The 53,796-nt window shown below is 41.5% G+C and carries 49 protein-coding genes and 4 pseudogenes; 25 read left to right on the top strand and 28 right to left on the bottom strand.

Annotated features, from left to right (window positions below; all coding sequences use genetic code 11):
* From AACW06_RS13190 to AACW06_RS13175, 4 genes are all read left to right on the top strand, one after another.
* Nucleotides 1-120 (top strand): transposase (locus AACW06_RS13190; RefSeq protein WP_192075408.1); only part of this gene is annotated, 120 nt, incomplete at its 5' end.
* A 43-nt stretch (nt 121-163) separates the two neighbouring features.
* Entirely contained in the window at nt 164-1,936 is a 1,773-nt protein-coding gene (locus AACW06_RS13185) for a carboxylesterase family protein (RefSeq protein WP_238336706.1), read from the top strand.
* A 35-nt stretch (nt 1,937-1,971) separates the two neighbouring features.
* Nucleotides 1,972-3,702, top strand: a complete 1,731-nt coding sequence (locus AACW06_RS13180) for a hypothetical protein (RefSeq protein WP_238336705.1) — start codon at nt 1,972-1,974, stop codon at nt 3,700-3,702.
* Between the two features lie 270 nt (nt 3,703-3,972).
* Nucleotides 3,973-4,230: a hypothetical protein gene (locus AACW06_RS13175; protein WP_443263444.1), complete on the top strand. Its 258-nt coding sequence runs from the start codon at nt 3,973-3,975 to the stop codon at nt 4,228-4,230.
* A 343-nt stretch (nt 4,231-4,573) separates the two neighbouring features.
* On the opposite strand, the gene malG is transcribed toward AACW06_RS13175, so the two are convergent.
* From malG to malE, 3 genes are all read right to left on the bottom strand, one after another.
* Nucleotides 4,574-5,464 (bottom strand): maltose ABC transporter permease MalG, encoded by an 891-nt coding sequence (gene malG / locus AACW06_RS13170; protein ID WP_192075407.1) that lies wholly within the window; start codon nt 5,462-5,464, stop codon nt 4,574-4,576.
* A gap of 12 nt (nt 5,465-5,476) precedes the next feature.
* Nucleotides 5,477-7,051, bottom strand: a complete 1,575-nt coding sequence (gene malF / locus AACW06_RS13165; RefSeq protein WP_192075406.1) for a maltose ABC transporter permease MalF — start codon at nt 7,049-7,051, stop codon at nt 5,477-5,479.
* An 80-nt stretch (nt 7,052-7,131) separates the two neighbouring features.
* Nucleotides 7,132-8,313, bottom strand: a complete 1,182-nt coding sequence (gene malE / locus AACW06_RS13160) for a maltose/maltodextrin ABC transporter substrate-binding protein MalE (protein WP_192075405.1) — start codon at nt 8,311-8,313, stop codon at nt 7,132-7,134.
* 663 nt (nt 8,314-8,976) lie between these two features.
* Here malE and malK point away from each other — a divergent pair.
* The gene (gene malK, locus AACW06_RS13155) at nt 8,977-10,095 is read left to right on the top strand and encodes a maltose/maltodextrin ABC transporter ATP-binding protein MalK (protein ID WP_192075404.1); all 1,119 of its coding nucleotides are present in this window, start codon (nt 8,977-8,979) and stop codon (nt 10,093-10,095) included.
* 129 nt (nt 10,096-10,224) lie between these two features.
* Here malK and AACW06_RS13150 read toward each other — a convergent pair whose 3' ends face one another.
* Together AACW06_RS13150 and ppiC are read right to left on the bottom strand one after the other, a co-directional pair.
* Entirely contained in the window at nt 10,225-10,896 is a 672-nt protein-coding gene (locus tag AACW06_RS13150; RefSeq protein WP_192075403.1) for a LuxR C-terminal-related transcriptional regulator, read from the bottom strand.
* 432 nt (nt 10,897-11,328) lie between these two features.
* Nucleotides 11,329-11,607, bottom strand: coding sequence for a peptidylprolyl isomerase PpiC (gene ppiC, locus AACW06_RS13145; RefSeq protein WP_053311184.1), 279 nt, complete (start codon nt 11,605-11,607; stop codon nt 11,329-11,331).
* 186 nt (nt 11,608-11,793) lie between these two features.
* Here ppiC and AACW06_RS13140 point away from each other — a divergent pair, with 186 nt between their 5' ends.
* Nucleotides 11,794-12,711, top strand: a complete 918-nt coding sequence (locus tag AACW06_RS13140; protein ID WP_192075402.1) for a chemotaxis protein — start codon at nt 11,794-11,796, stop codon at nt 12,709-12,711.
* Here AACW06_RS13140 and AACW06_RS13135 read toward each other — a convergent pair.
* Nucleotides 12,708-13,085, bottom strand: coding sequence for an MmcQ/YjbR family DNA-binding protein (locus AACW06_RS13135; RefSeq protein WP_192075401.1), 378 nt, complete (start codon nt 13,083-13,085; stop codon nt 12,708-12,710). The two genes, AACW06_RS13140 and AACW06_RS13135, sit on opposite strands and share 4 nt — an antisense overlap.
* A 16-nt stretch (nt 13,086-13,101) precedes the next feature.
* Nucleotides 13,102-13,584: a MarR family transcriptional regulator gene (locus AACW06_RS13130; RefSeq protein WP_192075400.1), complete on the bottom strand. Its 483-nt coding sequence runs from the start codon at nt 13,582-13,584 to the stop codon at nt 13,102-13,104.
* A gap of 116 nt (nt 13,585-13,700) precedes the next feature.
* Here AACW06_RS13130 and AACW06_RS13125 point away from each other — a divergent pair, with 116 nt between their 5' ends.
* Nucleotides 13,701-14,591, top strand: coding sequence for an EamA family transporter (locus tag AACW06_RS13125; protein ID WP_192075413.1), 891 nt, complete (start codon nt 13,701-13,703; stop codon nt 14,589-14,591).
* 99 nt (nt 14,592-14,690) lie between these two features.
* On the opposite strand, the pseudogene AACW06_RS13120 reads toward AACW06_RS13125, so the two are convergent.
* Nucleotides 14,691-15,561: pseudogene (locus AACW06_RS13120) on the bottom strand (methyl-accepting chemotaxis protein); the annotation flags it as partial.
* 21 nt (nt 15,562-15,582) lie between these two features.
* On the bottom strand, nt 15,583-15,777 hold the full coding sequence (locus AACW06_RS21025) for a hypothetical protein (RefSeq protein ID WP_443263439.1): 195 nt from the start codon (nt 15,775-15,777) through the stop codon (nt 15,583-15,585).
* A 213-nt stretch (nt 15,778-15,990) separates the two neighbouring features.
* Between AACW06_RS21025 and AACW06_RS13115 the strand changes: the two genes are divergently transcribed.
* Nucleotides 15,991-17,007, top strand: a complete 1,017-nt coding sequence (locus AACW06_RS13115; RefSeq protein WP_192075399.1) for a GGDEF domain-containing protein — start codon at nt 15,991-15,993, stop codon at nt 17,005-17,007.
* A gap of 64 nt (nt 17,008-17,071) precedes the next feature.
* Here AACW06_RS13115 and AACW06_RS13110 read toward each other — a convergent pair whose 3' ends face one another.
* Entirely contained in the window at nt 17,072-17,650 is a 579-nt protein-coding gene (locus tag AACW06_RS13110) for a hypothetical protein (RefSeq protein WP_192075398.1), read from the bottom strand.
* 161 nt (nt 17,651-17,811) lie between these two features.
* On the opposite strand from AACW06_RS13110, the gene AACW06_RS13105 reads away from it, so the two are divergent.
* Nucleotides 17,812-19,329, top strand: coding sequence for a DUF3612 domain-containing protein (locus tag AACW06_RS13105; protein ID WP_192075397.1), 1,518 nt, complete (start codon nt 17,812-17,814; stop codon nt 19,327-19,329).
* A gap of 118 nt (nt 19,330-19,447) precedes the next feature.
* Here the strand turns inward: AACW06_RS13105 and AACW06_RS13100 are convergent.
* Both AACW06_RS13100 and rpiB read right to left on the bottom strand, forming a co-directional pair.
* Nucleotides 19,448-19,929: pseudogene (locus tag AACW06_RS13100) on the bottom strand (IS3 family transposase); the annotation flags it as partial.
* A 50-nt stretch (nt 19,930-19,979) separates the two neighbouring features.
* Entirely contained in the window at nt 19,980-20,423 is a 444-nt protein-coding gene (gene rpiB, locus AACW06_RS13095; protein ID WP_192075396.1) for a ribose 5-phosphate isomerase B, read from the bottom strand.
* Nucleotides 20,424-20,679: 256 nt separating this feature from the next.
* On the opposite strand from rpiB, the gene alsB reads away from it, so the two are divergent.
* Genes alsB through AACW06_RS13065 form a run of 6 tightly spaced genes read left to right on the top strand, consistent with a single transcriptional unit; the run spans nt 20,680 to nt 26,637 of the window.
* Nucleotides 20,680-21,612, top strand: coding sequence for a D-allose transporter substrate-binding protein (alsB, locus tag AACW06_RS13090; RefSeq protein WP_192075395.1), 933 nt, complete (start codon nt 20,680-20,682; stop codon nt 21,610-21,612).
* Between the two features lie 47 nt (nt 21,613-21,659).
* The gene (alsA, locus tag AACW06_RS13085; RefSeq protein WP_192075394.1) at nt 21,660-23,177 is read left to right on the top strand and encodes a D-allose ABC transporter ATP-binding protein AlsA; all 1,518 of its coding nucleotides are present in this window, start codon (nt 21,660-21,662) and stop codon (nt 23,175-23,177) included.
* Complete coding sequence (gene alsC / locus AACW06_RS13080) at nt 23,159-24,154, top strand: D-allose ABC transporter permease (protein ID WP_192075393.1); 996 nt, start codon at nt 23,159-23,161, stop codon at nt 24,152-24,154. Before alsA ends, alsC begins: the two co-directional genes overlap by 19 nt.
* On the top strand, nt 24,154-24,846 hold the full coding sequence (alsE, locus tag AACW06_RS13075; RefSeq protein ID WP_192075392.1) for a D-allulose 6-phosphate 3-epimerase: 693 nt from the start codon (nt 24,154-24,156) through the stop codon (nt 24,844-24,846). Before alsC ends, alsE begins: the two co-directional genes overlap by 1 nt.
* On the top strand, nt 24,839-25,738 hold the full coding sequence (gene alsK, locus AACW06_RS13070; RefSeq protein ID WP_192075391.1) for an allose kinase: 900 nt from the start codon (nt 24,839-24,841) through the stop codon (nt 25,736-25,738). The genes alsE and alsK overlap by 8 nt, the downstream gene beginning before the upstream one ends.
* Before the next feature lie 47 nt (nt 25,739-25,785).
* The gene (locus AACW06_RS13065) at nt 25,786-26,637 is read left to right on the top strand and encodes an SIS domain-containing protein (RefSeq protein WP_337923449.1); all 852 of its coding nucleotides are present in this window, start codon (nt 25,786-25,788) and stop codon (nt 26,635-26,637) included.
* A 45-nt stretch (nt 26,638-26,682) separates the two neighbouring features.
* Here AACW06_RS13065 and AACW06_RS21020 read toward each other — a convergent pair.
* Nucleotides 26,683-26,799 (bottom strand): annotated as a pseudogene (locus AACW06_RS21020) (IS982 family transposase); the annotation flags it as partial.
* Between the two features lie 54 nt (nt 26,800-26,853).
* Nucleotides 26,854-27,027: pseudogene (locus AACW06_RS13060) on the bottom strand (transposase); the annotation flags it as partial.
* A gap of 191 nt (nt 27,028-27,218) precedes the next feature.
* Here AACW06_RS13060 and AACW06_RS13055 point away from each other — a divergent pair.
* Both AACW06_RS13055 and AACW06_RS13050 read left to right on the top strand, forming a co-directional pair.
* Nucleotides 27,219-28,322: a DUF3541 domain-containing protein gene (locus AACW06_RS13055; RefSeq protein ID WP_192075390.1), complete on the top strand. Its 1,104-nt coding sequence runs from the start codon at nt 27,219-27,221 to the stop codon at nt 28,320-28,322.
* Nucleotides 28,323-28,676: 354 nt separating this feature from the next.
* Entirely contained in the window at nt 28,677-28,967 is a 291-nt protein-coding gene (locus AACW06_RS13050; protein ID WP_192075389.1) for a hypothetical protein, read from the top strand.
* Here the strand turns inward: AACW06_RS13050 and AACW06_RS13045 are convergent.
* Nucleotides 28,948-30,114, bottom strand: a complete 1,167-nt coding sequence (locus AACW06_RS13045; protein ID WP_192075388.1) for a GGDEF domain-containing protein — start codon at nt 30,112-30,114, stop codon at nt 28,948-28,950. The genes AACW06_RS13050 and AACW06_RS13045 overlap by 20 nt on opposite strands.
* Before the next feature lie 378 nt (nt 30,115-30,492).
* On the opposite strand from AACW06_RS13045, the gene AACW06_RS13040 reads away from it, so the two are divergent.
* Nucleotides 30,493-31,341 (top strand): pirin family protein, encoded by an 849-nt coding sequence (locus AACW06_RS13040; protein WP_192075387.1) that lies wholly within the window; start codon nt 30,493-30,495, stop codon nt 31,339-31,341.
* Between the two features lie 217 nt (nt 31,342-31,558).
* Here AACW06_RS13040 and ppnP read toward each other — a convergent pair whose 3' ends face one another.
* Nucleotides 31,559-31,840, bottom strand: coding sequence for a pyrimidine/purine nucleoside phosphorylase (gene ppnP, locus AACW06_RS13035; RefSeq protein WP_192075386.1), 282 nt, complete (start codon nt 31,838-31,840; stop codon nt 31,559-31,561).
* A 393-nt stretch (nt 31,841-32,233) separates the two neighbouring features.
* Here ppnP and AACW06_RS13030 point away from each other — a divergent pair, with 393 nt between their 5' ends.
* Together AACW06_RS13030 and AACW06_RS13025 are read left to right on the top strand one after the other, a co-directional pair.
* Nucleotides 32,234-32,677 (top strand): DUF2850 domain-containing protein, encoded by a 444-nt coding sequence (locus tag AACW06_RS13030; protein ID WP_192075385.1) that lies wholly within the window; start codon nt 32,234-32,236, stop codon nt 32,675-32,677.
* A gap of 148 nt (nt 32,678-32,825) precedes the next feature.
* Nucleotides 32,826-33,911: a mechanosensitive ion channel family protein gene (locus tag AACW06_RS13025; RefSeq protein WP_192075384.1), complete on the top strand. Its 1,086-nt coding sequence runs from the start codon at nt 32,826-32,828 to the stop codon at nt 33,909-33,911.
* Nucleotides 33,912-33,949: 38 nt separating this feature from the next.
* On the opposite strand, the gene AACW06_RS13020 is transcribed toward AACW06_RS13025, so the two are convergent.
* From AACW06_RS13020 to AACW06_RS13010, 3 genes are all read right to left on the bottom strand, one after another.
* Nucleotides 33,950-35,194, bottom strand: coding sequence for an MDR family MFS transporter (locus tag AACW06_RS13020; RefSeq protein WP_192075383.1), 1,245 nt, complete (start codon nt 35,192-35,194; stop codon nt 33,950-33,952).
* A 250-nt stretch (nt 35,195-35,444) separates the two neighbouring features.
* Nucleotides 35,445-37,073: a methyl-accepting chemotaxis protein gene (locus AACW06_RS13015; protein WP_192075411.1), complete on the bottom strand. Its 1,629-nt coding sequence runs from the start codon at nt 37,071-37,073 to the stop codon at nt 35,445-35,447.
* A 254-nt stretch (nt 37,074-37,327) separates the two neighbouring features.
* Complete coding sequence (locus AACW06_RS13010; protein WP_192075382.1) at nt 37,328-39,688, bottom strand: ATP-binding protein; 2,361 nt, start codon at nt 39,686-39,688, stop codon at nt 37,328-37,330.
* Nucleotides 39,689-40,252: 564 nt separating this feature from the next.
* Between AACW06_RS13010 and zwf the strand changes: the two genes are divergently transcribed.
* From zwf to AACW06_RS12990, 4 genes are all read left to right on the top strand, one after another.
* On the top strand, nt 40,253-41,755 hold the full coding sequence (zwf, locus tag AACW06_RS13005) for a glucose-6-phosphate dehydrogenase (RefSeq protein WP_192075410.1): 1,503 nt from the start codon (nt 40,253-40,255) through the stop codon (nt 41,753-41,755).
* Nucleotides 41,752-42,468: a 6-phosphogluconolactonase gene (gene pgl, locus AACW06_RS13000; RefSeq protein ID WP_192075381.1), complete on the top strand. Its 717-nt coding sequence runs from the start codon at nt 41,752-41,754 to the stop codon at nt 42,466-42,468. The genes zwf and pgl overlap by 4 nt, the downstream gene beginning before the upstream one ends.
* 33 nt (nt 42,469-42,501) lie before the next feature.
* Entirely contained in the window at nt 42,502-43,950 is a 1,449-nt protein-coding gene (gnd, locus tag AACW06_RS12995; protein ID WP_192075380.1) for a decarboxylating NADP(+)-dependent phosphogluconate dehydrogenase, read from the top strand.
* A 135-nt stretch (nt 43,951-44,085) separates the two neighbouring features.
* Entirely contained in the window at nt 44,086-44,223 is a 138-nt protein-coding gene (locus tag AACW06_RS12990; protein WP_168524312.1) for a hypothetical protein, read from the top strand.
* A gap of 343 nt (nt 44,224-44,566) precedes the next feature.
* Here AACW06_RS12990 and AACW06_RS12985 read toward each other — a convergent pair whose 3' ends face one another.
* From AACW06_RS12985 to rbsD, 6 genes are all read right to left on the bottom strand, one after another.
* Nucleotides 44,567-45,571 (bottom strand): substrate-binding domain-containing protein, encoded by a 1,005-nt coding sequence (locus AACW06_RS12985; protein ID WP_192075379.1) that lies wholly within the window; start codon nt 45,569-45,571, stop codon nt 44,567-44,569.
* A gap of 11 nt (nt 45,572-45,582) precedes the next feature.
* Nucleotides 45,583-46,503, bottom strand: coding sequence for a ribokinase (gene rbsK / locus AACW06_RS12980; protein WP_192075378.1), 921 nt, complete (start codon nt 46,501-46,503; stop codon nt 45,583-45,585).
* Nucleotides 46,504-46,660: 157 nt separating this feature from the next.
* A complete protein-coding gene (gene rbsB / locus AACW06_RS12975; RefSeq protein ID WP_053311168.1) occupies nt 46,661-47,539 on the bottom strand; it encodes a ribose ABC transporter substrate-binding protein RbsB in 879 nt (292 codons plus the stop codon).
* A gap of 124 nt (nt 47,540-47,663) precedes the next feature.
* On the bottom strand, nt 47,664-48,647 hold the full coding sequence (gene rbsC / locus AACW06_RS12970; protein ID WP_192075377.1) for a ribose ABC transporter permease: 984 nt from the start codon (nt 48,645-48,647) through the stop codon (nt 47,664-47,666).
* Nucleotides 48,644-50,149, bottom strand: a complete 1,506-nt coding sequence (gene rbsA, locus AACW06_RS12965; RefSeq protein WP_192075376.1) for a ribose ABC transporter ATP-binding protein RbsA — start codon at nt 50,147-50,149, stop codon at nt 48,644-48,646. The genes rbsC and rbsA overlap by 4 nt, the downstream gene beginning before the upstream one ends.
* Nucleotides 50,150-50,169: 20 nt before the next feature.
* Complete coding sequence (gene rbsD, locus AACW06_RS12960) at nt 50,170-50,589, bottom strand: D-ribose pyranase (protein ID WP_192075375.1); 420 nt, start codon at nt 50,587-50,589, stop codon at nt 50,170-50,172.
* 305 nt (nt 50,590-50,894) lie between these two features.
* Here rbsD and AACW06_RS12955 point away from each other — a divergent pair, with 305 nt between their 5' ends.
* A complete protein-coding gene (locus AACW06_RS12955; RefSeq protein WP_192075374.1) occupies nt 50,895-51,155 on the top strand; it encodes a DUF3012 domain-containing protein in 261 nt (86 codons plus the stop codon).
* Between the two features lie 77 nt (nt 51,156-51,232).
* Here the strand turns inward: AACW06_RS12955 and AACW06_RS12950 are convergent, their stop codons facing one another.
* The 3 genes from AACW06_RS12950 to tssI all read right to left on the bottom strand — a co-directional run.
* The gene (locus AACW06_RS12950; protein WP_192075373.1) at nt 51,233-51,535 is read right to left on the bottom strand and encodes a hypothetical protein; all 303 of its coding nucleotides are present in this window, start codon (nt 51,533-51,535) and stop codon (nt 51,233-51,235) included.
* A gap of 79 nt (nt 51,536-51,614) precedes the next feature.
* Nucleotides 51,615-52,001 (bottom strand): hypothetical protein, encoded by a 387-nt coding sequence (locus AACW06_RS12945; RefSeq protein ID WP_238336704.1) that lies wholly within the window; start codon nt 51,999-52,001, stop codon nt 51,615-51,617.
* Nucleotides 51,998-53,796, bottom strand: a 1,799-nt coding sequence (gene tssI, locus AACW06_RS12940) for a type VI secretion system tip protein TssI/VgrG (protein ID WP_192075372.1), incomplete at its 5' end; no start/stop codon positions are given. The genes AACW06_RS12945 and tssI, both read right to left, overlap by 4 nt.

Genomic DNA, 53,796 nt, shown 5'->3' with positions numbered 1-53,796 from the left:
TGCACACTGGAAGGGATGAACAACAAGATAAAGCTAATCAAGCGAATGGGTTATGGGTATCGAGATACAGACTACTTCTTCTTGAAGATAAAAGCGGCTTTCCCCGGAAAGCCGCGATGAACCTTTTTTCTTCGGTAAACCAAACCGTTTTAAGCACAGCGTGATGTTGCCGCTTGCAGAGGCTGTGGTAGAAGACAACTCGTTTACAGATTTTGGCAACATATGCCCACAGCCTGATTCATCAGAATATTCAGAAACTTGCCTTTACCTCAATATATGGCGACCTGATAACACCTCTGCTGATAATAAACTGCCTGTGTACGTTTATATTCATAGCGGTATTTTTGAAACGGGATCGGGTAACTTGCCGAATATCATTCCCGATGTAGCTGTTGCACAAAGCAGCATGGGTAATAACCCATTTATCGCGGTCACTTTCAATTATCGTCTCGGTTTATTAGGAAAGCTTTGGGTTGAAGATAAGGGCAATACCAAGGGGGGCAACTTCGCTATTGGTGATCAAAAGCGTGCACTCGAATGGGTCAATCAACACATAGGTGATTTTGGTGGCGATAGCGCCAACGTGACGGTGTTTGGGCAAGGTGCTGGTGCTACATCAATTAATGCTCTTCAACAAACAACGACTGGAGATCGCGAAGCGAACGATAATGTTGCAGGCAACTTCTTTAACAGAGCGATTATGCAAAGTTTACCGCTTGGCCTCTCATTTGAGTCCTACGCGGCGGCCAAAAACCAGTTTGATACGTTGAAAATTGCAAAGGCCACACTGTATCCAGATCTGACCATCGACCAGTTGACTGTTGAGCAGGTTTTAGAGCTTCAGAAACAAGTAAAAGCAGAAATTACGGGACGCTTGTTTGGTTTACCTGACCAAACGATTGAAAATATGGTGAGTGACATTTTGGGTTGGATTGACGATGGTGATAGCACTCAGTCCATTGTTGCGAAACTTGGTGTGAAATACGCGTCAGATATTGCATCTATAGAACCGAGAGCTAAATTACTCCCGTTCTCTCCCTATATTGAATCACACCGTGAGTGCGTAAAAACGTTTTTGGGACTTTGCACAGAATATAAAGACTACCCGGGTTACCACATAACATCTCTTGCGCATGAAGCACCGTTAAAAGTGCCTTCTATTATTGGTTTCAATAACAATGAATCTGACGGTTATATTGCAGAACTAAAATTACTATTTTTAATTAATGTTGAGTTACTACCTGGGGTTAAGCTGATTGATGTTGTGCTATTCCTCATCGGAGATAGTAATGATATTCGAGACTTGCCAAGTATCCCTGACATTCCAGCATATACATTAATTTCATCCATTTTATTCGCTGACCGTTTGACCGATACACCTTTGCGTCTGGGCGATTTTGCTCCTTCGACAACCCCAACAACTCTTGAGGGGATTAAGGAAGATCTTGGTAAATTTAATCAACTGAATAACCAATTGCTGTATAAATGTGCAGTTCGTGATTACGCCAAAACCGTTCCCCATGATGTTGCGCCGACCTTATATCACTTTGATTACGAAGCGAGTTTTAATAACCAACTCCTTGATGGTTCAATTTTTGACACGATAGGCAACTTAGCTTGCTTTGGTGGAAAAGCATGTAATCAAGCTGAAATACCATTTGTATTCAATAGGTTATATAACCAAGATGGTAAAAAAATCGCGCCTAATAAAGGTGACCTACTTCTTATGGGGGAAGTGTCACGTTTCTGGTTTAGTGATGATTTATTTAATCCTGAATATCGATATCAAGAAAATTTGGATAATATCTTGATGATATCTAATAATTCCGCAGATGACGGCGGTGAAATAAACACCAATCTTACAGAATGGGACGCTACGATGAATAAAGGTATTGATACTGAGACAGTAGACGGTATTTGTGATGCACTTTACTAAAGCAAATATTATTGATTACAGTGGAGGTAGTAACAATGCTGAATAAGTTAAACGGTACATACTGGGCTGAGATAAAAAACAACCGACTCATAAGGTTTTATTTTACTCGTCATTTTAGTTGGTGCATCAGTATATTAGCATGTGCTTTAACGCTCGTTAATATTGCTCATGCTGAAGAAGTTTCTATATTTGAACGGTATGGCATACCGGAACATTTACCTAAGTTCGGTATTAGTACTTTATCTCAGGGAGATCATATTGTTGAGCACGTTCGTAAAGTCACTTCAATTAATGATGAGTCTTCCTCTTCCTCTTTTTATCTAGTACAAACAACAGATTTAAAGGGAAACATTGACTTGAGAATAAAATATTTCCCGAATCAAATTTCTCAACTCGATGGTGAACCTTCACTTTCAGAGGATGGTGGAGCGATTGACTCTATTGAATATTTGACCAAAACAGAATATCGACTTCGCGCTTACGCTGAAAGCTACGATCGATCGTCGGTTACCGTTGAAGAATTAGATAAAGATCACGCAATTGTGCGCTTTAACTACTCTAAGTATCAACTACCTCAAGATGTTGCCTATTTTCGTTTCATGAAGGTTGAGATACATGTTGAAGATCACAAGCCTGTAAAAATGGTGATCACTAATTCACAGCCATTTACCTACGGTACTTATAGCATTCAGGATTATAGACAAGAAACTGCATTAAGTGAGCTTGATAATGGTTCACTTTATGTTAAGAATAAAACCATTGTTGCAAACGGAGAAACTAGAAAGAAAGAAAAGCTTACTCTTTCAGTGGTCATGACTCCCGTTGCTTTTTATGACGATGTCGATGGTGCCGAAGTTCTAGATAGTCAAAAGCTTGAAGAAGCTTCTGACCCGCGCATTCGGGAAGAAAAGGTCGAGGTTGACAGTTTTTTCCCATTAATGGGAGACTTAGTCCGTAGGCAAGGGATTGATATTCCTCTTCCTTATGGTTTCTCTGTCGCATATCGTAATCAAGATATGGATTTAGACTTTCGATCTTTTACCTTAGGTCTGGGGGCATTAGGACTGCAAAATCTAGATAAGGATTTTGATCCGAGTCAGACTTTCGCTAAGGTCAATGCTGAAAGCTTGACGGTTAGGGGAGATGTGTACATCTTGCCTTTCTGGAATGTTTACGGGTTGGCTGGAAAAGTCAAAGTTAGAGCAAACATTGATGCTAGATATACATCAGAAAGTGTAAATGATATTAAAGATAAATTAAATGGCATTGGTCCTGGGCTAGGTGACGCCTTATGTGATGCGTTAACAGGACAAGGGCTTCCTTTGTGTCGCCCCGGTAGGTTAAATCTTCCTTTAAGTCTTGATTACGACTTGCTGGGTGTTGGTACAACTTTGGCTGTCGGGTATAAAGAGTTTTTCGCTACTTTAAATATGACAGTCTCCCAAACACGATTAGAGGGGTCTTCGAGTTGGGGTGATACTTTATTTGTTGCCCAACCAATGGTCGGATATCAATTTGTTGATTATAGAGCTCAAATTCTTGTCGGTGCAGAATATCAAGGCTTAGATTCTACGTTATCGGGTAACCTAGGGTATGTTGATGCGTTACAAGGTGAATTTAGTTACGATGTTGATGTTTCTTTAAACCAATGGGCTTATTTAGTTGGTTTTAATAAACAGCTCGGTAAGCACTACAATATTACCGCGCTTTATAATAAAGGTGAGACGAGAGAAGCCTACACACTTAGTTTAGGTTATCGATGGTAAATGATCGTGGTGCCGATGAGTAAAAACTAATATAAGGTATTTTGTTCTTTATTGGTTCCTCAAAACCACCGTCTAAGACGGTGGTTTTGTTTCTTGAAGCGATAGCCTAAATAAGAGTCCATGAATAAAAGTAACTTTTATGCATGGCAAGTAAGCGCACGTAAAGTATCTCAAATAATATCTCGCACTTTGCTCATCAAGTTTCCTAGATTGTCATTTTTCTTTCATCTTTATCTGATTAAATTGCCGCTTTGTAATTAGCGAATAAAGATGGAAGACACATTGAGCTTACAAGGTATTACATTGAGTGAATCCACGATCGTGGACCCAAAATCTGTAGAATATCAGTGGGTCCGCACGCTTTATGTCGAAGGTTACCAAGCTCAAGAGATCAATCACTATATTCGAACCTGTTTTGGTGGTGATGACACCTTTGCCGAACTGTTCCGTAAGGTCGCCCTGCAACAAGAAAGTCTCTATGTTTTATTACAATACTTAGGTTGCGCCCCTTCCAGTCGCGAGTTCTAATTTTTTTGTGCCGCTAACCTTATTTTGCAGCAACATATCTGACATGCGTCGCATCTGAGCGCTGTACTACTTTTGAGAAAACAGTTGCCCAATATACTTTATTCGCGCTACGAATTCTGGATAACAGTACTGCATGTGTATTTTCCAAATTGACACACATAAAAAAACCCAAGCAATGCTCGGGTTTTGGTTACAAAAACTGTTAGTCGTTTGATAGTAAGGAATAGAGCTAACAGCCAGCTATGCGTAACGCCAGGTTTGTATATTACTTAACTGACCGGCGGCCAAACCAAAGACATTAAGCATATACAAAATGGGCGACCTCACGATCGCCCTATCGTTATTATCCTTTCACACCACCAGCGGTAAGTCCTCCGACAAGCCAGCGCTGTGCAAGTAAAAATACGACAGTGATAGGTAAGGCAGACAATACTGCCGCTGCTGCAAAATCACCCCATAGATAGTTCTGTGGGTATAGATACTGCTGCATACCAACCGCTAATGTGTACGAGTTTACATCAGAAAGTAGTAATGACGCCACTGGTACTTCACCAACTACACCAATAAATGACAGGATGAATACCACTGCAAGGATTGGCACTGAAAGTGGCAACAGTACCAATCTAAAGGCTTGCCACGGCGTTGCGCCGTCTAGCGCAGCGGCTTCTTCCAACGAGTTATCAATGGTTTCAAAGTAGCCTTTTATCGTCCACACGTGCAGTGCAATACCACCAAGATAAGAGAAAATCAGACCACCGTGAGTATTCAACCCTAAGAACGGGATGTACTGACCTAACTTATCAAACAGAGCATACATTGCAACCAAAGCCAATACTGCTGGGAACATTTGGAAAATCATCATCGCTTTCAAGATGGTATATTTACCCTTAAAGCGCATACGAGCAAATGCATAAGCCGATGTTGTTGAAAGTGCCACAATCAGTATGGATGTAATCCCCGCCACTTTCACTGAGTTCCATAACCAAGTTAATACTGGGAATGGAGGCGGTGTTACTGAACCATCAGCGTTGGTCACTGAGAAACCTAATGCCAATTTCCAGTGCTCTAACGATGGGTTATCTGGAATCAAGCTGCCTGTCGCAAAGTTACCTTCCCGGAATGAAATCGCAATTACCATCAAAAGTGGAAAGATAATCAATGATAAGAAAGCCCAAAGAGCTATATGGGTTCCCCATACGCGGTATTTCAATGATTTACCTTGTACCATAGCCATAATGATTGCTCCTTAATTTTGAGAAAGTTTAGTGAAACGTAGGTTGAGTAGCGCCAAACCGCCCACCAACAAGAAGATCAAGGTTGCAATCGCACTTGCCAAACCAAAGTCTTGGCCACCGCTGCCTTCAAACGCAATACGGTAGGTATAACTTACAAGTAAGTCAGTATAACCAGCAGGTTCCGATGTACCGATCATGTTTGGACCACCTTGTGTTAAGAGCTGAATCATAACGAAGTTATTGAAGTTAAAAGCAAAACTTGCAATAAGCAGTGGTGTCATCGGCTTAATCATTAACGGCAGCGTAATCTTAGTAAAATTGTGCATAAAGTTCGCACCATCAATCGCAGATGCTTCGAATAAATCCTCTGGAATGGCTTTTAACAACCCCATGCATAAGATCATCATGTATGGGAAGCCTAACCAAGTATTAACCACAAGTACCATACATTTAGCTAGGAATGGGTCAGAAAACCAACTCGGGCTGATGCCGAAGATGCTATTTAGCACCATGTTGATCTCACCAAAGCTTTGGTTGAAGAGACCTTTAAAGATCAAGATAGAAATGAAAGCCGGGACCGCATAAGGCAGAATTAAAAGTACTCGATAGACAGCTCGACCTTTAAGTTCTTCCCATTGCACAACACTCGCCAATACTAAACCGATAACCAGAGTGAAAATAACGGTCAATGTTGAGAATACAACGGTCCAAATAAAGATATTAATGAAAGGCTCTTTGATGCCATCATCTTTCCAGACTCGTTCAAAGTTATGCGTACCAATTTGCACGACAAAACCTGGAGAAACCGTAGAGTCGACAAACTGACCTTTTTCATCAATGGGTTGATAAAAACCAACATCCATATTTGGTCGTAGTGTATCGCCAGTTTGGTTATTAACTAGTGTCTCACCATCGGCTTGCATCGTGTACAAAGGCGCAACCGCAGCGAGTTTACGAAGACCACTCATGCGTATGCTTTCACCTGTCGGTAAATGCAAATCCACACCACTTAACGCAGAGCGGTTATTAATAATTGTTTTGATTGGCTCTTTTTTGCCATCAACAGAATCCACGATTTGCAGATCCATATCGGTAAGTGACATGCCTTCAAACGAAAACTCCTGTGTAGCCAGCGTTTGCTCACCGTCCACGGTTGAGATTCGATAACCATTGTCAGTTTTGTACAGCGTAAATGGATAGCTTTGTCCACTTTGATAGGTTCTATCTAAAAGGACCGACTGAGCGCGATCTAAAGAAAGTTGGTTTTTGGCACTGTAGTTAGTAAAAGCAAGGCCAACGGTGTACGCCAGAGGGAAAAGAATGAACAGAATCATCCCCGCAATACCTGGATAAATATAACGGTGTGCGTACGTTTTCTTACTACCGAAAATATAAAGTGCCAGAGCGGTAAGAATGAGAGTAAGCATAGCAAAAGCGAGCTCACCGCGTGAATACATAAGAATAGTGGCATAACCATTCACAACGCCAACCGAACCAAGTAGTGCCCATTTAATAAAGACATTTTTACTGGTAGGTAATGTTGTTTCTGGTGCTGACAAAGCATCTGTACCTTGAACTGACTGCATAGAAAGAACCTGCTAACGATATAAAACTTAAAATAAAGGAGGGGTTACCCCCTCCTTAAAAGGGTTTGACCAAAACCAAATTATTTAGTCATTTGTTTCTCAGCATCAGCAAGTGCTGCATCAACTGTTTGACGACCATCTACGATGTTAATGATTGCGTTTTTAGCACTTTCCCAGAAAGCGTTCATCTGTGGAATGTTTGGCATGATCTCACCGTTCATTGCGTTATCCATTGTTGCAGCGATACGAGTATCGGCATCAAGTTCACGTTGGAAAGAGTTAAGAGCAACCGCGCCTAGTGGCTTATCATTGTTAACCATACGTAGGCCATCATTGGTTAGTAGGTAGTTTTCAATGAATTCAACAGCAAGGTCTTTATTTGGAGAGGCTGTGCTGATACCAGCAGTCAATACACCTACGAACGGCTTAGAAGACTGACCGTTAAATTTAGGTAATGTAGTTACTCCATAATTGATGCCTGACTTCTCGATGTTACCCCACGCCCATGGACCGTTGACAGTCATCGCCGTTTTACCTTGGTTAAATGCAGATTCTGATACTGAGTAATCCATATCTGGAGAAATTACACCTTTTTCGACTAAACTTTTCACAAAGTTCATTGAGTCTTTAACGCCTTGGTGAGCAATACCAGCGTCTTTTACATCATAGCCATCAACAGTGTATTTGAATGCATAACCACCATCAGCAGCCATTAGAGGCCATGTGAAGTATGGTTCTTTTAGGTTCCACATGATCGCAGACTTACCGTCTTTTTTCAGTTTCGCGTTCAACGCTTCAACTTCTTCCCAGCTCTTCGGTGGGTTTGGCACTAAATCTTTGTTGTAAATAAGTGATAGAGATTCAACCGCCACTGGGTAACCAATAATTTTACCGTTGAATTTCACCGCATCCCACGCGAAATCAACAATGCCATCTTTAACTTCTTGTGAAGGTTTGATTTCAGCAAGTAGACCTGATTCTGCATAACCACCAAAACGGTCATGAGCCCAGAACACAATATCAGGACCATCACCAGTCGCTGCTGTCTGTGGGAATTTATCTTGAAGTCCATCAGGGTGAGCGACTGTCACTTTAATACCAGTATCGGCTTCAAATTTCTTACCCACTTCAGCAAGACCGTTATATCCTTTGTCACCATTAATCCAAATGGTCAACTGTCCTTCTTCAATAGCAGCGTGGGCACCAAACGAACCAAGAGCAACTAACGTACTTAGTGCTACAGTGCTTAGAGCGTTTTTCATGTTCATATCCTTTTTATATTTGTGTTGTAGGGCTCACCGAGAGGTTCCGCCGTATTTCGTCATATATAATCAGAGAAAACCTATTTAGACTCATCCTCCTACGCCCTACGCCCTTGGTATTATGGACTATTTTCGTGATCACCATCGCCCAAGGCTGGAGAGGCAAATCACAAAAAAGCGCCTTTATGTGACAAGCCTCTACTTTGGCACAACAAAATATTTGAGCTAGATCTAACTACGCCTTTTTACCCCTCCTCCACCTCATCCTTTTCTACTCCCCCTACAAAAACTTGAATTGGGAGGATGTATCCCCGTTCAACTTCACGGAAACTACAGTCATCCAAGAGTGGATAGTAAGAACCCTTTCCAGTAACGCTTAGGTTAACTTAGTTTGACTGGCTTACATTGCCGGATTGGTTTGCTGTCACAAATGAGCGTTCGTGGTATTGATTCATTACGGGGGAGGCGCTCACTGTGCGGGGGAAGCAAATCAATAGTTGGCATTGATGGGTGATGTTTGCTTCAAACTCCCTTATTTTGAGGCCATCACCCTTTTTTCTTACATTATTAACCACCTTACCGATTCCTACTGTTATTGCCTGCGAGAACATTCATATAATGATAGGCAGTGATTTATAAAAATATTGATCGAGGACAAGCTACATGGCAGGTGTCACGTTAAAAAATGTATGTAAAGCATACGGTGATGTATTGATTTCTAAAAATGTTGATTTAGAAATTAAAGAAGGTGAATTTGTTGTCTTTGTTGGTCCATCGGGCTGTGGTAAGTCAACCTTATTACGTTGTATTGCAGGTTTAGAAGACATTACCTCTGGTGAATTGTTCATTGGCGATCAACGAATGAATGATGTTGAGCCTTCGAAACGAGGCGTCGGCATGGTATTCCAATCTTACGCACTTTATCCGCACCTTAATCTTTTCGATAACATGTCATTTGGTCTTAAGCTTGCCAAAGCTAATAAAAAAGAAATCGAACAACGTGTTGAACATGCTGCTGAAATTCTACAACTTAGTCACTTACTTGAACGCCAACCAAAAGCGCTATCTGGCGGTCAGCGTCAACGTGTAGCGATTGGTCGAACGCTTGTATCACAGCCGAATGTATTTCTATTGGATGAACCGCTTTCTAACCTAGACGCCGCACTTCGTGTACAAATGCGTTCAGAAATTACCAAGCTACAACGTAAACTGGGTTGTACCATGATTTACGTAACACACGACCAAGTAGAAGCCATGACAATGGCCGACAAAATCGTGGTACTTGATGCTGGGTTTGTTTCTCAGGTTGGTAAGCCACTAGAGCTTTATCACTACCCAGCAAATCGTTTTGTTGCAGGCTTTATTGGCTCACCAAAGATGAATTTCATGAGCGTATTTATTGAAGAAGCGGAAGCAGAGCGTGTCAAAGTTCAATTATCCAATGGCACTTCTTTCTGGATCCCTGTCGATGGCACAACTGTCAATCGTGGTGAACGCATGTCTTTAGGGGTTCGCCCAGAGCATTTACTAAAAGCTGAAGATGGTGATGCGCAAATCGAAGGCAAAGTGATGATTGTCGAAAAACTCGGTAACGAAACACAAGTGTATATGAACTTGAAAGGTTCAGATTCTGATGTAATTTATCGTCAACCCGATACGTTAAGTGTTGAAACAGGAGATACATTGACTATCGGCGTTCCTGCTCATCGCTGCCACCTTTTCCACAGCGACGGTCGAGCTTGTCGTCGCCTTCATAAAGAAAAAGGCGTCTCTTTCGAATAAAAGTGCTAAACGAAAATAGCCCCTGAATTGGGCTATTTTCATTTTTATAAGATAAAATTTTTACTTAGAGTGAGGGTGTTTTGTAGCAGAAAACGTTGTTAACACATTAGTCAGGTCTGTCTTAAAAAATTAGCTAAACTCTTCGATGCCGATATTTTCTTTAGCCCATAACAACGCTTGTAACCTATTTTTGGCATTGATCTTCTTAAAAACATTATGCAAGTGCGTCTTCACTGTATTTTCACTAACAAATAGTTCATCAGCAATTTGAATATTCGAAGCCCCACTACCCAGCAGTTTAACGATCTGCTGCTCGCGCTTTGTCAACTTCGCATAGGCTTGGGAAGTAACTGAAGAATTACCAGCCCGATAGTGTTGAATATATTCTTGGGCTAACTTCCGATTAAACCACATTTCATCATCAAGAACTTTTTCCATGCCTTTGATCAGAGATTCAAGCTCATCGTGTGAATAAAAAACCCCGACTAGGTTTTGCCACTTAAATAATATTTTGGGCTCAATATCTGCCGGGCAATTAATCAATACCTCTTTAGCATCTGGACATGACAAACGTTTAAAAGCAGAATAATCAGCAAAATTATTAGCATCCACGCGTGAATAATCAATGATGATAATTTGGATGTCTTGTGATGATTGATTGCTCTCTTGCATCCAAGTATCGCAAAATGGCGAGATATCCATACTAATCGGTAATTTTGACTCTAGAGAGTCTTTAAGCAGTCGAGACTGCATACAAATATCAGATAGCAATCGAACGTTAGTTTTTCTGTCATCACTCATTTTAAACTCCTAGACCATACTGCTGATTTAGTAAAACTAACGTTAAGCCAATATAAGTCAATATATCAAAGTAACCGTACTTTTCTCTCTCGACAAAAATGACCAATAACCACAATAAATTCAATGTTTTATTTCAATTTCTTATTTATGAGAAGAAGTAGTAGTTTTATATCCAAACCACTTGAAGTTACAGTTAGGCAGCAAATGAGTTCATCCCCATGAGCATAGATAAACTATGTGATTGGGGTGAGCAAACGTAGCCAACACCGCTGCAACTTCAAGTAGGAAGGGTATATTAGTAGTAAGCTGCCCGACAGGGTGATTAAGGGAAAATGAAGATAGAAGAAATACGTTGCAGCTTAGGCCACTGCAACATCTGATGGGGAAATGTGTACGATACTCGAAAGGTTCCTTACAATCTCTAGGTACGGCCTATGTCCTGTATAACACTTTAACAACGTGCCAGCCAAACTTCGTTTTCACAAGGTGTGGTGTAAGTACTTCGCCGCTAAAACATATTTTATCAAACTGAGGAACCATTTGCCCTTGGCGAAACTCGCCTAAATCGCCCCCTTTTTTACCCGACGGACAGGTGGAATACTTACGCGCCAAAGTTTGAAACTTCGCGCCTTTTTTAAGTTGCGTAATGATATCTTCAGCTTGTTCTTTGTGCTTCACCAAAATATGAAGCGCTGCTGCTGTTCTTGCCATCATGTTTTCTCAGTAAATGTAAACTGCTGAATAGTGTAACTGATGCTTTTCAAGAGTTCACCCACAGCTTTGGATGAAAGAGATCAATAAACCTGCGGTTAACGGGTTAATTTGTATTTAACAGATTGCTGTCGGTAAGAGATCGTTTAGTATTAAGCATAAGATCAAGATTTAGAGTAAAGCGTTATGGCTAAAACACCTAGTAAAGCAAACCAATCTCAAGGTATGTTGATGTTCACATTGAACACCCAAAAACAACTGTTTGCGATTGGGACCCTAAAAGTAAGAGAAATCGTCCCTTACATGCCAATGACACAAATCCCATACTCTCATCACCATGTAATCGGTACAGTGACCATTCGTGAATTAACCGTCCCTGTGATCGATATGGCTGCGGCGATTGGCTTTAGAGCGATAGATCCAAGCGAGTACAAAAGTTGCTACCTCATCGTGACTGACTGCCTACGAACCATTGTTGCCTTTATGGTGCGTAGTATTGAAAAAATTATCGAATGTGATTGGCGCTCTATTGAGTCCTCACCACCGACTGCCGGTAAGAATGTTTTTGTTACTGGTATTACACGTTATAGAGAACAAATCGTCCAGCTCCTTGATGTAGAGCTACTGCTGTCGAAAATTTATCCACAGTATGAATCCGCTAAAATTCCAATGCTAACGGATATTGAACGTGAGCGTTTAAAAGCACTGCGAATTTTATTGGTTGATGATTCATCTATCGCTCGCAAACAGCTTGCAGATGCACTAGACAGTATCAATATCCCTTACCAAATTTGTAAGAATGGATTAGATGCTATTGAGTTAATGAGAAAAGACGCGCACAACCATCAGCCTATCGATCTTTTAGTTAGTGATATAGAAATGCCTGGTTTGGACGGTTACGAGTTGGCATTTGAAGTTCAGAATGACTCCATGCTAAGCCATGCTTATTGCATTTTACATACTTCGCTTTCTAGTGAAATATGCCTAGATAGGGCTCACCAAGTGGGCGCGCACGAAGCATTAGAGAAATTTAACGCAACAGAATTAATTGAAGCCATGCTGCGTGGTGCAAAAAAATTAGAGCAAACCAGCCAAGGCGCTTAGCCTGGTTTAGCTTGTTGAAAAAGGGACTGTAGTGCCATTCTATCGGTTTTTTTCAGTTGACTGACAACTAACCGGTAAGAACGTTCACACAACTCTTCTAACATGTTGCCATCGACATCTCCATTCAACGTAATGGAGATCCAATGCCTTTTATTCATATGATAACCAGGGCGTATCGAAGAAAATTCACTGGTCAGTACCTCTGCATCTTGAGGAGTACATTTTAAAGTCACAAATGGCTGGTTAGAAGATTGCGAAGTATAAGCAAACATTTTACCGCGAATTTTATACACTAAAGCATCAGGACCAAACGGATAACCACTTTGTGCTTGAGGTAATGCCTCTAAAAACGATTCAATATCAGTAATTTCCATGAGCTCTCCTTTGCGTTTACTCGAAATGGCCCAGCCATACTTTAAGGCTTCGGTTCATCATTTGCTGTTCATCTAATGATAAGTTTTTGACCAACTTTTGTTGAGCTTTAACGTGTTCTTCTATTATCTCGTCAATGAGTTGCAGACCTGATGCTGTCAGCGCGACACTCACACTACGGCGGTCTGCTATACTATGACAACGTGTAATGAACCCTTTATTTTCTAACTTGTCCAATCGATTAGTCATTGCACCGGAAGTCAGCATCATCGAAGCAATCAGTTCCGACGGTGTTAGCTCAAATGGCTTACCGGCACGACGCAGCGTTGCAAGCACATCAAACTCCCCAAGTTTTAATCCGTAACGCTTGTGAACGTCTGCAATAGCCATTTCTAAATGTTTATAAAGCCTTGATAATCTACCAATCATCGCCATTGGTAAGGTGTTTAAATCTGGTCTTTCTTTATCCCATTGAGCAACTACTCGATCAATCGCATCCACGTACAGCCTACTCCATCACTCATCATCAAGGCATTTATCTTAACATAAAGATTCTTTACAAGAATAAAAACAACCATTATCTTTACACAAAATAACTTCACGTAAAGATAATAATGATAAACATATTACTGGCTATGATCCCTGCCTTTTTCTGGGGAACGACTTATGCAGTAACAAAATTCACGTTGCCAGACTGGCCACCGTTATTACTTGGTGTATTTCGTGCTTTGCCTGCGGGCCTGCTATTACTCTTAATCAAACCTAGCTTGCCAAAGAAAAATGAATGGCGACCATTGCTCTTGATTGGGCTCATTAATATCGCTGCTTTCTTTAGTTTGATCTTTGTGATGGCTCTGTCACTTCCCTCTGCGATTTCTGGTGTTGGGATGCTATCTGTTCCTGTATTTGCCATGGTTTTCCATTGGATTGTCAAAAAGAAAAAACCAAGTTTTATTCAAGCATTCAGTGGCATTGCATTGCTCATACTCGCCTGGTTACTATTTAACCCAGGGACACTCTCTTTAAGCCCTATTGGTTTAGGGGCAATGTTGGCCGCTATTTTTTGTATCATTATTGGTAGCCACTTTACTCAAACTTTAGGCAACAAAATGGATTGGTGGAGCGTATTAACTTGGCAACTTATCATTGGTGGCCTGGCCTTAGCTGTGGTCGCCTCCATACAAGCATGGCACTCACCGCAAATTTACCAAGATGCATTTATTCATTTCGATACCACTCACTTAATGGGGCTGGTTTGGGTATGCGTGCTCAATACAGCATTAGGTTATAGCCTCTACGTATGGTTGTTACAGCGAATGAGCGTTGTTGATTTCACCTTTGGCGGCATTGCCAACCCAATTTCTGGCATTATTTGTGGCGGGATATTGCTTGGAGAAGCCTACACACCAATACAATACACATACATGGCGGGGATGATAGTGATGTCATTGATGCCACAAATAGTGAACATGATTAAAGCTCGCCGCGTAGCACATATTATCCGCTAAAGGATCGAGAGAGGTAAGCCAACGGTACGGCTTACCTCTCTTTGATCACACTCGATAAGTTTCAGTTTCGGCTTTCAGTGTTTCCGCTAACCGAGCTAGCTATAATGTCGCTTGACTACTTTGTTCAGCGCCTGATGCCGTTTGGTTTGCGATATCACTGATAATGGTAATGTTTTGGTTAATGTCTTCTGTGACTAAGCTTTGTTGCTCGGCAGCCGTTGCAATTTGTTCATTCATGGCATTAATTTGATCTATCGCAGCCGTAATTTGAGTTAAAGATTCTCCCGCGAGCTGGGCTTTATCAACCGCCAAGCGCGTATTATCCGCTCCACTTTCCAAACGAGTGGTTGACTCTCGGCTGCCCTGTTGTAGCCTTTGAATGGTTTGTTGAATCTCTTCTGTCGATTTCTGAGTTCGGCTAGCCAATGTTCTCACTTCATCCGCCACAACAGCAAAGCCCCGACCTTGCTCTGCCGCTCGATCAGCCTGCTCAGAAGCACTAGCCGCATTACTCGCACTTTGCTCAACCTCGTTTACTGTGGTAGTGAATTCATGGATAGCGGTAGCAACAAACTGAGTTTGAGTTTGTTGATCAATAACATTTTGCTTGGTTTGAACAGCAACAACAGAGCTTTCTTCAGCCGCTAAAGCTAATTGAGTTGTCGAGTCTTTATTGGTCTGAACGACATGCTGAAAACTGGCTACAATGCGATTCACATATTGCGCGATATGAGCAAACTCATCTTGACCTGTTAACTGAATTCGCTGTGTTAAATCCATTTTGGGTAATATCATCCAGCTTATCAGCGAGACGATTGACCTGCGCTTTTTCTATATCACTAAGGGGAGAGGATAAAATTTCATTATCAATGATATGGTGTAATGCTTGGACAAAGCGTTGAATACTTTCGATATGTTGATCAATAACATGGTCATGCATATCGACAAACTGAGAGCCGGGTTCATGCTGAAAGGCAAGTAATAGTTGACTTCATGCCGCTCCTAATTCATCCAATACCTTTCCAGCACGAATCGTATGCTGCATACCCTTGATACCTTCATAGGTGAGAAGGAAGAAAAAGCAGGTGGTGATCACAGCAATTGCTTTCAAACGCACACTGACTAACGAAAATATCTTCAGCCAGCCTGAAGGTGATGTTTCTTTACTTACGTCTACTATCGACATTAAGCCAACTCCTTATGGTCTTAATTATTTATAATATAGCTGAATCCAAGTCATCCAACTGGTTATTAATTTGATCAAAATCAACTAGCTTTCAATAATTACTGTTAAAAAATTCAAACAGATCCATAAGATGCATTTTTTTAGCGCATATCATTGTGATATCCGCTAATCTTAGCAATATGAATTCTGTGACTAGCAACTACATTTACGATAATGACCAACGACGACTTTAAAAGATCTACGGCTAATTTAAAAAAAGTAGTTCCGTTAATGATGAAAAATCATGTTGCGGCAACGCCTTCTAATTATGCCCTTTGGTATACCTATGTAGATAATGTCATTCCTCAGCTCAACCAAGAGCTCGATACTGTGCTTGAGAACTTTGGTCTTTGCCCACCAGCAACTAGCTCGCAGCTCTATAACAATTACGTGGCTAGCCGTTCTGAAACTAACTTAAATCAATTGCGCAATAACATTGAGATATTGGTCAATGAAGTTGCAAGTTCCATGACTGATACACTCACCGATACTAGTGAATTTGCAAAAGTGATAGACAAAATCTTTAGTGAGTTAGAGCGAGTTGAAGATGATGAGTTATCGATAGAAGAAGTGATGACATTAGTACGTCAGTTGGTGACAGAATCTCGTGATATCCGTCACTCAACACGATTTTTAAATGGTCAATTAAACAATGCTAGCCAGGAAATTCAACGCCTGAAAGAACAACTAGCTGAAGTACAAAAAGGGGCTTTATTTGATGGGTTGTCTGGCTTATATAATCGCCGCTCATTCAACGATGATCTAAATGTTCTCATCAGCGCGCAGCAACCGATCAGTTTGATTTTACTCGATATTGACCACTTTAAGTCATTCAATGACAACTACGGGCATTTATTTGGCGATACTGTCATTAAAGGAATTGCTAAAAGACTACAATCCACCAGCCGAGATGGCATAACAGCCTACCGCTTTGGTGGTGAAGAATTTGTATTGATTGTTCCAAATAAAACATTGCGTATCGCAAGACAATTTGCAGAGTCAGTGCGTCGCTCTATCGAAAAATTGAGTGTCAAAGATCGACGTTCAGGAAAACTGGTCGGAAATATTACCGCATCATTTGGTGTGGCCGAGTGGCAACTTGGTGACACATCAGAAACTTTAATAGAAAGAGCCGATAGCTTGCTTTATGAAGCCAAACAACTCGGGCGTAATCGTGTAATGCCCCTTTAATATATTACATCTTATAAAAGACATGGGGCCTTTAGCCCCATATTTCATTTCACTGTTCAACTCATTAGGCGATATTAAAACTGTAATTTAAGCAGTAATCATCACCATTTTTAGCCCTGTACTCTTTATCTTCACTGCACGCTTTGGGTTTACCCTGTTCATCACCTTTCACTAGACTTATCCAATGACGCATTGCTGCACTTGGCACATCCTCAGCAAACTGAGTGAATGTTGTGCATGTTTCTAACTGAATATCATCAATGACGATCAACTCGACACATCCCGTACCTTTAGTGCAACCAAACATCACCTCAACATGACTTCCATTACCATCACGAAATAGTATCGAGCAAGGTAACTCTTTTTCACCGTTGAATGCCACGAAATGCTTGGGGTGCTTTAATCCACTATGTCGACCATCTTTGAAGTAAGCCAGTACATGACGGTAGTCTATCACGTAGCTAGTAACATCTTGGTGAGAACCCATTTCAAGCGGGAAAAGCCTATCCAGTAGCTGCTTTGCTTGTATCTGTTTTTCGTTTTGTTGATTAGCACTGATCGTCTCGACGGCGAAGACAGCTTCAGCGATAAAGGGTTTGTTTTGTTTTTGGATTTCTGTTTTATCGAATGTCAGCATATTCATCGTCTTTCCCTCTTGGATAACTCATTATTTTGTGTCCTAGAGCAATTATTCCAAACTTGCGTTTAACTTTACGGCAAATTTGTGACCTTGCTTACTTGGTAGATTAACCAATTTTTTACTACAATTTCACAACAAAAATTTTACAGTGTGAATTTTACAAAATGGCCTTGTCAAAAAGTTTAGTTCGTCAATCTCACTTCTTAGGTACCAAAGTACGAAACCTGAGAAAACGCAATCACTTAACAATGGAAGACCTTTCTGCACGCTGTATTCGTATCAACCCTGAATATGCACCGTCGGTTTCTTATCTATCTATGATTGAACGGGGGAAACGTGTTCCGAGTATTGATATGCTGGAAGTTATTGCTCAGGTTTTCCAAAAAGATCCGGCTTGGTTTCTCGATGATGAACCAGAACAAACTGATATTACCCCCGACAAAGGTAACCGAGGTGGTATCAGCGGTATGGCTCTTGAGCCTAGTTTTTTATTTTCGAATGATATTTTGCAAATCGCTATTCCAGAGATGCTATCGCAAACTGGGATTACAGGACGACAGTTTGCCCACTTGCTGATCCGTGCTCACCAAGAAAGCCTTCAAAATCATTTTCCAGATCTAGAACGAGCCGCTGAAGAAGTAGGACTGAAACGATTGAATTTAGCGGTTGAAGACCTGATTGATATTGCTAAAAGCCTTGGTTTATCGATCCGTTGGGTCACCAGAACACCTCAAGATGTGGTCGATGAGTTAGGAGTGAGCGCTAAACAACTGATCACCTCTTTTTTTGAGCCACCAAGTACGATTTACCTAAATGAGGTACTCAAAGAATACCCTACGCGCCTAAAATACGACTTAGCTGTCTATATTGGTCACAATATTCTACACAGCAAAGAAGGGCTAAAAAGCGTTTTAACGGTTGGTCACACGAATAGCTGGGAAGAAGCCCCCGATGCTAAAGCAACCTGTGAGCTCAATTCACAAGATATTCTTCAAGCATGGCGAGATTTCGAATCAAGCTTTTTCGCAGGGGCATTATTGTGCCCTAAAGTACCTTATCGACAATTGCTTGACCGCTGTGGCTATGAAATTGGTGTACACATGAAGGCGGGAGTATCTCCATCCGTTGCCATGCGCCGTATGACCGTTGTATCCCCTTACCCTCATTGGCACTATTTTGATGCCTATGGAGAAGGAAAACTAAAAGCGGTATACCGAGGGAATGGTATTCCACTACCATGGGGAAATATGCGAAAGGTTAATGACCCTTGTCAGCACTGGGCTGTATTTCGACGCCTCTCAGAACCTAAAAAGGGTAGCTCAGCACAAATCTCGATTTTAAATGTGGGGGATGAGCCTAGAATCTACTGCTGCGAGTCGGTCAATATGGTTGACCCCGCTGGAAATAATCGAGTTTTATGCGCAGGGATTGATTTAAACCCTGCGATTAATGCGCAAGGTGGAGACGCACTTTCCATTGCAGAGGAGCTTAAAGCATCTTGTGTACGTGGAGGAGGAAGTACCGCAATACCAAGGCATATCAAAAAAGATCTCACCACCATCGCGAAAATCTTAAACATTAATTGGATTGAACGTGGGATAGAAAATCAAGCTCGTTTGATCTGCTCTCGTGGCGCTGTTTGTCCAAGAAAGCCAAGTTGTTACGATAAGTGTGGCGAATAAAAATACTAAGCAAATGGCATAAAAAAACCAATAACAATAAGCGTGATTGGCTATTAATAAATGTGAACAAAATAAGGTTCACTAACAATGATCTGCTCCAGTCAGACTGGACACCGCATTAAGCGACATATTGTTTTTCAAAGTTAACTGGGCTTAGATATCCAAGAGCACTGTGCCTTCTTGTTCGATTATTAATCAACTTCGATGTATTCAAAGAGTGCTTGACGCATTTCTTCTCGCGTCATTATCGGCTCGTATTGGACGGCTTCTACTTTCATTGAGTGGAAAAAACTTTCAACACAGGCGTTATCCCAGCAATTTCCCTTCCTACTCATACTTTGTTTTAGATTATGAGCTGCGATTAAGTATCGGGAGTATTTTGAGCAATATTGGCTACCTCATATCACTATGAATAACCACTTCTTCAGGTATGCCTCTGCGGAACAATGCCATCGATAGCGCATCACAGACCAGAGTTGCGGTCATTCTGGTACTCATTGATCAACCAACAACTTGCCGTGAGTACAAGTCGATAACAACGGCTAAATAGATCCAGCCTTCGCTTGTCGCTAGATAAGTGATATCTCCAGCCCATTTTTGTTACGTATGACAGGAGTAATAGAAAAGCTATAATGGTACAAACTAGAACTTTAGTATTGGTTTTCCAATGCTGAAATTTGGTTGATTCTATTCTGGTGCCGCCCTCCTTCAAATTCGGCATCTAACCACTCATTTACAATCATCTTTGCCAGCTCTTGTCCAACAACTCTCGAACCAAATGCCAAGATATTGGTATTATTATGTTGCTTTGAAAGCTTTGCTGTGTATGGTTCCGAACATACAACCGCTCGAACACCGTTGACCTTATTCGCAGCAAGCGAAATTCCTACTCCTGTACCGCAAATCAATATACCTAAATCAGCTTCACCGGAGGTTACCGCTAGAGCAACTTTGGCGCCATACACAGGATAATCGGTACGTTCAATTGAGTTTGCTCCGAGATCCATTACCTCCAAACCTCTAGATTCTAATAGTTCAATGATGGTCGGTTTCAATTCTATACCGACATGATCATTTGCAATTGCCACTTTCATTTCTTAACCTCATTTTTCACAAAAATAAATATTTAGTGAAATTATATAGAGAGAACCGGTGTCTATCAAAAACAAATTAGCATATAAAACAATGAGTTACAATTTATTGATAAAATTGTGACTTCATTCAAATTGTTTAATTTGTGACCAAAATCTAAGAATAAAAAAAATTGATGCGTATAAATATTAAGCAGCGGGCAAAAACTGCTCTATAAAACGGATAAAAATGAACTACCAATGACGTGGAGTGACACACATGAATATTAAAACTTTAACGAATACAGCTCTTGCAATTGCACTCGGTATGACAGCATCGACAGCTATGGCAGCAGATTACGCAGTAATTTTAAAAACACTAAACAACCCATTCTGGGTAGAAATGAAACAAGGCATTGAAAGTTATGCTGAAGCTGAAGGTATTGAAGTGGATATCTATGCGGCAGCTTCGGAAGGTGATATGCAAGCTCAAATGCGCTTGTTTGAAGACATTACTAACCGAGACTACAAAGGTATTGCTTTCGCTCCATTATCAGCAAACAACTTAGTTTCACCGGCAGTGAAGGCATATAAAAAAGGAATTCATTTAGTAAACCTTGATGAAAAAGTTGATATCGCAGGTATGAATGCAGCCAATGCTCAAGTTGCAGGTTTTGTTACCACTGATAACGTTGCAGTTGGTAGTACTGGTGCGCAATTCATCATAGACAAGCTTGGTGAGAAAGGCGGTCAAGTTGCCATTATCGAAGGGAAAGCAGGTAACGCATCTGGTGAAGCTCGTCGCTCAGGCGCAGAACAAGTTTTCAAGAAAACGACCAACGTTGAGTTAGTTGCTTCTCAGCCTGCAGATTGGGATCGTATGAAGGCTCTGGATGTAGCAACAAATATGCTTCAGAGAAATCCTGATTTATCAGCGATCTATTGTGCGAATGACACTATGGCAATGGGCGCGGTTCAAGCCGTTAGAAATTCAGGTAAGCAAGGTAAGATTTTGGTTGTGGGTACAGATGGCGTTCCAGAAGCTAGAAAACTTGTTAAGGCCGGTCAAATGACAGCAACAGTTGCGCAAGATCCAGCTCAAATTGGCATTGAGGGTATGAAAATATTAATTAAATCGGTTGAAAGTGGTGAGATGATTACAGTTGATCAAGCGCCACAAACTGCAATGGTTCCAGCTGTTTTAGTTAAGTAACAATCCAGTGGCGGTGAACAACATTCACCGCCCTTTAAGGGTGAATAATGAACACACCAATCATTGAAATGTGCAATATAGCCAAGTACTTTGGTAATGTAAAAGCGCTCGACAACGTTAACTTAAGTATCTATTCCGGAGAGGTCCATGCCCTACTTGGTGAGAACGGAGCAGGTAAAAGTACGTTGATGAAAGTGTTGTCAGGAATCCATCATCCTACACATGGAAGCATAGAAATAAATGGTCGTGACTACACCTGCTTAACACACCAAGAAGCCGCAGAGCTCGGGATCAGTATCATATACCAAGAACTCAGTTTAATTGAAGAACTTTCCGTACTCGAAAACATTTTTATTGGTCGACTACTCACTAAAAAAGTACTGGGGATAGAAATTGTCGACTGGTCATTGATGCGACACGAAGCAGAACTCATCATGGGTGAGCTTGGTATGGATATAAATTTAGATGCCAAAGTGGAAGACCTTGCTATTTCTTACAAGCAAATGATTGAAATTGCGAAAGCGTTGTCCACTAATGCTCGTGTTCTTATTATGGATGAACCTACATCATCTTTGACAAAAACAGAAGTAGACAAGCTCTTTTCGGTTGTAAAAAAGTTAAGAAACAAAGGTACAGCTATTGTTTATATCTCACATAAGTTAAAAGAAATACATCAAATTTGCGACCGTTACACGGTTATACGTGATGGCCATTCGATGGGGTCTGGGTTAGTAGAAGGTACCTCGGACGACGAAATAATTCGGCTCATGGTTGGCCGTGAAATCGAGAAGCGCACAAGAGAAGCCTCAAAGATTCAGAATAAACCTGTCGTACTCTCTGTAGAAAATATCACTTCTTGGGATAAGAAAACCGTCAAAGGTGTTTCTTTTGACGTGCGACAAGGTGAAATTATAGGTTTTGCAGGCTTAGTCGGCGCAGGTCGAACAGAAATAATGAATTGCTTGTTCGGTATTGATGCGATAAATAGTGGGAAAATTATATATAAAAACAAAGATATAACACCTAGATCACCTTTAGATGCTATGAACAACGGCATGGCATATGTCACTGAATCTCGCCGAGAGAATGGTTTTTTTGACAACTTCACTATCGGCCAGAACATTGCTATAGCCCATTCACTTAAAAGAGGGGGATATTGCGGCATGATGGGTTGCTTCAATCCACATGAAGAATCAAGCATGGCTCAAAAATATAAGTCATTGCTATCCATCAAATGTGACTCCATCCATCAAAAGATTACCGATTTATCTGGTGGCAATCAGCAAAAGGTGATCATTTCAAAATGGATGGCATCAGATCCAGAAATTATCATTTTCGATGAACCTACTCGCGGTATCGATGTCGGTGCAAAATCGGAAATATACAAAATCATGCGTCAGCTATGTGATGACGGCAAAGTCGTGATCATGGTTTCTTCTGAACTACCGGAAATCCTTTCTGTAAGCGATAGAGTTGCTGTTGTGAACGAAGGACATATTTCAAACATTCTCTTAAACCAAAATCTCAGTGAAGAGGAGATCATGAAATGGGCATTACCAAATTAGATAAGCCGCATGGGGCGGCAGGAAAACAACCGCTCAACTTTGGGAAACTTTGGGAGAACTACGGTACCCTTGCAATATTAGTTCTGATGATCCTGATTTTTGGTATCACATCTCCAGAGTACTTCCTAACTGGAAATAACATTATTCAAATTTTCACTCAATCGTCTGTCAATGTATTAATTGGTATGGGCGTATTCTTCGCAATCTTGATTGCTGGCATAGATCTTTCAGTTGGTGCGGTCATAGCGTTTTCTGGGATGGTGACAGCTAAACTAATGATTATGGGATTGGACCCAATCTTAGCAGCAGTAATTGGTGGCATTTTTGTTGGTGGTTCAATGGGAGCTATTAACGGCGCTTTAGTCAATTATACGGGGCTGCATCCATTTATAATTACACTGGGTACGAATACCATCTTCCGTGGTGCAACACTTATCATTTCAGATGCAAATTCAGTCTACGGTTTTAGCTATACTTTTGTAGAAATATTTGCGGGTTCAGTATTCGGCATTCCGACGCCTGTGATTATCGCCCTAACTATGGCAACGATTCTATGGTTTCTCACTACCAAAACTCGCCTGGGACGCAATTTCTATGCAATAGGCGGCAATAAAGAGTCAGCTCATTACTCTGGCATCGATGTTAAAAAACATACAATGATCGTGTTCATCATCTCTGGTATTTGTGCAGGTATTGCTGGTGTCGTAACGACGGCTCGCTTAGGGTCAGCAGAGCCTCTTGCTGGCATGGGATTTGAGACCTTTGCTATTGCCGCTGCGATTATCGGCGGAACCTCATTCTTCGGAGGCAAAGGACGCATCGTTAGTGTAGTGATTGGTGGTCTTATCATCGGTACGATTAACAATGGTCTCAATATTCTGCAAGTACAAACATATTATCAACTAGTTGTAATGGGCGGTCTGATTATCTCTGCTGTTGCTCTTGATCAATTCTTCGCTAGAAAGGATAAAAAATAATGATTATTCCAAAAATTGCGCCCTCATTAATGTGTATGGATTTGATGGCACTTAAAGAACAAATCGAATTTTTAAATGACAAAGTTGGTTATTACCATGTTGATATCATGGATGGTCATTTCGTCCCCAACTTAACTTTGTCACCATTTTTTGTTAGTCAAATAAAAGATCTTACTACTGCTCCAATGGACTGTCATTTGATGGTTACAAACCCTCAAAACTATATTAAGTCACTTGCTGAAGCTGGTGCAGCTATGATCAGTTTTCATGCCGAAACTGCCAATGGTCAAGCTTATAGAATTATTAATGAGATTCGAGATAATGGCATGAAAGTAGGGGTGGTGATTAACCCAGAGACACGTTTAGAAGAAGTTGCTATGTACCTAAATCGTTTGGATAAAGTGACTTTAATGACAGTTGACCCTGGGTTTTCAGGTCAGCCATTCATACCAGAGGTTGTCGGCAAAATTAAGCAATTCCGTGCGTTTAGAGACGAACATAATCTGTCCTTTGAACTAGAAATAGATGGTTCTTGCAACAAGAACACCTATGCAACTCTTCTCGATGCCGGTGCCGATGTGTTAATTGTAGGCAGTTCAGGGTTATTCAACAACGCCTCTGAGATTGATCAGGCGTGGTCTATTATGATGAGCGACATCCATACAGCAATGATAGGAATTGTTAATGAGTAAACATGCATATATGGGTATTGATATGGGTGGTACACATACACGTCTATGTATACTCGATGAGCAACGCAACATTATTGAACTAGATAAAATGCCAACGGAAAAAGTGGTTGAAGTTGGCTTGGTCAGAGGGTTGAGCCAATTAATCAAAGCTTTTATTGTAAGATATGACCTGAACTTGCATCGTATCATAATTGGTCTACCGGCAACAATTTCCAAAGACCGAAAGAAAGTTCTGTCGACCCCTAATTTAACTGTCAATAACACCGAGTTCAATTCCTTAGTCCCTCACCTTCAAGAGATGTTTAGTTGCCAGGTAGAACTTGAACGTGATGTTAATTTACAAATCGCATATGACACTGACCATCTCAATATTGCGAATAAATTAGTATTGGGTTGTTATCTAGGGACTGGTTTTGGCTTTTCGATTTGGATTAATGGAGATGTATATACCGGAGCACATGGTGTTGCAGGTGAGTTGGGACACATTCCTTTTGGGGATGATTCAAAAACTTGTGGATGTGGCAATAAAGGGTGTTTAGAAACCGTTGTATCTGGTGTACAACTGAAAGCTGAATACGAACGTCAAAATGCAAAGTACCAAATTACAAGCTTTTTTGAACAAGATTGTAACAAAGAGTTTGTGTCTCGCTTTATTAACAAACTAGCCAAATCAATTGCAACATCGATCAACCTATTTGACCCCGATGTTGTCATTTTTGGTGGCGGTGTCATGGATATGGAAAGTTTTCCATACACTGAACTTAAACGCGAAACGTTAGCTCGAACTCGTGGCCCTTTACCTCGAGAGTCATTGGTATTCATGCCAGCACCCTCCTCAAGCTTCAACGGGGCTTCTGGTGCTGCGATTCAAGCATTGAACCGCACACGTTAACAATCTAAACTAATGTTCTTTACCGGACCTTAGTAATTGGTGGAGCTGTGAACCTTAATTTTAATAAAGTGTTGCCGAAAATTCGTATGATGATGCCATCTTTGACCAAAACAGAGCGAAGCATCGCAGAGCACTTTCTTAACAATCGCTCAATTACAAAAGAAACGACAATTAGTCAGATCTCAGCTGAGTTAGATGTATCGAATGCCTTGGTTGTTAAGGTTTGTAAAAAGATTGGCTATGATGGTTTTAAGGAGCTGAAAACAGCACTCATCGTGTCTCATTGTGAGTCGCGTTTGTTCACGCAAACATTGGAGCCTACCGACGATTGTGCCCAAATTGTCCAAAAAGTTCTAAACAATTCGCTTGGTGCCTTACAAGAAGCCTTGTCTTTTTCTTCAGTACCAAGCATCGAACAAGCCGCCCGAGTTCTTCTTGGGGCAAAGCGAATTACCATAATGGCAGTCGGAGGCACATCAATCATCGCTGAAGATTTTCACCATAAGCTTCTACGGATAGGAATTCATACGCAAGTACCTAAGGATTATCACATGATGATTATGTCCGCAAGCTTGATGACCGAGGAAGATGCTGTACTTATGATTTCTCATTCGGGACAAACCGTAGATCTACTCGATGCGGCTAGAGAAGTAAAAAAAGCAGGAGCGAAACTGATCACTGTTACAAATAACTTTACTGCTGAAATGACCCAGATATCAGATTTGGCCATTTTTGCTCCAGCTTCTCCTGAGCCGATTTTAGGGAAAAATGGGACTGCCAGACTAATAAAACTCGCACTAATTGATTGTCTTTATGCAACTATAGTAAACATGTCAAAAGAAAAATCGATTAGTAGTATTAAGAAAACAATGAATGCCACAGCAAAACTACATCGGTAGCATATGTTTCGTATTTTATGATTACTAAAGTAACCTGAGATCGGTTTAAGCCATCACCATCAACCCAGACTTTTCAGTATTGGTGATGTTGAGTGATGGCTTTTCTGGTTTTAAACAGTAAGCGATTAAGCTTCCAAGCAAATTCAGCATGAACCCATGTAATACTAATCAAATTAATTTTATGATCTATACCTGTAATCATTGAAGATGCTTGATTTCTCTATCGCTGATTTTTGTATCTTTTTTGACGGCTTTACGCCACCCATAAATTTGAGATTCATACAACGATAGCTGTCGTGCGGCAGCAACGACACCGATTTTCTCTGCTAACTTAAGCGCTTCGGCTTTAAATTCAGGAGCATGTTTGATTCGTGTTTTCTTAGTTGTCATTGTTCACCTCGTTAGTGATTGTACTCACTTAACTCAGTGTCCAAAACTTCTGGTGCGGATCCAAGCTATCAATACCCATGAAATAAAACACTCAAAATCGGTTAATTTACCCTCACCTGACCGATTACTCACAATGCTAGTGACCCATAATAGTAAGCTCTACTCAATTGATAATTTGCAAAGTTTTGATCATGTTACTTAAAAGATTAATTTCATTATATTGTTTAGCCACTGCTCTTTGCTTACCCACCTTTAGTTTTGCACAGCAAACATTGGCTCCACATGAAGGCTTTGAACAATCAGCAGAACGCATCCGCCAAACCTATGAAAGCCAGCTTTACACCTTACCAGCCTTTAAAGAAGGCCATTATGGCTTAAGAATGTACCGACAGACGTTGGATGCCAAATACTCTGCAGCAGTGTGGAGTGACCTTGCTCGCGTAGCGAGTCGACTCAACAAATTTGCAGAAGAGGTTCACACTCCAGAACAAATTTTTCTCTATTCAGAAAAGCGTTTAAGTGGCTATGTTGATGAGACCGATGAGCGTAGCAAACTACGCTATATGGCAACTAGAAATACACCTGAGTACCTTTACCTAGGTGTTGATTTGCTTGGTTCAATGGCTAGAGCTAATGAATATGGCCTTAAACATAAAGATGACCAAGTGCTTCGCAAAGTGATTCGTCGATACGATTTCACTAAGTACGTCACTAATGAAGCAATGATCAAGGCATGGTCGGCACAGTTGGCTAACCAAGTCTATTGGTTACGACAATTAGGTGAGCAAGATGTAGTGCAACCGTTTATTGATAGTTTTAGAAAAACCTACCCAGATTCAGCCGACAGAAAGCTGTCTAGCCAACAATATGGCAATAAGCTGTATGGTATGACGCACATTATTTTCGCTGATTCTGAGTATTACCAGCATCTAGTCAGCGAAAAACGACATCAGTGGATCTACGATTATTTCCGTAACAATATTGATACCATTTTGGCGCGAGCAAAAGAAGATGTCATCGCCGAAGTAGGCATTTCTTTTCTGCTTGCAGGTTTAGAAACCGACCCTGTTGTAGAGAAAACACGACTAGCGATTCAAGCCTCAATTGATAAAGAGCAAGGCATGATCCCATCGACAACAGGAGATTTCGAGCTCGCTTATGGCGAACACCGTAATGTGTTAGCAATCATGTTGCTTGACTGGCAAAGCGTTAACCAAGCACCGACTATCGAACGTAATCCGAGCGTTTTTTCCAACTTACCTTATGGCTTAGAAAAAATGTCACCTCTTAAGTAATACCAATCACAGTAAATAAGTGATCAGAAATAGCGCAGGAAAAAGGCTTGATAACAAGACAGGATGAACAGTTATTTACTACGATTAGTATAAAATAACAACCAAAATCAGTCATTCAATCGTCAACCCGCACCAAGAGCAAAATTATCAATAAATTCAAATTACGGTACAAAGCCAACGCAAAGATCCTTGAAGGTTAGTAGATGGAATGGACCCTTTGTTTTTAGTAATGTAATACTGACGGCATACAACATTGCCCTCGCTCTTGTAGAACTTCGTAACAATTAGCGGTCAAAACAACTCAAAGAGGTAAGCTATAATTGAATTAAGTGCATTCAGAGGGGGAGAAGTGAGATGTCAGTGTTACCTAAACATACAGATAAAAATGCGCACTATGATCCTAATGAAGATTTCACTCAGGATCAGATGCACCGTTTTACCAAAGTTGCCAACCAAGCACAGAAAAAACGTGAAATACTTGAAAATCGTGATGAGAAAGACCTTTCCATTATCGATGCAGCAAAGCGAGTTGCACTAAGGCCAGTAGTTAAACCCACAAAGGATAAACCCAATACAGTAAGGTACGCTGTATGGATGTCACTGTTATGCGTATTAGGGCTATGGCTTATGTATATGACTCGCTAGCCTTTTTAATTAGTGTGACGGTTGCTGAGCATTTTGATTCTTGAATTTCAGCAGAAGATATATGTTGATAATACTGGTACTGATTTTTACCTTTGTGTTTTGCCCAATACATGGCTTTATCCGCACAGTTGGTGAGTTCTGGTAGGTTATCAGCATCATTTGGAAATAGCGCAACACCAACGCTGACAGTGAGGTTGTTAATCATCTCGGAACTTTGGTATTTATGCTCAAACATGTAACAAATACGGTTAAGAATAGTATCAAGATCTTTTTTGGTTCTTACATCGTACAACAACAATACGAATTCATCCCCTGCAAACCTTGCAATTGAACAGTCATGTTTAGCTGTCTTCCTGTCTCTATTCCTAACGTTGTTCTTTAATCTGTTAGCAAAATATTGCAGCACTTTATCGCCAACATCGTGGCCATAGTTGTCATTAATCGATTTAAAATTATCAATATCGAGAAACACTAAGGCAGTGATGGAATTACTTTTCATTTGCTGAGAAAGCTTTTCATTCGCCCAATTTTCAAAACTCCAACGGTTAGCAAGACCAGTGAGTTGGTCGGTATAGGCAAGGTCCTCAATCCCTTCTTGATAGAGGGATTGGATATAATTGATGGCTTTGTTGTAATAGTAAGCTGAGATATGACAGATGACACCTAAAATAGTTAGGCTGATAACGAAACGATCCGCCGATAAGTAGTCTGATGATAATTGCGTATTAGTCACCAATAATGAGATACCAACCAACATGCTAAAACTAAAGCTAAATACTATCCCAATTTTGAAGTCATTAATGAAAATGACCGCAGCTAGAATAGGATAGAGCCATAAAATACCGCTTGTGGCTTGCGCGCTGTAAAGCAGCAGCATGATACCTTTAGTCAGTAAAATTCCGCTAAGAATTAAGTCGGCGTAGGGCATATCGGGACGCTGATATAAATAGATAGCATTGAAAATGATCACCAACAAGCAGATAAAATTAAATAAGCTAAGATAGTAGCTGTGATCGATGAACTGAACGAAACCATAGTAGGAAAATAGAGCAGCAGACACAACAGAACACAACCCCACAACTCTACGTTTGCGGGATAATTGCATATTGGCCATTTCTTCTAAATGCCTTCCTACTAACTCTGCCATTCTTAAGCCCCCCTAAAGAGTTAGATACCAACTCAAGTCTAGAAGAAAAAAATCACTAGTGGCTAATTATTTGTTTAGATTTTAAAGCGTGAATAATGGCAGTATTTCTATTCATTGTCTGCAAGAGCATATAAAAATTGAAGACAACAATGCCTTTGAACGATTCTATGCACTCGCAGGGTCATTACATCTTTTACTACGCTTTCATCCAGATTTACGACGGAGCCGGATTAGGTGAGCATAGCCAACGTCACAGCTGCATCAAGTAGGGAGAGCATAGATATGTTCGAAATTATTGAAGAAGATACTCAAATCCGTGGGCTCATCATTTCAAGATTGTTGATTTACACTTTGCGTATTCCGTAGAGGAGAGCTGTTATGCCAAACCAACGTACAGTGCAACAAATGCTTCGCGCGCAACCAACATCTGATGGTGATGGAGTTAAAATTCGCCGAGTCGCAGGGTTTAATAATACCCACTTTTCACCATTTTTGATGATTGATGAATTAAAGTCAGACCAAAAATCTGACTATATAGGTGGCTTTCCGCCTCATCCTCACCGCGGTATAGAAACGCTCACCTATATGTTAAATGGGCATTTTCAGCACAAAGATCATATGGGTAATATTGGCGAGTTACGTTCTGGCGGTGCCCAATGGATGGCAGCAGGACGTGGAGTCATTCATAGTGAAATGCCAATTATGCAAGACGGCCACTTGCATGGTTTTCAGATTTGGATAAATCAACCCGCTAGCCATAAAATGCTTCCTGCTCAATACCATGACTTTCAACCGGAGAGCATTACTGAATATCGCACACCTAGTACTAGCTTACTGCGAGTTTTAGCTGGTCACATCGATTGTAATGGCGAGACATTGATTGGCCCTTTGACTCAGACAGGGTCGACATTGAGTGTAGCAGACTGGCAAGCGATACCCAAAAGCGCTATCCGTATCAACACTCCAGAAAACCATAATGTGATGGTTTATGTCTACCAAGGACACATAATCTTGGGTACAAAAGTATTAAGAGAGGGTGAGATAGCATTGATGTCAAAAGGTGAGTTCTTAGAGCTTGAAACCAATGAAATCGGTGGTGTATTGCTATTGATGGGCGAACCAATCAATGAACCCGTAGTACATTACGGCCCATTTGTTATGAACTCTTTTGAAGAGATTGAACAAGCCATCAAAGACTACAACTCTGGTCTTTTTGAAACCTATTAATGATCTAAATATCATCCGCATCGGTATAACGTTCACTTACCACGTATTAGAGCCTGTTGACCTAATAACAAGGTATGTATGAGTAAAAACATTATTGGGTTCTGGTTTAGATCCCACAGCACAAAAACTGAATATCCACTGCCATTCATTTTTTGTTTTAGCCACACTATTGGGTGTGGCTTTTTTATATCAGTGGACGTAACAATGAAAGCAATAACTACAGATATTCACATAAATAGGCTGTAGATTGCGCTACCTGTAAATCAAACGATGAATTTCCGGCCACCTCAAATGACTCGCCACTGCTAAAAGTCGACCACTCTTCATCACCAAGACGCTTAATGATTAATGTACCCTTAACCACGGTCATTCGTTCTGGGGCTGCTGTACCAAAAGTGTACTCGCCAGGAGCCATAACCCCAACAGAGCTATCACCATCTTGCTGCGTGAAACCCAACGATTTTACGTTACCTTCAAAATACGAGTTTTCTTTGATCATTTTTCTTCCTTGTAAAGGTCATCATCGACCTACTGTGATAAATCATTCACTTGTTTTATCTGATAATTTCAAATTACACAAGAAGCAAATTAGGCCAAAACAAACCACAGCACTAAGTCTATAATCAATAGTAGAACAATTAAAACACTATCTATCTTGTCATCCATTAGCCCTTCATTTGGAATTAGAGTCTCATTTAATAGCGCGAAATTTGCCAAACTGTACGACATCTTTCAGTCTCTGATTTCGTTCTATACCCAAACAACTTGAAGTTGCAGATTAAAGGTAGAAAAGGGATGGCTAAATAGGTTATTGGTTCAAACTGCCCCCCTTAGATAACCTAAACAGAATAAGGATTTATCGAATGCAAAAAAAACATTTTCAGGCCCCTCAATGAAGAGAGAATCGCTTTTCAAAAGTGTTTTTTGGATAGCATTAGTCACATTGGCTGTCGGCTTTGCGGCACTGCTGTTTTTCAGCTATCAAGAGTACACTCATCCGAAACAGGTCTATGGTTCATGGATTGAAATTGGTGCACCTAGTTATAGCACGGAGATTCTGACCTTTAATGAAAAAGGAGTATTTCGCAACAACCGGTTGATAAGCACAAACTTTGACTACAACGGAAAACAAATTGAAATTCGAACTGGTGACGGCATAACGATTTACCAGCAGTCAGGGACAATCAACTCACCTCAGTTAAAGCGCATTGAACCCAGCACACCCAATCAACGATTTATAAAACAAGGCTACGAAGAAACTATCCAAGCCGATGAAAGCGGCGATCCGAGTAAAAACCGACGCTCTGTGCTCTCCGAACATTTTTCACAGCAATAGATGACACCATACTTTTACAAGATGCCCAGAGTCGGTCAAAATTTGATATCGTCCATATATCACCCCTTATCTTCGCCTACATGATATAGAGCTAGCTGGTGTTTTCTGTTAGTTTGAGCGTCAACATTCACACTAAGACTAAAACATTATGAATGAATTACTGACTCACATTGAATCCTCCTCCCTTGCCCAACATTGGGATACCAGCATTATTTTTATCTCTATTGCCAGCCTTGTCGCATGGGGGATTTGGCGAATCGTATTTAGCAGATTACTGTTTGTCGCTGAAAAAACTCAATTCCATTGGGATGATTTACTGTTACACGCATTAAAAACGCCAGTAAGCACTTTAATTTGGTGTTGGCCAGGCACAATATCACTTGGACTACTACTTCAAGATACGATGAAAGATAAGCTCAACTGGCTGCAAACGGTAAAGCTACTGATGTTGATCGCTATTTTTATCTGGATCATCATGCGTCTCATCAACAATGTTGAGCACTACGTATTATCACAAAAAAAACATGATGAGACTACAATTCAAGCCATTGCAAAGGTTGCACGTTTATTCTTCATTCTCATCGGTATGCTTTCTATCATGCAGGCATTTGGTCTGAGCCTTTCTGGGCTTTTAACCTTTGGCGGTGTGGGTGGTCTAATTATCGGTTTTGCAGCAAAAGATTTATTGTCCAACTTCTTTGGTGGGTTAATGATCTACTTTGACCGCCCTTTTAAGGTCGGCGATTGGATTCGCTCACCAGATCGTCAAATTGAGGGGACCGTCGAACGTATTGGATGGCGTATGACTATTATCCGTACTTTTGATAAACGACCACTTTATGTCCCCAATTCAGTATTCAACAACATTGTGCTAGAAAACCCTTCGCGCATGCTTAATCGCCGCATCAATGAAACCATTGGTTTGCGTTACGATGATGCCTCAAAAATGGCTAAAATTGTCAAAGAAATACGTGAAATGTTGGAAAATCACCCTGACATTGATAGCGAACAAACACTGATGGTCAATTTCAACGCTTTTGGTCCTTCATCGTTAGATTTCTTTATCTACACCTTCACCAAAACCGTTAATTGGATGCGCTACCAAGAAGTAAAACAAGATGTGCTGTTAAAAGCAATGGCGATCATTCACAACAATGATGCCGACGTTGCCTTCCCAACTCAAACATTGAAAGTGGAGCCAGCAAGCGCAGGACTAACAGCGCAAACCAAGTAACATTAAAACATAAAGCCCTCAATGAGGGCTTTTGAGCATTAAGTCTGAACGATCGGTTCTCTTTGTACATTATCTTCTTGATGTTCAGCCACCCAATACAACCAAATCATCACTAAACATAGCACAAAGCAAACACCGAATAGCCAGTTGGAACTGAGTGACTCAATCACCACACCGCCAATCAAAGGTGCAATCGCAAAGCCCAATGAATACAATGCCGCCGCGCCGAAATACGACCCACGGAGATGCGCTGGAGCCATCCGATCTATTTGTACATTTAGAGTAGGAAAAGCGATAACCTCTCCCATACTTAAAATAAAGCACGCAATCGCCCAGCCAATAGGCCAATCTGCGGGAGTAAGAAGAAAACCGATCTGCGCCACCGCCATTAACCCCATACCAATCCGAGTACGTACGAAAAGAGGAATGCTTTCTAACCACTTAAGCATTGGAAATTGAAAGACGATAATGGTCATTGTATTGACTAATACTAGCCCTGCGACAATCTGCGCGGCGTCCAAAACGCTGGTTCGTACGATAACCTGTGGAATTGACGATTCCACCTGCCCGTACACAAACATCATAATAAAGTTCGCCACCATCAATTTAACAAAGATATTGTCTTTACTGATCACACGTAGAGTAGAAGTAAAATTGGGGAGTGCTGTGCGATCCGGTTGAATATATCGACCTTTGCGTTCAATGCCAAATAACAGCCAAAAACCATAAATGAGGTAAGTTCCACCAGCAAAAAAGAACAAACTTTGAGGATGCGTTAAACCTAATGTAATACCTAATAACGGCCCAACAGCGCCACCGAGATTTAATAAAAAATAGCGAATATTAAGTGCCAATTCTCTATCTTTTACATTCGATAAGTTGTCACCAATAACCGCTTTAGCTGGAGCCTCAATCATCGGGCGCATTAACCCGGTGATAACAATAAGCACATAAAATTGCCAGATTTGGTCTGCGATACCAATTCCACTGTAGGCCAATGCCGCAATCCAACTACCAGCAACCATCACCCACTTACGGCCGAACTTATCGGATAGGTATCCAGAATATAAACCAGTCACAGCCCCAACAACGGCTGAAGCTGCCAGCATTCCCCCCACTTCAATCGCTGAAGCACCATAGTCTTGATAGAGAAACACTATCAAAAATGGCCATGCCATGAAAAAACTGGTACGAGCAATCAATGTACCCGTTAACACCGTCCAAACCGAGAAATTAAACCGTTGTACTCTTTCCCACTGAAATAAGCTGTCCTCTTTACCCATAATTACTCCTTCTCATAAGCCAACTCACGCACTATAGGCGCGCTCATCATCGCATTTTTGTTTTTATGATTTCAATACATGGAGATAATGTTAAAAAAGATAGTAATTTATTATGCAGTTAAATGAATATCGCTGTGAATGTAATGATATTTAAAAATTCAATTATTTCTGATAGTTAATTATGCTTAAATTTAAAAAAGCCGCACAACCTTGCAAGTCATGCAGCTTAACGCTTTCATTATCAGAAGATTTATAGCTTAAAGAAAGCCAACTGAGCTTTTTGCTTCTCTGCTAATTGTGATAATTCTGAGCTAGCACTGGCACTTTGGCTAATACCTGTGACATTTTGGTTAACAAGCTCAGACATATTCACCACACTGCGGTTAATATCCTGCGTTACTTGAGACTGTTCTTCCGCAGCGGTAGCAACTTGCGCGTTAGAATCATTGATATCAGAAACCGACTCAGTAATCCCCACAAGCGCATCACTAGCACGTTGCGTTAGTTCACTATTACGTGCCAACATATCTATGCTGGTTTGCATGCTGTCATTTGCTAGGATCGACTGACTTTGTAGATCTTCAATAATGACCCTGATCTCTTTGGTTGAACTTTCCGTTCGTGCAGCAAGCATACGTACTTCGTCTGCCACTACAGCAAAACCACGGCCAGTCTCGCCAGCGCGAGCCGCTTCAATAGCTGCGTTAAGTGCTAGCAAATTGGTTTGCTCAGAGACACCACGAATAACTTCAACAACATCATTGATCTGCTCAGATTGCTCTTTCAAACGAAGTACCACACTCGCCGCATGATTTAATGCATCAGACATCTGTGTACTTGCTTGAGTGCTCTCTTTGAATATTGACAAGCCAGATTTTGCAAGCTCATCCGCTTCACGTGCCGTAGAGTCCGCTAATGTTGCATTGTCACTAACGTTGTTTGCTGTGCTCGCCAACTCATTCACTGCCGAAGCAACTTGTTCAATTTCACTCAACTCTTGATTGGCATTTGATTCAGCTTGAGTCATTACCGCTGCCAACTCTGTTGATGCTGATGCAACGTCTTCACTAATACGGTTAAGCTGATCAACTGTTATATGTAATTGAGAAACGGTAGTGTTTACATCTTTGCCAAGACGCGATATTTCATTTTCACCATCCACATCAGCTCGAATGGTTAAGTTACCTTGTGCTAATTCTCGGATAACCATTTGCAACTTTTGAATAGGCGCAACAATTATATTTGATAATATCCACGCCATCATAAGAGAAATAACCAAAACCGATACTACAGTGATCATTGCTGTATTCATGACGCGAATATTGTCTTTCTCACTTTGTGCAAGTGATTGAATAGCTAATTGATTGACCTTTTTAGACAATGCATTAACAGCACTCGCCATCTGATTACCGCTTTCACGGTATTGCGCAATAAACGATGTATACTGTTCTTCTTGAACTTGCCCTTTATCTCGGCTATTGAGAAGCTCAACCGCTCGATTAGACATCTCTACATAGTTCTCAATACTGTCACGAACAAAAGAGACATCATTTCGATACATTTCATTTTGTTGCATTTTGGTAAGGCTATATTCGACCTCTTTCAAGCCACTTTTTAATTCTGATAAGAAACTATCACGACGAGACGAATCGTAAATTGCATATACAGCACTAATACGAAGCGGATAAATAGTGTCGTCAATATTGGCAAGAGTATCTTTGTATTCAACGAGCAAATCAGTACTGTTTGAAACTTGGTGCTGCTCATTCTGAAGATTGCTTTTGGTTATCCATAAAGCAATAAAAAGAGCTATCGTTGTAAGCAAAACTGGTAGCAAAACTTGAACACGAATGGACAAGTTTTTCAGTGAAAAGTGCATTTTAGAACCTCGATAAAAATTATTCGCGTCCATACCATTGGGAACAGTCCTAACGATCAAAATAAGGCGACGATTCTAGATCAAGATCACAAAATAGTCTATTAAATAACAGGCTTAAGTTCATAGTGTTACGCTATAAACAACGCCATAAATATGACTTTTCGACAAGAAAACAGCACAAGTCAAATTATGATAGTTTATGTAAAAATATAGCCACCAAAAGGTGGCTATATTTTGCTAGTAAATAGGTTGTTTTACTTTCTCAACGCATTCAATTTGGCTTGTGCTAAGCCAAATATAGTATCTACCGGATAGCTCCCATCTTCGGTGGCAATACCTGCGGCTTTACCAGTAAAAAGCTCGATAGCTTCGGTAACATGCTCAATTGCCCAAATGTTGAATTCGCCTTTTTCTACCGCTTTCACGACATCCGAACGCAACATCAAGTTATGCATGTTGGAAAGAGGAATAATCACACCTTGTTGGTTGGTGCGTCCTTTTATGGTACATACGTCGAAGAAACCTTCTATCTTTTCATTAACCCCGCCGATCGGTTGCGATTCGCCAAATTGGTTCATAGAGCCAGTAATCGCAATATCTTGTCGATTCGGTTGCTTTGAAAAAGCAGACACAATGGCACAGAATTCCGCCATACTCGCGCTATCTCCATCAACCCCGCCGTATGACTGCTCAAAGGTAATCGTGGTCGTCAATGGTACACGCGCGGTTCGACCAAATACCGAAGAAAGGTAAGCCGACAGAATCATTACTCCTTTGGAGTGGATACTGCCCCCTAAATCGACACTGCGTTCAATATCAATGATCTCACCATCGCCATAAGAGGTGGTTGCGGTAATTCGATTCGGCGCTCCAAACATATGATCACTAGTGCTCAGTACCGATAAAGCGTTCACTTGCCCAATAGCCATCCCTCCAGTTTGAATGAGAGTGGTACCATTTGCGAAAGTTTCCATAACACTGTCTTGCAAGCGATTAACGCGCATTTCCTGATTTTTTAGTGCTTCTTCAACGTGGTTTTGACGAATCATATTCGAGTTGGCTTGCTTGGCAACGTAGTTCGACTCACGCAGCAAATTCGCTATGTGAGCGGAATGCAGCGATAACTTGCCTTGGTCACCAGTCGTTCGTGAACTGTGTTCGATGATGCGGGCAATCGCTTTACGGTCGCAGTGCAACATATTGTTGTCATGCACAATACTCGAAATAAAGCGCGCATAGTGCAGCTCACTATCTGGAGTACGAGTCATCTCGTCTTCAAAATCCGCGGTCACTCTAAATAACTCACTGAATTCAGGGTCATAGCGGGTTAATAATTGATAAGTATTGTAGTCACCAAATAGGATAATTTTTACATTCAATGGGATCGGCTCGGGATCTAGTGACACTGTCCCCGTTAAAGTCACCTCTTTTTCAAGTGAGGTAAAGCTCAACTGGCGAGAACGTAACGCACGTTTTAACCCATCCCATACATATGGTTGCTCAAGCACTTTGACTGCATCCATCAGCAGTACACCACCATTAGCTTTATGTAGGCTACCAGCGCGAATCAATGAAAAATCCGTAAACACCGTACCTTTAAACGTTGCCGTCTCAATATAGCCAAATAAAGAGTGATAATTGGGATTTTCTTCCACAACGACAGGTAGTTTATCGGAAGGCTGACTAACCAAAACGTTGACTTTATAGCGACGAGGTAAACGCTTATCCAACGACGCTGTTGCTACTTCCCCTTGTTCACTTTCTTCGTCTAAAAAGATATCCGCATTATCGACAATATCTTTTTGCAACTCGGTCAAGTAGTTTTTGATCTCAGGGTAACCTGAGTAGTCCTGCTTTAACTGTTTAATGAAATGCGTGATCACGCCTAGTGTCACTTCATCATTAAGTTTTTTGATCTTCTCACTGTATGACTCTTCCCATTCGGTAAGCTGACGAGACATATTACGCAAGCTGATCTCAAGTTCATCAATGATATGACTAAACTGCTCTTGTTCCTTTCTCGACAAAGCATCAAATGACTCTTCCGTATGCATTTCCTCGCCATTCATGGCGACAAATTGGTAGTCACCTTGGGTGGTAATGGTCAAACTGATGCCTTTATCTTTTGCCTCTTTACTGATGCTATCCAATTCACCTTGCTGCTTTTGTACCATCTGGTTTTTTAGCTTGTCAGCACGCGCAAAGTAGATCTCGTTATCAAATGCTAATGGAATGGCATTAACCAACTTCGTTATGAGCTTTTCAATGTCTTGCTTAAGGCTCACACCAACACCAGAAGGTAACTTCAGCACTTTCGGGGTGCGAATGTCGGCAAAATTAGCAACATAGCACCAATCAAATAAGGCATCGGCTTCATGCTGGTGTCGATTTAAATAACGCAAAATCATCGTGCGTTTGCCTAATCCGTTACGACCAATCGCGTAGATGTTGTAACCTTTTTCTTTGATCGACATGGCAAATTCAACCGCTTTTTGTGCGCGTTCTTGCCCCACTATCTCATCGATAGGATCCAGTTCTTTGGTTGATTTACAAGGTAGCTTTTCTAACTGTGCAACATGGTAGAGCTGCTCTGCATTCAATCGTTGAATCGCCATCACTCCGCTCCTTAGCTTTTAGATTCTTGTTGTATACCCAAACTATTTGGAGTTGCAGGTAGGCGGCAAGTGAGTGAATCCCCATAAGCATAGATAAACTATGTGATTGGGGTGAGCAAACGTAGCCAACACCGCTGCACCTTCAAGTAAGAAGGGGATAGTTTGACCTAAGTGTAGAAGCAATTGATATATATTTTAGTGAGTTACGCCTTATTAGCGTCTGTTTGAACAAATAATAATCAATTATTCATTACTAGAAGCCACAAAAATCACCAAATCTTGAATTTTCCATTGTGCAGCATTCCATTTCGTTTCCAAGAGAGGAATAAAGCATCACTTGTACTAGGACAATGTCAGAATTTAATCGATTGCGTCATCAATTGTTGATGTATATCAAATTGTCGTAGACAATACGCACCCGAGTTTGGAGGGGGAATTGATGATTTCAACCTCCCCAGCTATTGATTATAGCTATCAAAGCGATAGTTGGAGCCTATTTTCTATTTTTGCAACGCACTGCTACTGTAGGCGCATGCTAAATACCACGTTTTTAAGGGAAAGATGATGGTAATACCTGAAAACAGCAGTATCGTGATTTTTGGTGCTTCAGGCGACTTAACCTACCGCAAGCTGATCCCCGCTTTATACCATTTGTACGAAAGTAATCAGCTACCAAAATCCTTTACTATCCTGGGCGTTAGCCGAACTGAATACAGTGATGAATCATATCGAGAGAAGCTAAAACGCTCTCTTCAGGAAATGGAAAAAACCACCCCAGATGTACTCAATGCTTTTTGTGAGCACTTACACTATCAAGCACTCAATACATCCGATGTTGAAGAATATGCCAAACTGGCAACTCGCCTTGATGAGTTAACTGACCACTATCAGTTTGAACAGCGCAATACGCTTTTCTACTTGGCTACCCCGCCAAGCCTTTACGGTGTGATCCCTGCCAACCTTGCAGCTCACGGACTTAACAATGAGGTACAAGGCTGGAAGCGTTTGATCATCGAAAAACCATTTGGTTATGATCTTGCTTCAGCTAAAAGTCTTGATATCGAAATTCATCGTCATTTTCAAGAACACCAGATTTACCGTATCGACCACTACCTCGGCAAAGAAACCGTGCAAAACCTACTAGTTTTTCGCTTTGCTAATGGCATGTTCGAACCGCTGTGGAATCGCAACTTCATTGATTATGTCGAAATCACGGGCGCTGAATTTTTGGGCGTAGAAGAACGTGGCGGCTATTATGATGGCTCGGGCGCAGTACGTGATATGTTCCAAAACCATTTATTGCAAGTATTGGCAATGGTTGGTATGGAGCCTCCTGCGGCAATTAACGCAAATTCGATTCGTAATGAAGTTAATAAAGTACTGCAAAGCCTACAGCCTCTTTCAGAAGATGACCTACGTAACAACCTTGTTTTAGGTCAATACACAGAATCAGAAGTGCGTGGCAAGTTCCTACCAAGTTACCGTGATGAACACGGTGTTGCCGCTGACTCTCGTACTGAAACCTACGTCGGTTTGAAAATGTTCATCAATAACTGGCGTTGGAATGGCGTACCGTTTTTTGTGCGTTCTGGTAAACGTTTACCAACGCGCGTGACCGAAGTGGTTATTCACTTTAAACGCACACCACACCCTGTTTTTGGTCAAAATGCCCCTGAGAATAAATTAATTATTCGCATCCAACCAGATGAAGGCATTCAAATGAGCTTTGGGTTAAAAGAACCAGGCGCAGGCTTTAAGGCCAAAGAAGTCTCGATGAACTTCCATTACACTTCATTAGAAGAAACCAAAATGTTGACTGCTTATGAACGCTTACTTTTAGATGCGCTCAATGGCGATGCAACCTTATTTGCACGTACAGATGCAGTAGAAGCGTGTTGGAAGTTTGTGCAACCTATTTTGGACTTCAAGCAAGACCCTCAATCTCTATTTGGTTATGCGTGTGGCACATGGGGACCGAAAGAGGCCGATGACCTAATACAACGTGATGGCCGTGCATGGCGTTTCCCATGTAAGAACTTGACAGATACGGATTACTGCGAACTATGATTAATCACAAAATTTTCGATACTGCCCAGCAAGTTGTTACTAGCCTAGCAGACGATCTAAAAGCCTACAGCGAGCAAGGTCGTCAGATACACATTTCATTGTCGGGCGGCAGCACGCCAAAAATGCTATTCAAGCTGTTAGCACAAGCCCCATACGCTGAAGGGATCCAGTGGAGCAACCTTCATTTTTGGTGGGGTGACGAGCGCTGTGTTGCACCTAACGATGTTGAAAGTAACTACGGTGAAGCAAACGCACTTCTGTTTAGCCAAGTGAACCTTCCTGCTGAAAATATCCACCGTATTCGTGGGGAGGATAAGCCACAGGTAGAAGCTGATCGTTTTGCTAAAGAGATGGCAGATGTCATCCCGTCAGAAAATGGAACCCCTGTATTTGACTGGATTCTACTTGGTGTCGGTGCTGATGGCCATACTGCTTCTCTATTCCCAGGACAAACCAACTATCAAGATGAAAACCTATCAGTGTTGGCGACTCATCCTGAGTCTGGTCAACTCCGTGTATCGAAAACAGCCAAAGTTCTCGAAGCGGCGAAACGAATTAGCTACCTCGTTCTTGGCGCTAGTAAAGTCGACATCGTAAACGAAATTCATACTACTCCGGCAAACGAGCTGTCCTATCCTGCAGCGAAGATCCAATCTAAAACGGGTCAAACGGAGTGGTACTTAGATTCAGGCGCAGCAGCAAAAATCGCGTAACGCGCGTCCAAATAGATAAATTGGAGAGAAATAATGAAAGGTGATATCGGTGTAATTGGCCTAGCAGTTATGGGGCAAAACCTTATCCTAAACATGAACGACCACGGCTTCAAAGTTGTGGCTCACAACCGTACTGCTGCGAAAGTAGACGAGTTTTTAGCAGGTCAAGCTAAAGGCACCAATATCGTTGGCGCTTACTCACTAGAAGAACTGGTTGAGAAACTAGAAACACCGCGTAAAGTAATGCTAATGGTTCGCGCTGGTGATGTTGTTGATACATTTATCGAAGCATTAGTTCCACTACTAGACAAAGGTGACATCATTATCGATGGTGGTAACACCAACTTCCCAGACACTAACCGCCGCGTAGCTGCACTGCGTGAAAAAGGGATTCACTTTATCGGTACAGGTGTTTCTGGTGGTGAAGAAGGCGCTCGTTTTGGCCCTTCTATCATGCCAGGTGGTGCACCAGAAGCTTGGGAAGCAGTTAAGCCAATTTTCCAAGGCATCTCTGCAAAAACCGATACAGGTGAGCCTTGTTGTGACTGGGTAGGTAACGATGGCGCGGGTCACTTCGTTAAAATGGTTCATAACGGTATTGAATATGGCGATATGCAACTAATCACTGAAGCATATCAATTCATGAAAGATGGCTTAGGCTTAAACCATGATGAGATGCAAAAAGTGTTTGCTGATTGGAACAAAACCGAACTTGATAGCTACCTAGTGGAAATCACCGCAGACATTCTTGGCTACAAAGATGAAGATGGTGAAGCGCTGGTTGAGAAAATCCTTGATACTGCGGGCCAAAAAGGCACAGGTAAATGGACTGGTATCAATGCGTTAGATATGGGTATCCCACTGACACTGATCACGGAATCGGTATTCTCTCGCTGCTTATCTGCACTGAAAGATCAACGCGTTGAAGCTGAGCAATTATTTGGTAAAACCATTACTCCCGTTGAAGGTGATAAGCAGCAATGGATTGATGCACTGCGTCAGGCACTGCTTGCTTCTAAAATCATCTCTTATGCGCAAGGCTTTATGCTAATGCGCGAAGCCTCTAACGAAAATAGTTGGGATCTTAACTACGGTAACGTAGCCCTAATGTGGCGTGGTGGTTGTATCATCCGCAGTGCGTTCCTTGGCAACATCCGTGATGCATTCGATGCTAACCCAGAAATCGCTTTCCTAGGTTCAGATGCTTACTTTAAAGGCATTCTTGATAACTGCCTGAGCGCATGGCGCAAAGTCGCGGCCAAATCTATAGAAGTGGGTATTCCAATGCCCTGCATGACTTCAGCGTTAACCTTCTTAGATGGCTATACCACCGCCCGCTTGCCAGCAAATTTACTACAAGCACAGCGTGACTACTTCGGTGCACATACTTATGAGCGCACTGACCGTCCACGTGGTGAATTCTTCCACACAAACTGGACAGGTACAGGCGGTAATACTGCGTCTACCACTTACGATGTCTAAAAAATTCTAGATATAGTAGATAAAGGACTAGCTAAGCCCTACCGTCTACGCCTATAATTCTCGCTTCATGGAGGATGTTAACCTAGTTAACATCCTTTATTTTTTTGCTATTCAGAAACAAAATGAGATCCAGAGATGACCATCAATAAGTTCTATGTATTAGTCCCACAGGCAGTGGAAGAAGACGCTCATAGGGAAAATGAAGTTCAATCTGAAATGGAAGCTCAACGCCAAGCGTTGTTGCAACAAGCCCGACAGCTAGGCGGATTGTAATCCTCACATAAAATAATAAAGAGCACTCAGTCGTGCTCTTTATTATTTTATATAGCCAAACAACTTGAACTTAAAGTTAGGCGGCAAGTGAAATCAAACGTTGGATTAGGCTTACCTCTTCCAACCAATTGATATATTTAACTGAACGCTTTTCTCTATTTACCTTAAACAATCTCTATAAAACTATCAAAACAACTTCATTAGTTCAGAAAATGAAACCGTCAAGTCGATGATTCGGCCTATATCTGTTTTATTCCGCTGAAAGAGCCGATTCCAGCAAACGTTTGCGCATTATATTGCGCGAAAGAATACCATCATTTATTCAAACAATAACGGTAAAATCCTAATTCAAATTTTTCACACTTTTACGCACAACTAAGGTTGGATCAAGTTGCACAACTTGCGGCTCTAGAGTCTCTTTTTCAAGCTTTTTGAGTAAGGTTTCGACGGCCACTTTACCTAAACGATATTTGGGCTGATGCACGGTAGTCAGTGCTGGAGACATAAAGCGAGCAATATGGATATCATCGTATCCCATAATAGAAACATCCTCGGGAATACGGATGCCTTTTTCGTAGGCTGCATTGAGCACCCCCATCGCCATCATATCGTTTGAAACAAAAATTGAACTGGGTAGCGGACCGTTTTCTAACATGCGATTAAACGCTTCATAACCGCCTTCACACTCAAAGTCTGACTCCACAATCCATTGCGGATTGATTTCTAAACCCGATTCTAAAACAGCGCGTTTATAACCTTCATAACGCATTTGCGCTTGATGTCGAATGAGCGGCCCCGTGATACAGCCAATCTCTTTGTGACCACATTCAATTAAATAATTGGTTGCGATATAACCACCGCTTAACGAGTTATCTTGAATCTTGTCACTGGCAAAGAGCATTGGCCCCCAATCCATCACTACAACTGGAATGTCGGGGTAGCGATCAAATACTTCGATACGTTCACCTTCTAAGGTTGAACACATCAATAACAAACCATCAACACGCTTTTGCAACAGTGTATTGATGGACGCTTTCATTCGTTCATTATCGCCTTCCGTGTTGCACAAAATCAGGTTATACCCTTTGTGATAACAACTGCGTTCGACCCCTTTCACCACTTCGCCAAAAAAAGGGTTGGTTGAGGTAGTAACTAGCATACCAATAGTTCGAGTACGATTCATTTTGAGACTACGCGCCAAAGCAGATGGCGCATAATTTAAGTCTTGAGCAGCCTTATTAACTCGCTCAGCGATATCTTCGCTCACAAAACGAGATTTATTAATCACATGACTAACCGTTGACGTTGATACCCCTGCAAGCCTTGCTATGTCTTTCATGGTGGCCATGTTTTATTCTCCTAACAATGTTGAGCGAGGAATGCATCCACCTCCTTGCGAGTAGGGATAGATGTCTGAGCCCCAAAACGTGTGACGGATATTGCCGCTGCCGCATGAGCAAACTTAATTGCTGATTCTAAAGGCATTTCTTCCAACAAACCAGTCACAAGTGCGCCATTAAACGTATCACCCGCTGCCGTGGTATCTGTCGCATCAACCTTAAAGCCTGGAATCAATACTCCACGACCATTTTGGCTAAGCCACACACCTTTAGCACCTAAGGTGATCAGTACAATTTCTATGCCTTTCTTATGTAATTCATTGGCAGCCAGTTGCGCTGATTGATCATCATCAACCGTTATTCCAGTGAGAACCTGTGCTTCGGTTTCATTGGGGGTGATCACATCAACACACGCTAACAAAGTATCAGGTAGCTCGCGGGCTGGCGCTGGGTTGAGTATCACATTAGTACGATTTTCTTTAGCAAATTGCGCCGCTTTAATAATGCCGTCAATCGGTGTTTCAAGTTGCATCAACAGGTAACTAGCTGCACCTATATTGGCAAGGTCAGACTCGATGACTTGTGCGGTAAGTTTGGCATTTGCCTCTGCAGAGATACAAATACTGTTTTCGCCACCGTCAGACACTTGGATCATAGCGATCCCCGTTGGGCAGTTAGGCTGCATTTTTACGCCTGAAATATTGATGCCATCAAGCTTAAAGCTTTCACGAATATTAATGCCAAACGCATCATCACCGACACACGCAATAAACCCGGTGTCTGCATTTAGCCTTGCTGCGGCCACGGCTTGGTTTGCCCCTTTCCCACCTGGGATAACTTGATAATTGCGCCCATGCAATGTCTCACCAGGGCGAGGAAAAGAAGGCACTTGAAGAACATGGTCAGCGTTAACACTACCTAATACCACTAACTGATTCATAAGATTTCCTTTGTTCATTAATGAACATGATTAATAGGGAGATATCCCGTTGTGATTTGGGGTATAGAGAGGTTTGAACTTTCTATCTAATAAAAAAACCAAAGCTCAACACACCGGAAAATGGGCCCTCTCTCGTTAAAGAGAAGGCCATTGAGTATTATTTGCTGATAATTTTTAGAGGAACAGGGATGTACTCATCAACAGATTCGCCCTTTAACACTTTAGCGGCTGTTTCAATGCCAAGCGCCCCAATCATGTCTGGTTGTTGTGCAACCGTCGCTGCAAGTTGGCCACGTTCTACCGCTGCAATACCGTCATCAGTACCGTCAAAGCCAACGATCATCACATCTTTACCTGATGCTTGAACGGCGCGTAGTGCACCCAATGCCATTTCGTCATTTTGCGCAAATACCGCTTGCACATCAGGGTTAGCGGCAAGTAAGTTTTCCATAACATTCAGACCCTTAGTACGGTCAAAATCTGCCGGTTGACTAGCGAGTAACTGCATTTCACTGCCGTTAACAGCATTCATAAAGCCTTCACCACGCTCACGAGCGGCTGAAGTACCCGCAATGCCTTCAAGTTGGATAACTTTAGCTTTCTCACCCACTTTTTCCATGATGAAGTGACCCGCCATTTCACCACCAACCACGTTATCAGAGGCAATGTGGCTAACAACATCACCACGGCTCGCACCACGGTCAAGCGTCAATACTGGCACTTTTGCTCGGTTCGCCATACGAATCGCATTCGATACGGCATCAGAATCAGTTGGGTTGATCAAAATGGCCTTCACACCGCGTACGGTTAAATCTTCTACGTTTGATAGCTCTTTACTTGGGTCATTTTGTGAATCCAGCACAATAAGTTCATAACCCAGCTCTTTTGCTTTGGCTTCTGCGCCATCTTTCATGGTAACGAAAAATGGGTTGTTCAATGTCGATAATACAATCGCCATTGTGTCTTGCGCCTGCGCAGAGACAGAGACGGTGGTTGAAAGTAGAGCAGCAGAAATTAAAGTTGCGAGTTTTTTCATCTTTATAGTCCTTTTTGTAGGGGCCGATACTGGGCAACTGGTTGCTTTGCATCGAGGTTTTTTCCCAAAGGTTTAGGCACTTACGCATACTTTGCGAACGTGCCCAATCCATAAGGGGATGTTGCTATTTATTTTTATTATCCACCAATACTGCCAGAAGAATGACCACTGCTTTCGCTATCATCTGGTAGTAAGAAGAAACATCGAGAAGGTTAAGCGCGTTATTTAAGAAACCAATGATCAGCGCACCAATCAAGGTTCCCATAATGCGACCTTTTCCTCCCATCAAGCTAGTGCCACCCAAAACAACCGCAGCAATAGCATCTAATTCGTAGCCCATACCCGCCGTTGGCTGAGCAGAAGAAAGGCGAGAAGTAACGATGATGCCAGCTAATGCCGCCAGTAAACCACAGATGGCATAAACACCAATTTTAACGCGATCGACATTGATACCAGATAAGCGTGTTGCCGATTCATTACCACCAAGTGCGTAAACATAGCGGCCAAAACGCGTGTGGTTAAGTAAATACCAAACTGCCGCAAACACCACGACCATCATCCATACTGGAACCGGAATACCCAACGCATAACCTGTACCAAACCACGCAAAAGCATCTGCGGTATCAGTAAAACCTGTAGAAATAGGGCGACCATCGGTATAGACCATGGTCACACCACGCAGTAATGTCATGGTTACCAATGTAGCGATGAAAGCCTGAACCTTACCTTTCGCAATAATGATGCCGCTAATCGCGCCCAATGCCGCGCCAGCAAGCAACGCTGTAGGAACCGCAATAATGACCGAAATTTCAAGACCTATCATGGTTGCAGCGAAAGCACCGCATAACGCCAAGACCGAGCCGACACTCAAATCAATACCCGCAGTTAGAATAACCAAAGTCATCCCCACCGCGATAATGGCGTTAACGGATGTCTGACGCAAAATATTCAAAATATTGTCGAGCGTAAAAAAGTTAGGGTTTAAAAAAGAAACGACAACCACTAAGAAAAGTAAAGCAATCAGAGATTTTTGCTCAATAAGCCACTCTTTACTCAGCAATTTCCTGCCGCTTGATGGAGTCGATGTATTCATGCTATTGCTGCTCATGCTGCTTCCTCGTTAATCATTTTTCCTACTGCACAGGCGAGTAAGTTTTCTTGGTTGGCCTCTTTGGCATCAAACTCACCGCTGATTCGCCCTTCATGCATCACCATAATGCGGTCACTCATTCCTAACACTTCTGGCATTTCTGAGGACACCAAAATGATGCTCATCCCTTCGGCTTTAAATTGGTTAATGAGTTGATAAATTTCTTTTTTAGCACCGACATCAACTCCGCGAGTCGGTTCATCTAAAATCAAGACTTTAGGGCGTGTCATTAACCCTTTAGCTATCGCAACTTTTTGTTGGTTACCACCAGACAAATTGCCGATAATTTGATTGCGTGACGGGGTTTTTATATTGAATAAACGCATGAAATCTTCTACTGCAATGGCTTCTTCGCCATGCTGAATTTGTATCCCTTTAGCAAATTTATTTAGCGCACACAGAGACATATTCTCTTTCACCGATAAGCCAAGCACTAAACCATCGCCTTTTCGGTCTTCAGAAATATAAGCAATACCGTTAGCTAAACCATCTTGAGGGCTCACAGGGTTGATGGTTTTGTTGTCGAGGTTAATCACGCCACGTTCACTCGGCAGCGCACCGTAAATCACTTTCATCAGTTCTGTGCGCCCAGCCCCCATCAAACCCGATACCCCTAAAATCTCACCACGTTTTAAAGTAAAACTGATATCGTGCACTCCAGATCCCGTCAGGCCGATCACTTCAAGGCAGGTTTCACCATGCTTAACCTCAATGCGTGGGTACTGCTCTTCAAGTTTGCGCCCCACCATCATTTCAATTAAGCCATCTTCGTCGGTATCAGACACTTTGCATTGACCAATAAATTTGCCGTCACGCAACACCGTAATATCATCACAAATTTCGAAGATTTCTTTTAAGCGATGAGAGATATAAACAATGCCGCAACCTTGTTCGCGCAGCTCATTAATAACATTAAATAGCGACTCAGTTTCGGTATCCGTCAGTGCATCCGTCGGTTCATCCATGATGATCACTTTCGACTCAAATGAGAGCGCTTTTGCAATCTCAACCATCTGTTGCTCACCAAGGCTTAAGTCACCCAGCAGGGTCTTGGAGCTGTGTTTAACGTTTAAGCGAGCCAGTAGTTTGTCGGCTGCTTGATACATTTCATTCCATAGAATTCGACCCATCACACTGGTCATCTCTCTGCCTAGAAAAATGTTTTCAGCAATGGTCAATTCAGGAATCAAATTCAGCTCTTGGTGAATAATACTAATACCAGCGTGCTGAGAATCGCGGGGGCCTTTAAATGCGGCAGGTTTGCCTTGGTAAGCAATGCTGCCAGCATCAAGTGAATAGATGCCCGTCAGAACCTTCATTAACGTTGACTTACCGGCACCATTTTCTCCCATTAGTGCCATAACTCGACCTGGGTAGACATTCAGGCTCGCTTTATCAAGAGCCTTAACTCCTGGAAACGCTTTTTCGATGTCAGTAAGCGATAAAATTGCTTGAGTCATGATTCGTCCTCAACCGAGAGTTAGAAAACTACGCCAGCTTGGAAAATAACGTTAGCATAAGGCGTACATTCGCCAGTTCGCACGACCGTGCGACTTTGTAGAGTTCGGTCTTTAAACTCTTCATGTGAGAGGTAAGTAATGCGAATTGACTTCTCACAACTTTCCTCCTCCATACGCAACTCATTGAGTAATGCTTTATGGTGCTCAGGACTAACCTCAGCAAACTCTTTCGCCATCACCACCCCTTCGATTTGTGATTCAGACAAAATCACGCGGATGGTATCTAAAAAACTAGGAATGCCATGCGTCAGCGCTAAATCAATTCGCTGAACCTCATCTGGGATCGGTAAACCTGCATCACAGATCGTGATTTCATCGGTATGACCTAACGTGGCAACAAGATAAGAAAGATCAGCATTAAGTAGGGTACTTTTTTTCATTGTTATACCTTCAACATTGGGGTTCGGATATCTTTGAACATAACCCTTTCACGTGAGTAGATAGTTCAATAAAACATCATCGAAACGTTTCGATAAATCCTAGCTGAGGGATTTTTAATTGCACTAAGGCAAAAATAATAATGTGAGTTAGATCGCCGATTGAATGGAAAAACAGAGAAAAATAGTGAAGTCAATCACTGATCATTTTGTCATTAGTGACTTTATTTTTTACTCTTTGCTAACACTTAGAGCAACATTTTCGCTATAGTTTTTATTAAAGAAATCGTGCTTACTTGGAAGCCATTATGAAGAAAATCGCATTAATATTAGTCTCGTTAATTTCACTAGCCGCTTGCTCTGACGTAGGCAGCGAGTCTTGGTGTAACGAGATGAAAGAGAAGCCAAAAAATGATTGGAGCGCGCAAAGCGCTGTCGACTTCGCCAAGTTCTGCATTTTCCAATCTCAAATTGGCAGCAGCGCTTGGTGCAAAGATATGGAAGATAAGCCGAAAGGTGATTGGACAGCCAATGAAGCCGGCGACTTCGCTAAGCATTGTATTTTTTAGGATGGATTGTAAATGCGACGCCTAGCGGTTGCTAGGCGTTATTAGCCGATTTTCAGAATTAATTTTTTGTTCGCATTTTATTTTTCTTTTTCCACATTAATCCTTTGAATAACATCGCCTAAAGCAAATACTGTTGTGCTATCAAACAAAATATCAGCTTTCTCCGGCACAGAAAACTCAAAAGTACCAGAAACCCAAACTCCATTTATATGCACACTTCCACTCTGAATATAAATATCTGATGTACATACATCACAAGGACTTCTTAAAATATCTGTAACTACCCATTTTTCCGCCTGTGGGACAGTATAAACCTGACTGTTATCTAAACTCTGCGCACTAGCAAAAATAGATACGAATAGGAGTAATAAATTCGCCAATGATGTTATCATCCTTCATCTACTCCCTTGTTATATTTATTAAGCTCATATTATCTTAAGTTTAGTAGAATTAACCTGCTTACCTTGCATATGACTCACACACATCTGACATCTGAGCTATAGCTACATAGTTTTTACCATACTTCCTTATCACTAAAGGTTCTTGAGCATCATAATTACCTTCTTTTGACTTATCCAAAAAACATACATGAATATCATTACCATTTGTTTTTATTATTTTTATAGAATATATCCAGTATTCATCTTCAATTATTATTTCATTATCTTTCATTATTGGCTTCGGAAGCTGGCCAAATTCAGTAAATAATTTCTCATCACTTATCTGCATTGGTCTTAGAGAGCTATTAAAACTTGTAACATCAAGATTCTCATATATATCCTTCAAGTCTGCAGACCATGCTGTAATCGAGTAAAAAAACATCGATAAAAACAATATAAATCTCATAATAACTCCTTAATTAGTAACGCTTCTTTTTCTCTTCTTGATGGGTATATATCTTTAAAGTCCATTAAATTATCATACATTGCTTGCCAATCCTGTGTGATTGCTTGATTCCAAAAAACAGCTGTTCTCCTAGGAAGATAGCCATATTGATAAGCCACTGATGCGATAACAGTTTGCGCTTGACTTGGTAAGCACTCAAATTTCACCTGACTAACTGAAGAATTATACATTTTGATCAATTTATTTGTTTCCGATTTTTTTACCAACTCATTGATGGTCATAAGTTCATTAGTAGTAATATTCAAAGGTATTTCTTTTATCTTATCTACAGCCGCTTGCTTTTTTAAACCAATATAGGGGGAGAATCGTCGAATTAAATCAGAAGACAAGCCTAAATTATTAAGATCACTTATCGATCTCGCCCCCAAGTCAAAACCTGTAGCTATCGTTACTCCACTCTGACTAAACTCAGGATTTGGAACATAACCGACCGTTTTACTTCCTTCCAGTTGCTGGATATATTCATGGTCAATCATTAGCCTACATTCTTCTATATAAACCCAACCATCCATGAGTGCTTCATCCAGAGCAAGCAGTGTCCCTTGGCCAACAATACTATCAACGGGGCCAATGCTGTATGATAGATGCGTTTGATGGCTGGGTTGATAACTTTTTTGGAACAGCTCAATGGCCGTTTTGGTTTTATTACCGAAATCACCATCGGCTTGCAAATCAAATTTCATTTTGATTAACGCTTGCTGAATCAAGCTCACTTCTTCGCCATTGTTGCCTTTTCTGAAAGCGCTGGCTTGTTTCTTCGCTAACTTTTCCAACTCTTCTGAAGGTTTCAGCAAATCCGATTGTAGTACTGACGCTTTATCTTCGTTTTGTGCATCCTCTTTTTGGCTCTTTTCCTGAGCGCTCTTTTCTTCGGCCTTTGCTTCTGATTGCTTTTGTGGAGATGCAGATGATTTCTGCGCAGCGGATTGTGTGGCAGCGGCCTCAAAATGCGTGATCACATTGGCTTGCCCACTTTGCATGGTCGCGCTAACTGCACTCGCTTGCAATTCGGCCGGAGCTTTCATATCAATCAATGTATTTGCCAACATGGCTGGCTGCCCACTATAAGCACTACCGCTGCCAGCGCTTCCGCCAGAGTTGAGGTTAATTGCAGGACCAACGAGATGCACGCCACCGGCATCGACTTTGACGAAACTGCCTCCTGCTTTTAAGGTCACTTCGGCTCCTGCCTCTACTACAATTTTGGCTCCCGCTTTAAGGCTGATTTCGCGCCCAGTTTGAATAGCAGTCAGTTGTGCCACTTTATGCTGCAATGAACCGCCAACCTCCAGACTGCTATCTTTAGTCACATTATCGCGGCTTTCGCCCTCGACCGTTAGGTGTTGGTTATTTTTGATATGGCTAAACTGGTCGTTATCCACCGTCAGGTGACTATCGTGTTTGATGTGACTGGTGGCGTCATTGAGCACCAGTGCTTCATAGTCTTTTTGCGCGTGCAGGTAAATTTTCTCTTGCGCCGCTTGATCTTCGAAGCTCAGCTCATTAAACCCTTCACCTTGGTGGGTTTCACTGCGCAGCACGGTTTTGGTTTTGTTGTCTGGCAGCGTGTAGGGCGCTTTGTTGCTGGCATGGTAGGTGCGGCCTGTGACTATCGGTTGGTCTGGGTCGCCATTTAAAAACGATACTATCACTTCATGACCAATTCTTGGGATAGCCATCATCCCGTATTGGCTGCCTGCCCATCCTTGTGACACTCGCACCCAGCATGAGCTGT

The sequence above is a fragment of the Vibrio sp. S12_S33 genome (genome assembly GCF_963889785.1).
In the GTDB taxonomy this organism is placed as follows: domain Bacteria; phylum Pseudomonadota; class Gammaproteobacteria; order Enterobacterales; family Vibrionaceae; genus Vibrio; species Vibrio aestuarianus.
Note: the sequence above shows the minus strand (reverse complement) of the source record. Positions and strands in the feature narration are given on the sequence as shown.

What these genes read in the sequence shown, in the direction of transcription:
- alsC (WP_192075393.1), top strand. Translation starts at nt 23,159, where the DNA reads ATGGGCATTACCAAATTAGATAAGCCGCATGGGGCGGCAGGAAAACAA.
- ppnP (WP_192075386.1), bottom strand. Translation starts at nt 31,840, where the DNA reads ATGATCAAAGAAAACTCGTATTTTGAAGGTAACGTAAAATCGTTGGGT.
- rpiB (WP_192075396.1), bottom strand. Translation starts at nt 20,423, where the DNA reads ATGAAAGTGGCAATTGCAAATGATCATGTCGGTATAGAATTGAAACCG.
- alsK (WP_192075391.1), top strand. Translation starts at nt 24,839, where the DNA reads ATGAGTAAACATGCATATATGGGTATTGATATGGGTGGTACACATACA.
- rbsD (WP_192075375.1), bottom strand. Translation starts at nt 50,589, where the DNA reads ATGAAAAAAAGTACCCTACTTAATGCTGATCTTTCTTATCTTGTTGCC.
- AACW06_RS13150 (WP_192075403.1), bottom strand. Translation starts at nt 10,896, where the DNA reads ATGAGTGATGACAGAAAAACTAACGTTCGATTGCTATCTGATATTTGT.
- malE (WP_192075405.1), bottom strand. Translation starts at nt 8,313, where the DNA reads ATGAAAAACGCTCTAAGCACTGTAGCACTAAGTACGTTAGTTGCTCTT.
- AACW06_RS13175 (WP_443263444.1), top strand. Translation starts at nt 3,973, where the DNA reads ATGGAAGACACATTGAGCTTACAAGGTATTACATTGAGTGAATCCACG.
- AACW06_RS13185 (WP_238336706.1), top strand. Translation starts at nt 164, where the DNA reads ATGTTGCCGCTTGCAGAGGCTGTGGTAGAAGACAACTCGTTTACAGAT.
- AACW06_RS12985 (WP_192075379.1), bottom strand. Translation starts at nt 45,571, where the DNA reads ATGGCCACCATGAAAGACATAGCAAGGCTTGCAGGGGTATCAACGTCA.
- AACW06_RS13115 (WP_192075399.1), top strand. Translation starts at nt 15,991, where the DNA reads ATGACCAACGACGACTTTAAAAGATCTACGGCTAATTTAAAAAAAGTA.
- pgl (WP_192075381.1), top strand. Translation starts at nt 41,752, where the DNA reads ATGATTAATCACAAAATTTTCGATACTGCCCAGCAAGTTGTTACTAGC.
- AACW06_RS13140 (WP_192075402.1), top strand. Translation starts at nt 11,794, where the DNA reads ATGGCTAAAACACCTAGTAAAGCAAACCAATCTCAAGGTATGTTGATG.
- AACW06_RS12990 (WP_168524312.1), top strand. Translation starts at nt 44,086, where the DNA reads ATGACCATCAATAAGTTCTATGTATTAGTCCCACAGGCAGTGGAAGAA.
- AACW06_RS13020 (WP_192075383.1), bottom strand. Translation starts at nt 35,194, where the DNA reads ATGGGTAAAGAGGACAGCTTATTTCAGTGGGAAAGAGTACAACGGTTT.
- AACW06_RS13105 (WP_192075397.1), top strand. Translation starts at nt 17,812, where the DNA reads ATGGCCTTGTCAAAAAGTTTAGTTCGTCAATCTCACTTCTTAGGTACC.
- alsE (WP_192075392.1), top strand. Translation starts at nt 24,154, where the DNA reads ATGATTATTCCAAAAATTGCGCCCTCATTAATGTGTATGGATTTGATG.
- AACW06_RS12945 (WP_238336704.1), bottom strand. Translation starts at nt 52,001, where the DNA reads ATGAGATTTATATTGTTTTTATCGATGTTTTTTTACTCGATTACAGCA.
- AACW06_RS13010 (WP_192075382.1), bottom strand. Translation starts at nt 39,688, where the DNA reads ATGGCGATTCAACGATTGAATGCAGAGCAGCTCTACCATGTTGCACAG.
- AACW06_RS21025 (WP_443263439.1), bottom strand. Translation starts at nt 15,777, where the DNA reads ATGTCGATAGTAGACGTAAGTAAAGAAACATCACCTTCAGGCTGGCTG.
- AACW06_RS13135 (WP_192075401.1), bottom strand. Translation starts at nt 13,085, where the DNA reads ATGGAAATTACTGATATTGAATCGTTTTTAGAGGCATTACCTCAAGCA.
- malF (WP_192075406.1), bottom strand. Translation starts at nt 7,051, where the DNA reads ATGCAGTCAGTTCAAGGTACAGATGCTTTGTCAGCACCAGAAACAACA.
- AACW06_RS13015 (WP_192075411.1), bottom strand. Translation starts at nt 37,073, where the DNA reads ATGCACTTTTCACTGAAAAACTTGTCCATTCGTGTTCAAGTTTTGCTA.
- AACW06_RS13180 (WP_238336705.1), top strand. Translation starts at nt 1,972, where the DNA reads ATGCTGAATAAGTTAAACGGTACATACTGGGCTGAGATAAAAAACAAC.
- AACW06_RS13030 (WP_192075385.1), top strand. Translation starts at nt 32,234, where the DNA reads ATGAAGAGAGAATCGCTTTTCAAAAGTGTTTTTTGGATAGCATTAGTC.
- alsA (WP_192075394.1), top strand. Translation starts at nt 21,660, where the DNA reads ATGAACACACCAATCATTGAAATGTGCAATATAGCCAAGTACTTTGGT.
- AACW06_RS12955 (WP_192075374.1), top strand. Translation starts at nt 50,895, where the DNA reads ATGAAGAAAATCGCATTAATATTAGTCTCGTTAATTTCACTAGCCGCT.
- AACW06_RS13050 (WP_192075389.1), top strand. Translation starts at nt 28,677, where the DNA reads ATGTCAGTGTTACCTAAACATACAGATAAAAATGCGCACTATGATCCT.
- gnd (WP_192075380.1), top strand. Translation starts at nt 42,502, where the DNA reads ATGAAAGGTGATATCGGTGTAATTGGCCTAGCAGTTATGGGGCAAAAC.
- AACW06_RS13045 (WP_192075388.1), bottom strand. Translation starts at nt 30,114, where the DNA reads ATGGCAGAGTTAGTAGGAAGGCATTTAGAAGAAATGGCCAATATGCAA.
- AACW06_RS13110 (WP_192075398.1), bottom strand. Translation starts at nt 17,650, where the DNA reads ATGAATATGCTGACATTCGATAAAACAGAAATCCAAAAACAAAACAAA.
- rbsK (WP_192075378.1), bottom strand. Translation starts at nt 46,503, where the DNA reads ATGAATCAGTTAGTGGTATTAGGTAGTGTTAACGCTGACCATGTTCTT.
- malK (WP_192075404.1), top strand. Translation starts at nt 8,977, where the DNA reads ATGGCAGGTGTCACGTTAAAAAATGTATGTAAAGCATACGGTGATGTA.
- rbsB (WP_053311168.1), bottom strand. Translation starts at nt 47,539, where the DNA reads ATGAAAAAACTCGCAACTTTAATTTCTGCTGCTCTACTTTCAACCACC.
- malG (WP_192075407.1), bottom strand. Translation starts at nt 5,464, where the DNA reads ATGGCTATGGTACAAGGTAAATCATTGAAATACCGCGTATGGGGAACC.
- AACW06_RS13040 (WP_192075387.1), top strand. Translation starts at nt 30,493, where the DNA reads ATGCCAAACCAACGTACAGTGCAACAAATGCTTCGCGCGCAACCAACA.
- rbsA (WP_192075376.1), bottom strand. Translation starts at nt 50,149, where the DNA reads ATGACTCAAGCAATTTTATCGCTTACTGACATCGAAAAAGCGTTTCCA.
- zwf (WP_192075410.1), top strand. Translation starts at nt 40,253, where the DNA reads ATGGTAATACCTGAAAACAGCAGTATCGTGATTTTTGGTGCTTCAGGC.
- rbsC (WP_192075377.1), bottom strand. Translation starts at nt 48,647, where the DNA reads ATGAGCAGCAATAGCATGAATACATCGACTCCATCAAGCGGCAGGAAA.
- ppiC (WP_053311184.1), bottom strand. Translation starts at nt 11,607, where the DNA reads ATGGCAAGAACAGCAGCAGCGCTTCATATTTTGGTGAAGCACAAAGAA.
- AACW06_RS13025 (WP_192075384.1), top strand. Translation starts at nt 32,826, where the DNA reads ATGAATGAATTACTGACTCACATTGAATCCTCCTCCCTTGCCCAACAT.
- alsB (WP_192075395.1), top strand. Translation starts at nt 20,680, where the DNA reads ATGAATATTAAAACTTTAACGAATACAGCTCTTGCAATTGCACTCGGT.
- AACW06_RS13055 (WP_192075390.1), top strand. Translation starts at nt 27,219, where the DNA reads ATGTTACTTAAAAGATTAATTTCATTATATTGTTTAGCCACTGCTCTT.